Annotated in this window: 56 protein-coding genes, 1 tRNA gene and 2 pseudogenes (1 of these 59 cut by a window edge); 32 read left to right on the top strand and 27 right to left on the bottom strand. The window is 73.6% G+C overall.

Features of this window, described 5'->3' with window-relative positions; translation table 11 throughout:
- Positions 1–390 carry the 5' portion of an alpha-E domain-containing protein gene (locus tag ELR47_RS08440; RefSeq protein WP_130649497.1) on the bottom strand. The gene continues 615 nt to the left of window position 1, outside the view, so only the first 390 of its 1,005 coding nucleotides appear in the window; it begins with the start codon at positions 388–390; the stop codon falls past the left edge of the window.
- Complete coding sequence (locus ELR47_RS08435; protein WP_229730528.1) at positions 390–1,919, bottom strand: circularly permuted type 2 ATP-grasp protein; 1,530 nt, start codon at positions 1,917–1,919, stop codon at positions 390–392. The genes ELR47_RS08440 and ELR47_RS08435 overlap by 1 nt, the downstream gene beginning before the upstream one ends.
- Before the next feature lie 218 nt (positions 1,920–2,137).
- On the opposite strand from ELR47_RS08435, the gene ELR47_RS08430 reads away from it, so the two are divergent.
- Both ELR47_RS08430 and ELR47_RS08425 read left to right on the top strand, forming a co-directional pair.
- Positions 2,138–2,581, top strand: a complete 444-nt coding sequence (locus ELR47_RS08430) for a hypothetical protein (RefSeq protein WP_130649496.1) — start codon at positions 2,138–2,140, stop codon at positions 2,579–2,581.
- A 123-nt stretch (positions 2,582–2,704) separates the two neighbouring features.
- Positions 2,705–2,917: a hypothetical protein gene (locus tag ELR47_RS08425; protein ID WP_130649495.1), complete on the top strand. Its 213-nt coding sequence runs from the start codon at positions 2,705–2,707 to the stop codon at positions 2,915–2,917.
- Here the strand turns inward: ELR47_RS08425 and recD2 are convergent.
- Both recD2 and ELR47_RS08415 read right to left on the bottom strand, forming a co-directional pair.
- The gene (gene recD2, locus ELR47_RS08420; protein WP_130649494.1) at positions 2,894–5,098 is read right to left on the bottom strand and encodes an SF1B family DNA helicase RecD2; all 2,205 of its coding nucleotides are present in this window, start codon (positions 5,096–5,098) and stop codon (positions 2,894–2,896) included. The genes ELR47_RS08425 and recD2 overlap by 24 nt on opposite strands.
- Positions 5,088–6,152 carry a hypothetical protein gene (locus tag ELR47_RS08415; protein WP_130649493.1) on the bottom strand — a complete coding sequence of 355 codons (1,065 nt, stop codon included), beginning with the start codon at positions 6,150–6,152 and terminating at the stop codon, positions 5,088–5,090. Before ELR47_RS08415 ends, recD2 begins: the two co-directional genes overlap by 11 nt.
- A gap of 209 nt (positions 6,153–6,361) precedes the next feature.
- Between ELR47_RS08415 and ELR47_RS08410 the strand changes: the two genes are divergently transcribed.
- From ELR47_RS08410 to ELR47_RS08390, 5 genes are all read left to right on the top strand, one after another.
- Positions 6,362–6,751 (top strand): hypothetical protein, encoded by a 390-nt coding sequence (locus ELR47_RS08410; RefSeq protein WP_130649492.1) that lies wholly within the window; start codon positions 6,362–6,364, stop codon positions 6,749–6,751.
- Between the two features lie 273 nt (positions 6,752–7,024).
- Positions 7,025–7,720, top strand: coding sequence for a hypothetical protein (locus tag ELR47_RS08405; protein WP_130649491.1), 696 nt, complete (start codon positions 7,025–7,027; stop codon positions 7,718–7,720).
- Between the two features lie 199 nt (positions 7,721–7,919).
- Complete coding sequence (locus ELR47_RS08400) at positions 7,920–8,378, top strand: GatB/YqeY domain-containing protein (RefSeq protein WP_205745523.1); 459 nt, start codon at positions 7,920–7,922, stop codon at positions 8,376–8,378.
- Positions 8,379–8,453: 75 nt separating this feature from the next.
- Positions 8,454–10,061, top strand: a complete 1,608-nt coding sequence (locus tag ELR47_RS08395) for a carboxyl transferase domain-containing protein (protein WP_130649490.1) — start codon at positions 8,454–8,456, stop codon at positions 10,059–10,061.
- A gap of 84 nt (positions 10,062–10,145) precedes the next feature.
- Complete coding sequence (locus tag ELR47_RS08390) at positions 10,146–10,940, top strand: enoyl-CoA hydratase-related protein (RefSeq protein ID WP_130649489.1); 795 nt, start codon at positions 10,146–10,148, stop codon at positions 10,938–10,940.
- Positions 10,941–11,291: 351 nt separating this feature from the next.
- Here ELR47_RS08390 and ELR47_RS08385 read toward each other — a convergent pair whose 3' ends face one another.
- Positions 11,292–11,984, bottom strand: a complete 693-nt coding sequence (locus tag ELR47_RS08385) for a Gmad2 immunoglobulin-like domain-containing protein (protein ID WP_130649488.1) — start codon at positions 11,982–11,984, stop codon at positions 11,292–11,294.
- Between the two features lie 197 nt (positions 11,985–12,181).
- Between ELR47_RS08385 and ELR47_RS08380 the strand changes: the two genes are divergently transcribed.
- Complete coding sequence (locus ELR47_RS08380; protein WP_130649487.1) at positions 12,182–14,164, top strand: acetyl/propionyl/methylcrotonyl-CoA carboxylase subunit alpha; 1,983 nt, start codon at positions 12,182–12,184, stop codon at positions 14,162–14,164.
- Between the two features lie 24 nt (positions 14,165–14,188).
- Entirely contained in the window at positions 14,189–15,097 is a 909-nt protein-coding gene (locus ELR47_RS08375) for a hydroxymethylglutaryl-CoA lyase (protein ID WP_130649486.1), read from the top strand.
- A gap of 2 nt (positions 15,098–15,099) precedes the next feature.
- Here ELR47_RS08375 and ELR47_RS08370 read toward each other — a convergent pair whose 3' ends face one another.
- The 5 genes from ELR47_RS08370 to ELR47_RS08350 all read right to left on the bottom strand — a co-directional run bounded on the left by ELR47_RS08370 (position 15,100) and on the right by ELR47_RS08350 (position 18,523).
- Positions 15,100–15,927: an alpha/beta fold hydrolase gene (locus ELR47_RS08370; protein WP_165403951.1), complete on the bottom strand. Its 828-nt coding sequence runs from the start codon at positions 15,925–15,927 to the stop codon at positions 15,100–15,102.
- 8 nt (positions 15,928–15,935) lie between these two features.
- A complete protein-coding gene (locus ELR47_RS08365; protein ID WP_130649484.1) occupies positions 15,936–16,535 on the bottom strand; it encodes a TlpA family protein disulfide reductase in 600 nt (199 codons plus the stop codon).
- A gap of 1 nt (position 16,536) precedes the next feature.
- The gene (locus ELR47_RS08360; protein WP_130649483.1) at positions 16,537–17,634 is read right to left on the bottom strand and encodes a pyridoxal phosphate-dependent aminotransferase; all 1,098 of its coding nucleotides are present in this window, start codon (positions 17,632–17,634) and stop codon (positions 16,537–16,539) included.
- 115 nt (positions 17,635–17,749) lie between these two features.
- Positions 17,750–18,088: a GroES family chaperonin gene (locus ELR47_RS08355; RefSeq protein WP_130649482.1), complete on the bottom strand. Its 339-nt coding sequence runs from the start codon at positions 18,086–18,088 to the stop codon at positions 17,750–17,752.
- A 57-nt stretch (positions 18,089–18,145) separates the two neighbouring features.
- Entirely contained in the window at positions 18,146–18,523 is a 378-nt protein-coding gene (locus ELR47_RS08350) for a hypothetical protein (RefSeq protein WP_130649481.1), read from the bottom strand.
- Positions 18,524–18,700: 177 nt separating this feature from the next.
- Between ELR47_RS08350 and ELR47_RS08345 the strand changes: the two genes are divergently transcribed.
- Positions 18,701–19,798 (top strand): ABC transporter ATP-binding protein, encoded by a 1,098-nt coding sequence (locus ELR47_RS08345; RefSeq protein WP_130649480.1) that lies wholly within the window; start codon positions 18,701–18,703, stop codon positions 19,796–19,798.
- A 48-nt stretch (positions 19,799–19,846) separates the two neighbouring features.
- Here ELR47_RS08345 and ELR47_RS08340 read toward each other — a convergent pair whose 3' ends face one another.
- The 4 genes from ELR47_RS08340 to ELR47_RS08325 form a co-directional block, all read right to left on the bottom strand.
- Positions 19,847–21,508: an ABC transporter permease gene (locus ELR47_RS08340; RefSeq protein WP_130649479.1), complete on the bottom strand. Its 1,662-nt coding sequence runs from the start codon at positions 21,506–21,508 to the stop codon at positions 19,847–19,849.
- Between the two features lie 51 nt (positions 21,509–21,559).
- Positions 21,560–22,702, bottom strand: coding sequence for an iron ABC transporter substrate-binding protein (locus ELR47_RS08335; RefSeq protein ID WP_205745522.1), 1,143 nt, complete (start codon positions 22,700–22,702; stop codon positions 21,560–21,562).
- 116 nt (positions 22,703–22,818) lie between these two features.
- Entirely contained in the window at positions 22,819–23,661 is an 843-nt protein-coding gene (locus ELR47_RS08330) for an ABC transporter permease (protein ID WP_130649478.1), read from the bottom strand.
- A complete protein-coding gene (locus ELR47_RS08325) occupies positions 23,661–24,602 on the bottom strand; it encodes an ABC transporter ATP-binding protein (protein ID WP_130649477.1) in 942 nt (313 codons plus the stop codon). Before ELR47_RS08325 ends, ELR47_RS08330 begins: the two co-directional genes overlap by 1 nt.
- Positions 24,603–24,756: 154 nt before the next feature.
- Between ELR47_RS08325 and ELR47_RS08320 the strand changes: the two genes are divergently transcribed.
- The 3 genes and pseudogenes from ELR47_RS08320 (at position 24,757) to ELR47_RS08310 (ending at position 27,258) form a co-directional block, all read left to right on the top strand.
- Positions 24,757–25,899: a sensor histidine kinase gene (locus tag ELR47_RS08320; protein ID WP_130649476.1), complete on the top strand. Its 1,143-nt coding sequence runs from the start codon at positions 24,757–24,759 to the stop codon at positions 25,897–25,899.
- Positions 25,896–26,581, top strand: a pseudogene (locus tag ELR47_RS08315) (response regulator). The gene ELR47_RS08320 and the pseudogene ELR47_RS08315 overlap by 4 nt, the downstream one beginning before the upstream one ends.
- A 125-nt stretch (positions 26,582–26,706) precedes the next feature.
- Positions 26,707–27,258, top strand: a complete 552-nt coding sequence (locus ELR47_RS08310) for a hemerythrin domain-containing protein (protein WP_130649475.1) — start codon at positions 26,707–26,709, stop codon at positions 27,256–27,258.
- Positions 27,259–27,271: 13 nt separating this feature from the next.
- Here the strand turns inward: ELR47_RS08310 and ELR47_RS08305 are convergent, their stop codons facing one another.
- A complete protein-coding gene (locus ELR47_RS08305) occupies positions 27,272–27,466 on the bottom strand; it encodes a hypothetical protein (protein WP_130649474.1) in 195 nt (64 codons plus the stop codon).
- 37 nt (positions 27,467–27,503) lie between these two features.
- Complete coding sequence (locus tag ELR47_RS08300; RefSeq protein ID WP_205745519.1) at positions 27,504–28,250, bottom strand: response regulator; 747 nt, start codon at positions 28,248–28,250, stop codon at positions 27,504–27,506.
- Here ELR47_RS08300 and ELR47_RS18290 point away from each other — a divergent pair.
- From ELR47_RS18290 to ELR47_RS18285, 12 genes are all read left to right on the top strand, one after another.
- The gene (locus ELR47_RS18290) at positions 28,222–29,277 is read left to right on the top strand and encodes a histidine kinase dimerization/phospho-acceptor domain-containing protein (RefSeq protein ID WP_130649472.1); all 1,056 of its coding nucleotides are present in this window, start codon (positions 28,222–28,224) and stop codon (positions 29,275–29,277) included. The two genes, ELR47_RS08300 and ELR47_RS18290, sit on opposite strands and share 29 nt — an antisense overlap.
- Before the next feature lie 134 nt (positions 29,278–29,411).
- Positions 29,412–30,245: a manganese catalase gene (locus ELR47_RS08290; protein ID WP_130649471.1), complete on the top strand. Its 834-nt coding sequence runs from the start codon at positions 29,412–29,414 to the stop codon at positions 30,243–30,245.
- Positions 30,246–30,367: 122 nt separating this feature from the next.
- Positions 30,368–31,633 (top strand): putative manganese transporter, encoded by a 1,266-nt coding sequence (locus ELR47_RS08285; RefSeq protein WP_165403949.1) that lies wholly within the window; start codon positions 30,368–30,370, stop codon positions 31,631–31,633.
- A 28-nt stretch (positions 31,634–31,661) separates the two neighbouring features.
- Positions 31,662–32,504, top strand: a complete 843-nt coding sequence (locus tag ELR47_RS08280; protein WP_205745518.1) for an MBL fold metallo-hydrolase — start codon at positions 31,662–31,664, stop codon at positions 32,502–32,504.
- Positions 32,501–32,704 carry a hypothetical protein gene (locus ELR47_RS08275; protein WP_130649469.1) on the top strand — a complete coding sequence of 68 codons (204 nt, stop codon included), beginning with the start codon at positions 32,501–32,503 and terminating at the stop codon, positions 32,702–32,704. Before ELR47_RS08280 ends, ELR47_RS08275 begins: the two co-directional genes overlap by 4 nt.
- A 45-nt stretch (positions 32,705–32,749) precedes the next feature.
- Complete coding sequence (locus tag ELR47_RS08270) at positions 32,750–33,169, top strand: hypothetical protein (protein WP_130649468.1); 420 nt, start codon at positions 32,750–32,752, stop codon at positions 33,167–33,169.
- 45 nt (positions 33,170–33,214) lie between these two features.
- Positions 33,215–33,628, top strand: a complete 414-nt coding sequence (locus ELR47_RS08265; RefSeq protein ID WP_130649467.1) for a hypothetical protein — start codon at positions 33,215–33,217, stop codon at positions 33,626–33,628.
- Between the two features lie 162 nt (positions 33,629–33,790).
- Positions 33,791–34,768 carry an oxygenase MpaB family protein gene (locus tag ELR47_RS08260; RefSeq protein ID WP_165403948.1) on the top strand — a complete coding sequence of 326 codons (978 nt, stop codon included), beginning with the start codon at positions 33,791–33,793 and terminating at the stop codon, positions 34,766–34,768.
- 19 nt (positions 34,769–34,787) lie between these two features.
- Positions 34,788–37,073, top strand: a complete 2,286-nt coding sequence (locus tag ELR47_RS08255) for a molybdopterin-dependent oxidoreductase (protein ID WP_130649465.1) — start codon at positions 34,788–34,790, stop codon at positions 37,071–37,073.
- 83 nt (positions 37,074–37,156) lie between these two features.
- Entirely contained in the window at positions 37,157–38,206 is a 1,050-nt protein-coding gene (locus ELR47_RS08250; RefSeq protein WP_130649464.1) for an NAD(P)/FAD-dependent oxidoreductase, read from the top strand.
- Positions 38,207–38,288: 82 nt separating this feature from the next.
- Positions 38,289–40,025, top strand: coding sequence for a glycoside hydrolase family 13 protein (locus tag ELR47_RS08245; RefSeq protein WP_130649463.1), 1,737 nt, complete (start codon positions 38,289–38,291; stop codon positions 40,023–40,025).
- A gap of 121 nt (positions 40,026–40,146) precedes the next feature.
- Positions 40,147–40,323: a hypothetical protein gene (locus ELR47_RS18285; RefSeq protein ID WP_165403947.1), complete on the top strand. Its 177-nt coding sequence runs from the start codon at positions 40,147–40,149 to the stop codon at positions 40,321–40,323.
- 87 nt (positions 40,324–40,410) lie between these two features.
- Here ELR47_RS18285 and ELR47_RS08240 read toward each other — a convergent pair whose 3' ends face one another.
- The 4 genes from ELR47_RS08240 to ELR47_RS08225 form a co-directional block, all read right to left on the bottom strand.
- The gene (locus ELR47_RS08240; protein ID WP_130649462.1) at positions 40,411–42,285 is read right to left on the bottom strand and encodes an LVIVD repeat-containing protein; all 1,875 of its coding nucleotides are present in this window, start codon (positions 42,283–42,285) and stop codon (positions 40,411–40,413) included.
- Positions 42,286–42,496: 211 nt separating this feature from the next.
- Entirely contained in the window at positions 42,497–43,597 is a 1,101-nt protein-coding gene (locus ELR47_RS08235) for an HTTM domain-containing protein (RefSeq protein ID WP_130649461.1), read from the bottom strand.
- Positions 43,594–44,067 carry a hypothetical protein gene (locus tag ELR47_RS08230; RefSeq protein ID WP_130649460.1) on the bottom strand — a complete coding sequence of 158 codons (474 nt, stop codon included), beginning with the start codon at positions 44,065–44,067 and terminating at the stop codon, positions 43,594–43,596. Before ELR47_RS08230 ends, ELR47_RS08235 begins: the two co-directional genes overlap by 4 nt.
- A 218-nt stretch (positions 44,068–44,285) precedes the next feature.
- Positions 44,286–44,359 (bottom strand) — tRNA-Val (locus ELR47_RS08225).
- Positions 44,360–44,525: 166 nt separating this feature from the next.
- On the opposite strand from ELR47_RS08225, the gene ELR47_RS08220 reads away from it, so the two are divergent.
- Positions 44,526–45,317 carry a thioesterase family protein gene (locus ELR47_RS08220; protein WP_165403946.1) on the top strand — a complete coding sequence of 264 codons (792 nt, stop codon included), beginning with the start codon at positions 44,526–44,528 and terminating at the stop codon, positions 45,315–45,317.
- Between the two features lie 61 nt (positions 45,318–45,378).
- On the opposite strand, the gene ELR47_RS08215 is transcribed toward ELR47_RS08220, so the two are convergent.
- The gene (locus ELR47_RS08215; RefSeq protein WP_130649458.1) at positions 45,379–45,633 is read right to left on the bottom strand and encodes a DUF6457 domain-containing protein; all 255 of its coding nucleotides are present in this window, start codon (positions 45,631–45,633) and stop codon (positions 45,379–45,381) included.
- A 184-nt stretch (positions 45,634–45,817) separates the two neighbouring features.
- On the opposite strand from ELR47_RS08215, the gene ELR47_RS08210 reads away from it, so the two are divergent.
- Entirely contained in the window at positions 45,818–46,546 is a 729-nt protein-coding gene (locus ELR47_RS08210) for a GAF and ANTAR domain-containing protein (protein WP_130649457.1), read from the top strand.
- A gap of 98 nt (positions 46,547–46,644) precedes the next feature.
- Here the strand turns inward: ELR47_RS08210 and ELR47_RS08205 are convergent, their stop codons facing one another.
- Entirely contained in the window at positions 46,645–47,352 is a 708-nt protein-coding gene (locus tag ELR47_RS08205; RefSeq protein WP_130649456.1) for a GAF and ANTAR domain-containing protein, read from the bottom strand.
- Between the two features lie 253 nt (positions 47,353–47,605).
- On the opposite strand from ELR47_RS08205, the gene ELR47_RS08200 reads away from it, so the two are divergent.
- From ELR47_RS08200 to ELR47_RS08190, 3 genes are read left to right on the top strand one after another with little or no spacing between them, the layout of a single operon-like run.
- Complete coding sequence (locus tag ELR47_RS08200) at positions 47,606–48,637, top strand: 3-oxoacyl-ACP synthase III (protein WP_130649455.1); 1,032 nt, start codon at positions 47,606–47,608, stop codon at positions 48,635–48,637.
- The gene (locus ELR47_RS08195) at positions 48,634–51,324 is read left to right on the top strand and encodes an alpha/beta fold hydrolase (protein WP_205745517.1); all 2,691 of its coding nucleotides are present in this window, start codon (positions 48,634–48,636) and stop codon (positions 51,322–51,324) included. Before ELR47_RS08200 ends, ELR47_RS08195 begins: the two co-directional genes overlap by 4 nt.
- 19 nt (positions 51,325–51,343) lie before the next feature.
- On the top strand, positions 51,344–52,309 hold the full coding sequence (locus ELR47_RS08190) for an NAD-dependent epimerase/dehydratase family protein (protein ID WP_130649453.1): 966 nt from the start codon (positions 51,344–51,346) through the stop codon (positions 52,307–52,309).
- A 129-nt stretch (positions 52,310–52,438) separates the two neighbouring features.
- On the opposite strand, the gene ELR47_RS08185 is transcribed toward ELR47_RS08190, so the two are convergent.
- Positions 52,439–53,407: an NAD(P)-dependent alcohol dehydrogenase gene (locus ELR47_RS08185; protein ID WP_130649452.1), complete on the bottom strand. Its 969-nt coding sequence runs from the start codon at positions 53,405–53,407 to the stop codon at positions 52,439–52,441.
- 94 nt (positions 53,408–53,501) lie between these two features.
- On the opposite strand from ELR47_RS08185, the gene ELR47_RS08180 reads away from it, so the two are divergent.
- Positions 53,502–54,176, top strand: coding sequence for a TetR/AcrR family transcriptional regulator C-terminal domain-containing protein (locus ELR47_RS08180; protein ID WP_205745516.1), 675 nt, complete (start codon positions 53,502–53,504; stop codon positions 54,174–54,176).
- A 94-nt stretch (positions 54,177–54,270) separates the two neighbouring features.
- Here ELR47_RS08180 and ELR47_RS19335 read toward each other — a convergent pair.
- A pseudogene (locus tag ELR47_RS19335) lies at positions 54,271–54,432 on the bottom strand (ATP-binding protein); the annotation flags it as partial.
- Between the two features lie 107 nt (positions 54,433–54,539).
- Positions 54,540–55,040 (bottom strand): DUF6326 family protein, encoded by a 501-nt coding sequence (locus tag ELR47_RS18865; RefSeq protein ID WP_268234448.1) that lies wholly within the window; start codon positions 55,038–55,040, stop codon positions 54,540–54,542.
- 50 nt (positions 55,041–55,090) lie between these two features.
- Between ELR47_RS18865 and ELR47_RS08170 the strand changes: the two genes are divergently transcribed.
- Positions 55,091–55,492, top strand: a complete 402-nt coding sequence (locus ELR47_RS08170) for a type II toxin-antitoxin system VapC family toxin (RefSeq protein ID WP_205745515.1) — start codon at positions 55,091–55,093, stop codon at positions 55,490–55,492.
- Positions 55,493–55,577: 85 nt separating this feature from the next.
- Here ELR47_RS08170 and ELR47_RS08165 read toward each other — a convergent pair whose 3' ends face one another.
- A complete protein-coding gene (locus ELR47_RS08165) occupies positions 55,578–55,934 on the bottom strand; it encodes a hypothetical protein (RefSeq protein ID WP_130649449.1) in 357 nt (118 codons plus the stop codon).
- Entirely contained in the window at positions 55,931–56,218 is a 288-nt protein-coding gene (locus ELR47_RS08160) for a hypothetical protein (protein WP_130649448.1), read from the bottom strand. The genes ELR47_RS08165 and ELR47_RS08160 overlap by 4 nt, the downstream gene beginning before the upstream one ends.
- Between the last annotated feature and the right edge of the window lie 27 nt (positions 56,219–56,245).

Genomic DNA, 56,245 nt, shown 5'->3' with positions numbered 1-56,245 from the left:
CTCGTAGGGCTGATCGGTGAGCTCCCGGCGCAGGTCCCGCGAGCCGAGGTCGAGGTGCAGGTCGTTGACGGACTCCCACAGCTCCGAGGAGATCAGCTCCCGCACGGAACGGGCGTTCTCGCGCGCCCGCACGATCGAGGAGGTGATCGAGCCGGTGTTGTCGCGGTCGAGGACGAGGAACGCGAGCACCTCGGCCGGCGCGAGTGGACGCTGCCCGTAGGCGGTGCGCAGGTGCAGCACGTCGAGCAGTTGCGCCCAACTGCCGCCGACCTCGCTCGCCGGTGACTCCAGCAGCGTGTGGTAGGTGACGTCCACCATCCTGGCGGTGTCCTCGGCCCGCTCGACGTAGCGGCCGGCCCAGAACAGGTTCTCGGCGAGGCGTGCCAGCATCAGCCGTCTCCGGTCGCGTGTCCGTCGAGCACCCAGGTGTCCTTCGAGCCGCCGCCCTGTGACGAGTTGACCACCAACGACCCGCGGCGCAGGGCCACCCGGGTCAGTCCGCCGGGGATCACCTCGACACTCTCGCCACTGATCGCGAACGGGCGCAGGTCGACGTGACGACCCTCGAAGGAGTGGTCCACCAGCGTGGGGTGACGCGAGAGCGACACCACCTCCTGGGCGATGTAGGCCCGGGGGTCGGCCTCGATCCGGGTGCGGAAGCGGGCCAACTCCTCGTCGTCGGCGTGGGGGCCGATGAGCATCCCGTAGCCACCCGACGCGGCCACGGGCTTGACCACGAGCTCGTCGAGCCGGTCGAGGACGGCGGCGCGCTGGTCGGCCTCCCACAGCAGGTAGGTGTCGACGTTGGGCAGCACCGGATCCTCGCCGAGGTAGTAACGGATCAGATCGGGCACGAAGGCGTACACGGCCTTGTCGTCGGCCACCCCGTTGCCCAGCGCGTTGGCGATGGTGACGTTGCCCGCACGGGCGGCCGAGAGCAGCCCCGGCACGCCCAGCGCGGAGTCGGGTCGGAACACCACCGGGTCCAGGAAGTCGTCGTCGATGCGGCGGTAGATCACGTCGACGCGTTCGAGCCCACGGGTGGTGCGCATGTAGACGACGTGCTCGTCGACGACCAGGTCGCGTCCCTCCACCAGCTCGATGCCCATCTGTCGGGCGAGGAAGGCGTGCTCGAAGTAGGCCGAGTTGTAGATGCCGGGCGTCAGCACCACCGCGGTCGGGTGCTCACCGGCCGCAGGTGGGGCCACTTCCCGTAGCGCCCGCAGCAACATCGGGCCGTAGTGGTCCACCGGCCGGACCCGCTGTCGGGAGAACACCAGCGGCAGCACCCGGGTCATGGCGGCCCGGTTCTCCAACACGTAGGAGATGCCCGACGGGTTGCGCAGGTTGTCCTCCAGCACCCGGTAGACGCCGTCGACGTCACGCACGAGGTCGACGCCCGACACCAGGCACCGGGCGGCGTGGGGCACCGGGATGCCGAACGCCTCGCGTCGGAAGCCGTCGGCGGTGTGGACCAGCCAGCGCGGGACGACGCGGTCGTTGACCGCTGCCTGCTCCCCCATGTAGAGGTCCTCGAGGAAGCGGTTGAGGGCGGTGACGCGCTGCGCCACACCGGCTTCGATGTGCGTCCACTCGTCGGCCGGGATGATCCGCGGCAGCAGGTCCATGGGGAACGTGCGCTCGATCCCCTCGTCGCGCTCGCCCCCGTCGTAGACGGTGAACGTGATGCCCTGCGTCCGGAAGATCCGGTCGCGGATGGCCTGGCGACGGTCGAGGTCCTGCGGCGTCAGGGACCGCAGGCGGTCGACGAGGACGCGATAGTGCTCCCGCGTGCTGCCGTCGGTCCCGAAGACCTCGTCGAAGAAGCGGTCGCCGCCGACGTCGTAGTCGGCGAACAGGCCCATCGGGCGCGGTTGCTGGCTCAGGTGCGGGCTCGCGTGGGATCGGGACTGGGTCATCGGTCGCACCCTAGTCGCCGTCGCGGGCCGCGGCAGGAGGTGCGACCGCCCGCCACCGCGTGTGGCGTTCGGCCCGGCGATCCCGGGCCGCGCCGCGCGTGTGCGCCCACCGGAACCTCTGCGGGCGGCGTCCGCGCGAGGGCACCGGGAGCCCTTCGGTGACCGGGGGACGCGCCGACGGGCGGTCCAGCACGACACGCCGACCAGGAGGCCGAGCCATGGGCGCTGCGCGGCTGAGCACGCGTACCGACGGGTTCACCTCCGACGGTCGGCTGGCGCGCTCCCCCGCGACGGAGCTGACCCTCGCCATGGAGCACCTCGACGCGCTGCTGCGTGCCGCCCACGCGGTCCTCGGGGCCAGCGGTCACGCCCCCCGCACGGACGGGTGCGCCGAGGCGGGGTGCGGGCTCGCCGCCGTCGGGGACGGACCCGACCTGTGTCGACTCGCCCACCAGTTGATCGGGGAACGGCCGGTGCCGGCCACGTCCTCCGCGGTGCTCGGCCTCGCCGTGCGCGAACTGCGCCGCGCCCTGCTCGACGCCATGGACGCCGTCCGCGCCTGTCGGCAGACCGCACATCCCAACGGCGCCTGCTGGTTCGTCCCGCAGACCCGGCGCGACGGCTGCGCGGAGGTGCTGCGCCTCGCCCACGCCGTGGCCTGAGCGAGCAGCCAGCGCCCGGAGCCGGGACCGCGAGGGCGCGGGAGTCAAGCCTGCCGCCTCCACCGCCGATGCCAGGGCCGGTGGCACGCTCCTCCGGGCGGCCGCGGCTCGAGGGGGTCGGCGATGCACGGCGCGATGGGGCAGGGACCGGGGACGGTGGCGATCGCCTGCGACGGCGAGGGCCGACGGGCCGTCGTCGCCCACCGCGAGTCGGTGGTCCGTCGACTGCTCGCCTCCGGTCTCACGCCGCCGACGCTGGCCGTCCTGCTGCCCGAGTGGGGCCCCGTGGTCGAGCGGGTGGCGGCGCACCGCTCACGCGGGGCGGACCGTGCGTGACGGGTGTGTCGCCCGCCGGTCCGCGTCCAGGTCGGCCTGCTCCAGCCGCCAGGCGAGTCCGGTCCGCCGGTCGCTGGGTCGGTCGTGGCGCGCGGCGGCACGCAACGCCTCTGCCTGTCCGACGACGATGAGCGCCCGCTGGGCGCGCGTGACGGCGGTGTAGACCAGGTTGCGCCACAGCATGATGCGGTGCGAGCGATCACAGACGAGCACCACCACCGGCCACTCCCCACCCTGTGACTTGTGCACCGTGACCGCCCAGGCGGCGACCAGGTCACGGGCCTGGTCGGCGTCGTAGGTCACCTCCCCGCGAGGGAAGGCGACGCGGAGCGTCTTGCCGCGACGGCTGAGATCGACGACCCGGCCGACGTCACCGTTGGCGACGTCGAGCTCGGGGTCGTTGCGGGTCTGCATCACCCGGTCACCGACGTGGAACCCCGCCACGCTCGGGCGGCCGTCGGCCGGGTTGAGCCGTTCCTTGAGGGCGGCGTTGAGCGCGTGGACGCCGGCGGGGCCCTTGTACATCGGCGCGAGCACCTGTACGTCGTCGATCTCGACCCCGAAGTAGGCGGGCGCCCGCTCGGCGACGGCCTCGACGACCCGCGGGACGATGGCCGGGCGCCGGGCCTCCTCGGCGAGGAACACGTCCCCGTCGGCGCCCTTCAACACCCCGACCGTGCCGGCCAGCACCTCCCGGGCGAGTCCGACGATGCGGCTGCCGGCGGCCTGCCGGTGGATCTCGGTGAGCACCGTGGAGGGCACCACGCTGCTGCGCAGGACGTCGCGCAACACGTCACCGGGGCCGACCGACGGCAGCTGGTCGGGATCGCCGACCAGCACCAGGTGCGCACCGTCGTCGAGCGCCCGCACGAGACGACCCGCCAGCCAGGTGTCGCACATCGACACCTCGTCGACGACGAGCAGGTCCTGCGGGAGCCGCTCGTGCTCGCCGTAGCGGAACGCGAACCCGCCGCCGGTGACCGGTCTCGCCTCCAGCAGACGGTGCACGGTCGTCGCCGAGCGACCCACGAGTTCCTCGAGCCGTTTGGCTGCGCGACCCGTCGGCGCGCACAGGGCGACCTCCAGGTCGGCCTCCTCCGCGGCCCGGACGATCTCCTGGACGGTGCGCGTCTTGCCGGTTCCCGGGCCACCGGTCAGCACCGACACCGGTGAGGCGAACGCGGCCCGCACCGCGTCGGCCTGACCCGTGGTCAGCTCCGGCGCCGGGTCCACGCCCTCCAGGTGCGCCTGCAGACGCGAGCGGGTCGTGGTCAACAGGCGCGCCAGACCGTCGGCGAGATCGCGTTCGGCCGCGAAGCCGGCCGGGGTGGAGACGACCGCCACCCCGGCGACCTCCTCGACCTCGAGCGCGCCCTCGGCGACGGCGGCGTCCACCCCGGCGGCCGCGAGGATCGCATCGACCCGCAGCAACGGCATCGCCGCACGCACGCACTCCTCCCGCGGCAGGTGCTGGTGGCCCTCGCCACGCCGAGCGGCCGCGACCGCGGCCCGGGCACCGGCCGCCAGGCGGCGCGGGTCGGTCGGTGCGATGCCCAGCGACCGGGCCAGCGCGTCGGCGTGGGCGAAACGGACCCGTTCGGCCTCCAGCAGCCGGTAGGGGTCCTGACGTGCCAACCGCGCCGCGTCGGTACCGAAACGGGCGTGCGCGGCACGGACCGCGTCCATCGGCCAACCCGCCGGCTCGACGAGCCGCACGAGCTCGCCGAGCGCCTGACCGGTCATCCACGCCTCGTGCAGGGCCTCGGCGTCGTCGGGGTCGAGACCGGCCTCGGCGACCAGACGACCCGTCTCGTGCTCGATCACCCGTCCAGCACCGGCCCCGAAGGTCGTCAGCACCCGCAGTCGCGCCCGCTCCGGCACGTGTTCGAAGCGCTCCGAGGCGAGGAAGCTGCGCAGGCCGGCCACCGTGGAAGGCGCCACCTGTTCGTAGTAGACGCTCTCGAACGTCCGCCCGTAGCGTGGGTGGTCGCGCCAGCGCCCGACCAGCGTGAGCGTCTGCCCCTCCACCACGTCGCTGAGCGGCCCGCTGCAGCGGGCCCCGCCGTCCTCCTGCAGCGCCAGCTCGACCACGCCGAACCCGGTGTCGGCATCGGCGTAGACGACACCGAGCACCTCCCCGGTGATCCGCTCGTCGGCGAGCAGGTCGCCGTCAGCCGGCACGGGGACCTCCCTGCCAGCTCGGACCGTCGGCCGGTCGTGGACGGATCAGGGACCACCGCAGGCGGGTGGCTGCCGCGAGTCGGTCCAGCAGCGCCGTTGGCACGTCGACCCGCGCCGGCGGCAGGGCGCCGGCGTCGCAGTGGCCCGCGAGGACCGCGGCGGCCAGGGCGACGACGGTGCCGACCCCGAGCCCGACGGGGTCACGCCCGTTCGCCCATGCGCGTGCCACCCCGTCGCTGCCGGCGGCCTCGGCCACGCAGGCCCAGCGGACGGCGTCCGGACCGACGACCGGGTCGCCACCCGGCGACCACCGGCGGTCGATCAGCCGATGCACCCGGGGATGGCGGGCCAGCGTGGCGGTCGCCTGCAGCAGTTCGGCCCGCCAGGCCGGCATGGCGAGGTAGGTCCTGGCCACGCGCACCGCCGGCGCGTGACGCGGCACGGCCTGTGCCTCGGGCCCGGGGACCACGGCCGCGTGCGCCGGTCCGATGGGCCGGGGGAACCAGGCCAGCCGACGGATCTCGCCCGTCCGCTCCTCCTGCACGCCCCGGCCCTCGACCGGGCCGGACAGCGGACCCGTCACCCGTCCGGCCGCCGTGGCCCGGTACCCGGGAGCCAGTGCCCGCCGCCAGCCACCACGGTCGGGGAAGGCCCAGCACACATGGACCTCGCGCGGCCCTCGGACCGCTTCGGCGGCGGCAGCGGCCAGCAGGTCGCCGAGTCCGGCGCCCGCGGCCGGTACCGCCACCACGCCGCCCGCGCGCGCTGCCGCGTCGAGCCGCTCGTAGGCGTCGTCCGCGGGTCCGCCGGAGGGCAGCGCGTCGGCTCCGGCGTCGAGCACGGACGTGCCCGCGGCGACGAGGCGGTGCATCAGCGCGGCCCGGTCCGCGACGTCGCGGACGGCGAGGACGGCGAGGTCGGCTCCGGCGGCGCGCACGGCGGCGACGTCCGCGTCGGCCGGCACGCGCGTGACCACGTGACCCGCGGCCTGCAGCGACTCGGCGAGCCGACGGCCCGTGACCCCGCCGGCGCCCATCACGACGACGGCGGCCATCGCATGCTCCTCGTCTCGTGGCGTGGGACCGGGCCGGTCCCCACCAAGGGGACGGCGCCGTCCCGTGCCGGGCGGCACGCGGAAGGCTACGCGGCGTCGGCAGCGACGCGGACGGCAGTCGTCGCGGTGTCGTGGATGCGTGACTCGGACGCCGCGGGGTGCGAGGATGCGCGCCCGCTGTTTCGACGACCCGTGCGACGAGGCCGACGGTGCTGCCATCGACCGCTGCTCCCGCCCCCGAAGAGGGGTCGGTGCTGGTGCGCGTGACGGCGCGTGACCGTGGCTGGGCACGGCGACTGCCCACGGTGCCCGAGGCGGCCGAGCTGACCGTCACGGTCGGGCACCCGGAGCTGCTCCCGGTCGACGTCGACGACCTGCTCGCCGGCGGTTACCGGATCGCCGGCGTCGCCGCGGCCCACCGTCCGGTTGGCCGCAACGTCGACGTCCTGGTGCCGCTCGGCCTGCGGGAACGACACGAGGACTGGTTCCGCGACCTCCTCGCCGGCGCCGAGCGGGTCTTCGACCTGCGGCTGGGGCCGGTGCAACGGGTGCTCGCGGCCGAGATCCAACTGCATCTGCGCGCCCTCGCCACCGGCTGACCCACGCCGAGCCGCCTCGACGGAGACCCTCCGTTGCCGGCACGGCGTGCGCCGCGTACGTCGATGGCCGGGGGCCGGGGGGCCGGGGGCCGGGATCGCCGACCGGGGTGTCCGGCAGCGTGCGCCGAACGGACGCCGGGCCACCGAAGGTGCTCGGCAGCTAACGAACGCTTGCAACTGCTTGCAGCCCGGGCGTCGGTCGCGTACGGTTGCAAGCAAGCGCGCAAAACAGGAAGCACACGCCCGTCCGTTCCGTCGCAGAAGGGTCCTCGAATGGCCGCCACGTCCAACACCGCCAAGAAGACGGCGAAGAAGACCGCCCGCAAGAAGACGGCCGCCAAGCGCACCGCCGCAGCACCGGCGGCGACGACGCCGGTCGAGGCGGCCCCGGTCGAGGCGGCCCCGGTCGAGGCGACGACGCCCGCCGACACGCCGACCCCCACCGAAGAGGCGGCCCCCATCGAGGAGTCGACCCCGACCGACGAGCCGACCCTCGACGAGCGCGAGGCGACGTCCGTCCTCGAGGACGCCGGCTACGCCGCCGCGGGCCTCGCCCACGACGTGGTCACGCTGGCCCGTCGCCTGCCGGAGCGCCTCGAGTCCGTCAAGGTCGACGAGTGGCGTGAGCGCGTCGGCAAGGACGTCGAGGGCCTGCTCGGTCAGCTGACCGAGCTCCTGGACAAGAAGGCCACCGAGGGCCGACGGGTCGCCGCCGACGTGCGCAGCGACGCCCGGGTCGCCCGCCTGCTCGAGCAGACCGGTGCCACCCGCTCGCAGGTCAGGGCCGCCGTCAGCTCGGTGCGCAGGACCGCCGACGTGACCGTCGCCGCGGGCCGCTTCGCCGGTCGCCGCCAGGCCGAGGTCGCGACCAACCAGGTCCGGACCGCCGCCACCTCGGTGCGCCGCTCCGGCGCGACCGTGGCCGACACCGCCGCGGACGTCGCCACCGACGAGGTCACGCAGGACTGACGTCTCCCGCCCCGCTGGCACTCCCGCCTCCTCCCACCCAGCGGGCGATCTCCGCTCCGGCCCTCGCGAACTCCCGACGCGCCGCCGGAGCCAACGACACGCCGGCTCTCCCCTGCTCCCGGGGAGGGCCGGCGTCGTCGTGGGGCGCCGGTAGCCTGCGCCTCACGTCCCCCACCGCCGACTGCGCGAAGGCGCCGCCGTGTCCCTGCACGACCAGATCGAGACCGACCTCCGCGAGGCGATGAAGGCGCGCGACAAGGCGCGGACCTCCGCGTTGCGCATGGCCGTGGCAGCGCTCAAGAACCGGGCGGTCGCCGACGGTCACAGCCCGCAGGGACGCTGCGACGACGACACCGTCCAGCAGGTCCTCGGCTCGGAGGTCAAGCGTCGCCGCGAGGCCGCGACGGCCTTCCGCGACGCCGGACGCGAGGAGTCGGCGCAGACCGAGGAGGCCGAGGCGGAGATCTACGCGGCCTACCTGCCGCAGCAGCTCGGGGACGAGGAGCTCGCGGGCATCGTCGACGCCACCGTCGCGGAGCTCGGTGCGACCGGGCCCCAACAGATGGGCCAGGTCATGAAGGCCGTCATGCCCAAGGTCCAGGGCCGCGCCGACGGCACCCGGGTGTCGGCACTGGTCAAGCAGCGCCTGACCGGCTGACCCGGTCCGCCGTCGGCGGCGGTCGGTCCGTGCCGCACCGTGGTCCGCGCGGGCTGCACCGTTAGGCTGCCGCGCATGGACACCCTGCGCAGCACCATCGACCCCTCCTCGGCGCGATTCGCGGCCAACCGGGACCACCATCTCGGTCTGGTCGAGGACCTCCGACAGCGACTCGCGACCACCGCCCGCGGTGGCTCGCAACGGGCGCGCGAGCGCCATCTCGCGCGCGGCAAGCTGCTGCCCCGCGACCGGGTCGAGGCGCTGCTCGACCCCGGCACGCCGTTCCTCGAGCTCTCGCCCCTGGCCGCCACCGGCATGTACGACGACGAAGCACCGGGCGCCGGCATCATCACCGGGATCGGCACCATCGCCGGCACCGAGTGCGTGATCGTCGCCAACGACGCGACCGTCAAGGGCGGCACCTACTACCCGGTGACGGTCAAGAAGCACCTGCGGGCCCAGGAGGTCGCGCACCACAACCACCTGCCGTGCGTCTACCTCGTCGACTCCGGCGGTGCCTTCCTGCCCCGTCAGGACGAGGTCTTCCCCGACCGTGAGCACTTCGGCCGGATCTTCTACAACCAGGCCACGCTCTCGGGGGCCGGGCTACCGCAGATCGCCGTGGTGATGGGCTCGTGCACCGCGGGCGGGGCCTACGTGCCGGCGATGAGCGACGAGACCATCATCGTCAAGGACCAGGGCACGATCTTCCTCGGCGGCCCACCGCTGGTGAAGGCGGCCACCGGCGAGGTCGTCTCCGCCGAGGACCTCGGCGGTGGCGACCTGCACGCCCGGACCTCCGGGGTGGTCGACCATCTCGCCGTCGACGACCGGCACGCGCTGCAGCTCGCCCGCGACGCGGTCGCCAACCTCAACCGGGTCAAGCAGGTGCCGGTGTCGGTCGAGCCGCCCGAGCCGCCCAAGTACGACCCCACCGAGCTCTACGGCGTGCTGCCCGCCGACCTGCGCCAGCCCTACGACGTGCGTGAGGTGATCGCGCGCGTGGTCGACGGTTCACGCTTCCACGAGTTCAAGCCGCTGTACGGCGAGACGCTGGTCACCGGCTTCGCACGCATCCACGGCTACCCCGTCGGCATCGTGGCCAACAACGGCATCCTGTTCCGCGAGTCGGCGCTCAAGGGCGCCCACTTCATCGAGCTGTGCAACCAGCGCGGCGTCCCGCTGGTGTTCCTGCAGAACATCACCGGCTTCATGGTGGGCCGGGAGTACGAGGCCGGCGGCATCGCCAAGGACGGCGCGAAGATGGTCACCGCCGTGGCGTGTTCCACCGTTCCCAAGCTCACCGTCGTGCTCGGCGGATCGTTCGGTGCCGGCAACTACGCCATGTGCGGTCGCGCCTACTCGCCGCGGTTCCTGTGGATGTGGCCCAACGCCCGCATCTCGGTCATGGGCGGCGAGCAGGCCGCCAACGTGCTCGCCACCGTCCGTCGCGACGGACTCGAGGCCCGCGGCGAGGACTGGCCGACGGAGGACGAGGAGGCGTTCAAGGCGCCGATCCGCGACCAGTACGAGCACCAGGGGCATCCCTACTACGCGACCGCGCGGCTGTGGGACGACGGCGTCATCGACCCGGCACAGACCCGCGACGTCCTCGGCCTCGGGTTGTCCGCGGCGCTCAACGCCCCGATCGAGCGCCCCAGCTACGGCGTGTTCCGCATGTGAGCCGGCGGATGCGCCGCGCCGGTGTGGGCCGGGTCCGGCCGCTCCGCTAGCGTCCGCCGCCAACCGTGGAGGAGAGCGCTGGCCATGAGCGACGCCCTGCTGATCGACCGCGACGAGCGTGGGGTGGTGACCCTGACGCTGAACCGTCCCGAGGTCCGCAACGCGTTCGACCCCACCCTGATGGGCGCGATCACGGACGCCGCGACCCGCCTGGCCGACGACCCCGACGTGCGGGTGCTGGTGCTCACCGGCGCCGGCACGGTCTTCTCCGGGGGCGCGGACCTGAGCTGGATGTCGTCGGTGATGGACTACTCGTTCGAGGAGTCGGTCGCGGACTCCCGCAACTTCGAGGCCATGCTGCGGGCGGTGGACGAGTTCCCGGCCCCGACCGTCGCGCGGGTCAACGGTCATGCCATGGGCGGTGCGGCCGGCCTGCTCGGCTGCGTCGACGTGGCGGTGGCGGTACGAGGCGCCAAGCTCGCGTTCACCGAGGTCCGGGTCGGCATCGCGCCGTCGATGATCTCGGCCTACGTGCAGCCGCGCATCGGCGCCCGGCACGCCCGGCGCTACTTCCTGTCGGGCGAGCCGTTCGACGCCGACCGGGCCCTGCACCTCGGTCTCGTCAGCGAGGTCTGTGAACCCGACGACCTCGACGCGACCGTCGAGACGGTGGTCACCAACCTGCTCGCCGGCGCTCCCGAGGCGCAGCGGGCGACCAAGCAGCTCATCCGGGACATCGACCGGCTCGACCGGAACGGCTCCCAGCAGCTGCGGCTGGAGTTGATCGCGCGCCTGCGCGCGGCCGAGGAGGGCCAGGAGGGCATGCAGGCCTTCTTCGACAAGCGCAAGGCCAGCTGGATCCCGTCCGCCGACGCCTGATCCCACGCGTCGGCGTCGAGGGGCGACCACGCCGATCACCTCGGCACCGGTTCGGCAGCGGTGTGGCAGGGCCCGCACCTGCCGCGGTTGTCGCCCGGGTGCCGCGGCAGGGCCTCGCCGGAGCCATCCGTGCGCCCTGATCCGCACCGCCCGACGTCCGAACGCACGGATCGCGCTCAGTGCCACCGCGACCGTCGATCCGTGCGTGCTCATCTGCACAGGCCGGCGTCCGACGCACGTGCGTCGCACCGAACGTGCCGGCGGGGTCGCGTGTCGCCGGGTCGGGGTCCACCGCCTCGTCGACGAGCTCCGGAACGACCGCACGGTGTGAGTGCCGCTGTCCGGCGCCGATCAGGTCAGGACGAGCGGGATCGCCACGAGGTGGTCGCGCGACCCGTCCTGCGGGCTCTCGGAGAACACGTGCAGCTCGGCGAAGGGCTCGCCCTGCGCCGCGCTCAGGTCGAGCTCCTCGCGGAACTCGCCGACGCAGCCGCTCCCGCACTCGGCGGTCGTGAAGCCGTCGGTCAACAGCTCACCGTCGCCGGTGTAGAGCTCCCACTGCACGTTGGCCTCGTAGACGTTCGAGCAGCCGACGAGTTCGACGCCGTCGAGCTGGCCGAGCTGCTGTTCGTCGGCGGGTGCCACGACCTCGAGGAAGGCCTCGCCCTCCCGGCCCTGGTGCCCCGCGCACGGGTCGGCCAGCGCCGCCTCGTCCGGCGCGGCCGCGCCGTCCACAGCCGCCGCCGACCCGTCCGTCGCGTCGTCCCCGGCCCCGTCGGTGTCGGCGCCGGGGGCGGCGTCGGTGTCGCCGATCTGGCCCTCGTCGGCGTCCTCGGCCGTGTCCCCCTCGGTGAGCGGCTCCGGCTGCTCCTCCTCGTCCGGGGCCTCGTCGGTCTCCGGGGCGTCCTCGGGCAGCTCGACGGTCTCGTCGGCCGGGCCGGTGGGGTCCACCAGGCTGGGCTCGGAGCCACCCCCACCACCGCAGGCGGTGACGAGCACCACCACGGTGGTGAGCAGGAGGGATCGCAGGACCGGACGACGCACGGAGCACTCCTCGGGGAAGGCGAAGGGCAGTGGGACGGGCGGGACCGTCCGCGGGCATCCTGCCACGTCGAGGGAGGCGACCCCACCGACTGCCCGCCCGCGCGCGTGCAGCACCGCACCCGCGCGCGAGGGGAACTCGGGCGTGCGCTGCTAGCGTCCGCGCCGGACGTGCGGGCTCGTCGACACGGGAGAACTGGATGCTGCGCCGGGTCCTGGTGGCCAACCGCGGGGAGATCGCCCGTCGGGTGATCCGCACCTGCCACGCCATGGGCATCGAGACCGTGGCCGTGTACAGCGACGCCGACGTCGACGAACCGCACGTGCGCGAGGCCACCACCGCGGTCCGACTCGGTCCGGCTCCGGCCGTGTCGTCCTACCTCGACGTCGACCGGCTGCTCGCCGCGGCCCGTGACACGGGTGCGGACGCCGTGCATCCCGGCTACGGCTTCCTGTCGGAGAACGCCGCCTTCGCCCGGGCGGTGACCGACGCCGGCCTGACCTTCGTCGGCCCGGCCCCGGACGTGTTGCGGCTGATGGGCGACAAGGCCGCCGCCAAGCAGCACCTCGAGGCGGCCGGGGTCCCCGTCGTCCCCGGCATCCACGACGCCTCCCTCGACGACGAGGCGTTGCTCGCCGCGGCCGACGAGGTCGGGTTCCCGCTGCTGGTGAAGGCGGTCGCCGGCGGTGGCGGCAAGGGCATGCGGGCCGTGACCGACCCGTCCGCACTGCCTGACGCGCTCGGGGCCGCCCGCCGCGAGGCGAAGGCCGGGTTCGGCGACGACCGGGTCATCCTCGAGCGCCTCGTGTCGCGGCCCCGCCACGTCGAGGTGCAGGTGTTCGGCGACCGGCACGGCAACGTCGTGCACCTGCTCGAGCGCGAGTGCTCGGTCCAGCGCCGCCACCAGAAGGTCGTCGAGGAGGCCCCCTCCCCCGCGCTCGACGCGGCCCTGCGCGAGCGGATGGGCTCGGCCGCCGTGGCCGCCGCCCGCTCGGTGTCCTACGAGGGGGCGGGCACCATCGAGTTCCTGGTCGCCGGCGACACGCTCGACCGTGACGAGCCGGAGTTCTTCTTCCTGGAGATGAACACCCGCCTGCAGGTCGAGCACCCGGTCACCGAGCTGGTCACCGGGCTCGACCTGGTGGAGCTGCAGTTGCGCGTCGCCGCGGGCGAACCGCTCGGCTTCATGCAGGAGCAGGTCCGCGCCGAGGGCCACGCCGTCGAGGTGCGTCTCTACGCCGAGGACCCCGTGCGGCAGCTGCCCCAGACCGGTCCGGTGCTGCACCTCTCGGTCCCCGACGGGGAGGGGGTGCGCGCCGACCTCGGCATCGCCTCCGGCAGCACCGTCAGCCGCCACTACGACCCGATGCTCGGCAAGCTGATCGTGCACGCCGCCGACCGCACGACCGCCTGTGCGCGGCTGGCCGAGGTGCTGGGTGACACCGAGGTCCACGGCGTGACCACGAATCTCGACCTGCTGCGGGCGATCGTGACGTCCGACGCCTTCGTCGCCGGGGACCTGACCACCGCCTTCCTCGACGAGCACCTGGGCGACTGGACGCCGTCACCGACACCCACCGCGGCACTGGTGGCCGCCGCCGACGCGCTGGCCGACGCACCGCGCCCCAGCCCGGCGGGCGACCCGCATCGTCCCTGGGACCGGCTGGGACCGCTGCGGCTGGGCGGCGCCGGCGGCTGGCTCGTCACGCTGCACGACGACCTCGCCGACGCCTCGTCGTCGCTGCGGATCACCGGCGGTCCGGACGGCCGCCGGATCACCGACGCCGACGGGAAGCCGGTGCCTGCCCCCGCGGACGGCGAGGTGGGCGGCGTGACCCGGCACGTGGTCGACGACCGCACCGAGGTGTGGGTGAGCGGGCAGGGGACGACTCGGCGCTTGACGCTGGTGCCCGCCACCCGATCCGCCGATCCGGCCGAGCTCGCCGGCGGCGCGGCGTTCGCCTCCCCGATGCCGGGTTCGGTGATCGCGCTGCCCGTCGCCGCCGGGGACGAGGTGGCGGCGGGTGCCACCCTGGTCGTGGTCGAGGCCATGAAGATGGAGCACCCGGTCGTCGCGCCGGCCGACGGCACCGTCGTCGCCGTCCACGTGGGCGTCGGTGACGCCGTGGAAGCGGGGGCTCCGCTGCTGGCGTTCGAACCGACCGTCGGCGACGGCGACTGACCGCCACCGCACGAGGAGGACGTCATGGACCTGCCCGAGCACGTGACGATCGTCGAGGTCGGCCCTCGCGACGGGCTGCAGAACGAGCCCGGGGTGGTACCGACCGACGTGAAGGTCGCGTTCGTGGACCGACTGGCACGTACGGGCCTGTCGGTGGTGGAGGCGACCTCCTTCGTCTCGCCGCGCTGGGTACCGCAGCTGGCCGATGCCGCCGAGGTCCTCGCCGACATCGAGCGGGTCGAGCACGTGCGCTACCCGGTCCTGGTCCCCAACGAACGAGGGCTGGAGCGGGCACTGGAGGCCGACGTCGCCGAGGTCGCCGTGTTCGGCGCCGCCTCGGAGGCCTTCAGCGCGAAGAACCTCAACCGCACCATCGACGAGTCGCTGGAGATGTTCCGGCCCGTCGTCGCGCGGGCGCGGGACGCGGGTCTGCGGGTGCGCGGTTACGTCTCGACCGTGTGCGGGTGCCCGTACCAGGGTGAGGTGCCGGTCGCGGACGTCGTGCGCATGACGGTGGCGATGCTCGAACTGGGCTGCGACGAGATCTCGCTCGGTGACACCATCGGCGTCGGGGCACCCGGTCAGGTCCAGGACCTGCTGGCGGCCGTCACCGCCGAGGCACCGGTGCAACGGCTCGCGGTCCACATGCACGACACCTACGGGCAGGGGCTGGCCAACACGCTGGCCGCGTTCGAGGCCGGCGTGACGATCGCCGACAGCGCCGCCGGCGGCCTCGGTGGCTGCCCCTACGCACCGGGAGCGAAAGGCAACCTCGCCACCGAGGACCTGGTGTACGCGCTGCACGGTTCGGGCGTCACGACCGGGGTCGATCTCGACGCGCTGGTCGACGCGACGGCATGGATGGCGCAGCAGCTGGGCCGCCCGCCGGTGTCGCGGGTGGCCGAGGCGATGCTGGCCAAGCGGGAGCGCTGAGCTCAGCCGCGCGGCCCCGCATCGCGGCCCGCCGCCGCCAGGGCGACCCGTCCGAGCCGTTCGAGGTCGTCCTCGAGGTCGGTCAGCCGCAGGGTCCGCAGCCGGCCACCGGACACCGCCGCCCAGCGCCGTGCCTGGTCGAGCGGGTGGCCCGGGTCGTGCGGCCAGCCGACGACACCGAGGCGGTCCCCGACCGCGGCCACCTCGTCGAGCCCCGGCGCCTCCCCGCCGTCGAGCGCGACCAGCGCCGCCGCGAGGCTGTCGGGGTCGTGGCGCCGGTAGTCGGTGAGCAGCGTCGAGCGCAGCCAGCTCGGCATGGTGGTGTCGGCGGCGAGCCGGGCGATCAGTGCCTGGACGGAGGTGGACCGGACCTCGGTCGCGATCGCGGCGTGTGGCCCCTCCCCCGCCACGGCGTCACCGGTCCAGGCCGGCAGGCACGCGACGACGGTCGTGCCCTCGAGGTGACCACGTGCAGCGGCCCGCACGGCGGCGTGACCACCCAGCGAGACCCCGATCACCACCGCCGGCGGGGACGCGAGACCGGCGACGACCGCCGTCAGGTCCTCGACGTGGCGGTCCAGGACGTGCCCACCGGGCACGCGTACCGGGCTGCTGTCACCGTGCCCGCGCTGGTCGAAGGTGACGAGCCGACCGCCGGCGTCCAGGACCGGCCCGGCGAAGGCCGCTCCGACGAACCGCGCCGAGGACCCCACCCCGTGGGCGACCACGAACGGTCGCGCCCCGACCGGTCCGCGCTCGACCACGGCGAGCCGGGTGCCGTCGGCCGAGACCGCGACCCGCCGCACGTCCGCCGTGGCCGGACCGGTCACCGGCCCGATCACCGCACGGTGTCGAGCAGGTCACCGAGATTGCGCTCGTTGAGCTCCGAGAGCACCCGACCCACCATGCGACCCTCCGTGTCGAAGGTCACGGTGGTCGGCAGCCCGCGGGCACCGAGCTGGTAGGCGACCCGGTCGAAGTCCGCGTCGTGGAGCGACGGGAAGGCGATCCCGAAGTCCTCCGCCGCCTGACGGGCGTCCTCGAGGGCGTCCTGCGCCGCCACCCCGAGGAAGGCGATGTCCGGGTTGGCGGCGGCCGTCTCGTTGAGCAGCGGGATCTCGCGCTCGCAGGGCCCACACCAACTGGCCCACAGGTTGACCACCACCGGGCGCCCGTCGTCGTTCTCCCGCGCGATCCAACCGGCGACCTCCTCCCAGGTCACCGACACGACCGTGGCGTCGCGGGGCGGCAGCTGCGCCGGCGCCTCGACCTCCCCGACGTCGAGCCCCTGGTCGCCCGGCAGCGCGATGCCACCCTGCGGCGGGGGCACCCCGAAGTCGGCCACCTCACCGCCGTCGTCGAAGGTGACGATCGCGAACACCGCGACGGCGACCGCCACGAGGACGGCCGCGAGCGGCAGCGCGACGCGCGCCCGCACCTCAGCCTCGGGACGGCACGTCCGCGAGCACCTCGCGGGACGCGGCGAGGAAGGCCTCCACCTCGTCGGGCGTGCCGACGCTGACGCGGATCTGCTCGGTCATGCCGTAGGGCTCGAGCGGTCGCACGCCCACGCCGTGGCCCGCGTAGGCCGCCACGACGGGTCCGGACGCGGTCCCCAGCTCGATGGTCAGGAAGTTGCCGAGGCCGTCGGTGAACGGCACGCCCAGTTCGCGCAGGGCGGTCGCCATCCGGGTGCGTCCGGCCAGGGTCCCCTCGACGCACCGGCGCAGGTGCTCGCGGTCACCGAGGCTCGAGATCGCGGCCGCCTGCGACGCGGCGGTCACGTTGAAGCGGGGCCGCCAGGCGTCGATCGCGCCGACGAGCTCGGCGGGTCCGGTCAGCTGCCCGATTCGCAGCCCGGCCAACGCGTGCGCCTTGGAGAACGTGCGCAGCACCAGCAGCCGTGGATGCTCCAGTCCGAGCTCGTCCGCGGTGGCGTAGCCCTGCTGACCCCGGGCGAAGTGGTGGTAGGCCTCGTCGAGCAGGATCGTCACGTGCTCGGGGATCCCGGCCACCAGGGCCTGCACCTGCTCGCCGGTGAGGTGCGCGCCGGTCGGGTTGCCCGGGTTGTCGATCGCGACCACGCGGGTGTCGTCGCCGACGGCCGCCAGCAGTCGCTCGACGCCGCGGCCGTAGCCGTCGCGCTCGCCGGTCGCCGGGCCGTCGGTCCCGACCTCGACGTAGCGTGCTCCGGCGTTGCGGGCACCGAGGCGGTAGACGACGAAGCTGCGCGCGAACGCGACCACGTCGCCGCCCGCACGGGCCTCGTGCGCGATCGCGTCCATCAGCAGCGCGGCCGAACCGGTGCCCACGGCGACCTGCTCGAGCGCGAGGCCGTCGTGCTCCGCGATCGCCCGGCGCAGGGCGAGCGACTGGTCGTCGGGGTACAGGTGGGCCTCGGCGACCGCGGTGCCGGCGGCCGCGACCGCGGCCGGCGACGGACCGAACGGGGACTCGTTGGAGGACAGGCGCACCTGCATGCCGGGCGGAGGCCCGACCGCCGCTGCCGAGGCCACGGCATCCGTCTGCGCGCTCATGCGGGTCCCTCCCTCGACGATGGTGCTGGCGGTGGTGCCTGACGATGATGTCGCCGGCGGCAACGCTAGGCGGCGAGGCACCCGACGCGGTAGTCGAGCGACGTGCCGGTGCGCACTACAGGTACAGACCGGTGGCGCCGTCACGGCGGGTCGTCCCGACGGCGTGGACGTCGCGCTCGCGGACGATGAGATAGGCCTCGCCCTGCACGTCCACCTCAATGGCGTCCTCGGGGAGGTAGAGCACCTCGTCACCCGTCGAGACCGAACGGACGTGGGGTCCGACGCCGATCGCCTCGCCCCAGGTGCCCTTGCGGTCGACCGACGTGGCGGTCGCCGGGATCAGGATGCCGCCCTTCGAACGGCGTTCGCTGTCCTCCGGCGGCTGGACGAGCACGCGGTCACCGAGCACGGCGACGCTGCGTCGGATCTCGGTCACGGGTTCGGATGCGCTCATGCCCGCAGCCTACCCCGGCGCGCGGGCGGGCCCGCTCCGCGCGCCGTGCGGCGCCGGTCAGCCGAGGTCGTCGGCCGGCTCGGCGCTGGTGCCCCACTCGACGTCCCCGCCGGGGACCGCGCTCGTGCCGTCGAGCCAGACGTCGTCGGTGTCGACCGCACTGGTCCCCTCGAGCGGGACGTCGTCGGCCGGCGCACCGGTGGTGCCGGTGTCGGCCGGCTCGGGCTCCGCCTCGTCGTCGGCGCCGTCGGGCTCCTCGACGTCCTCGACCTCGTCGACCTCGTCGAGCGCCTCGTCCTCGTCGGGTTCTTCGGTCTGGACGTCCTCGGTCGGGTCGGCCGAGGTCGCCTCGTCGACGGCGTCCCCGCCACCGCAGGCGGCGGCGAGCACGACGAGCGGGACGAGCAGCCCGGCAGCACGGCGGGTGGGGCGCACGATTCCTCCAGCGGGCGTAGAGACGACGTCGGAGCCGCGTGGAACGGTCCGACGACCCCGGACCATAACGAGCGCGGACCGGAGACGAAAGCCGGTGTCGACGACGGACCACCGTTCGACGCCGACCCGAGCCGAAGGGTAGCCTCACCTCCTGTTCGCCGATCCGCCCGAGGTCCCGTGACCGCGCCGCACGCCACCCGGACCGACGCCGATGCCGCGCTGGTCGTCGCCGGACTGCACAAGCGGTTCGGCGGCACCGTGGCCGTCGACCACCTCGACCTCGTCGTCCCCCGTGGCAGCCTCACGGCCATGCTCGGTCCGTCGGGGTGCGGCAAGACGACCGCGCTGCGGACCATCGCCGGACTGCTCGCCCCCGACGCCGGCTCGATCGCCATCGACGGCCGGCTGGTGGCCGGCCCGGGCACGTTCCTGCCGCCCGAACGGCGCCGGATCGGGATGGTGTTCCAGGACTACGCGTTGTTCCCCCACCTCAGCGTCGCCCGCAACGTCGCCTACGGGTTGACCGGGTGCTCGCGCAGCGCGCGGCGGCGGCGCGTGGCCGAGGTGCTGGACCTGGTCGACCTCGGTGGCTACGGCGACCGGCTGCCGGTTGCGCTCTCGGGTGGACAGCAGCAGCGGGTCGCGCTGGCCCGTGCGTTGGCTCCCGAGCCTGGCCTGGTGCTGCTCGACGAGCCGTTCTCGAACCTCGACGCAGCCCTGCGTGCGACCGTCCGCGAGGACGTCCGCGCGATCCTGCGTGCGGCCGAGGCCACCGCCGTGTTCGTCACCCACGACCAGGAGGAGGCCCTGTCGCTGGCCGACCGGGTCGCGGTCGTGCACCGGGGCCGCATCCACCAGGTCGCCGACCCGCAGACGCTCTACACCCGCCCGGCGAGCCGCTTCGTGGCGGAGTTCGTCGGCGAGGCGGACGTACTGCCGGGCACCCGCGCCGACCGGTTCTCGGTGGACACCCCGCTGGGGCGGTTGGGAACGACCCGGGCGCTCGGGTCCGCCAGCGGAGCGGTCGTCGTGCGCCCGGAGTCGCTCCGCCTGGCCCGTGACGACGCGGGCAGTGCCGTGGTGACCGCGATCGCCTACTTCGGGCACGACCAGCTGGTGCAGGTTCGCCTGGCCGACGGGCGCCTGCTGCGCGCGCGTCGTGGACCGGCGATGGACCTGCGGCGCGGCGACCGGGTCGAGGTCAGCGTCGAGGGTCCGGTGGTCGTGTTCGACGACGAGCCGGCACCGGCTCCCGCGGTGCTCGCCCCGGCCTGAGTGGGCCCAGCGACGTGACGAGCGGGGCACGCCCACCTCGCGACGCCGTCAGATCCGCTCGCGGCGCTCCCGGATCATCGACACCGCCAGCGGGACCGAGCCCAGCAGGATCAGCGCCAGCGCCGGCAGCGACGCCCGGGCGAAGAACGCCTCCGTGGTCGCCGACCACACCCGGGTCGCCAACGTGTCGTAGCCGGTCGGCGCCAGCAGCAGCGTGGCCGGCAGTTCCTTGAGGGCGGTGAGGAACACCAGCGCGCCACCGGCGAGGGCGCCGCGCCGCGCGAGCGGCAACGTCACCCGCCGCAGTGTCGTCAGGCGCGACGACCCGAGCATGCGGGCCGCGTCCTCGACGTTGGCGTTGACCTGCAGCAGCGAGGTCCGCACGGCACCGACCGCCTGCGGCAGGAACAGCACCACGTAGGCGAACACCAGCATCGCCAGGGTCTGGTAGAGCGCCGGCACGGTGCGGATCCCGACGTACACCAGCGCGAGCGCGACCACGATGCCGGGCAGGGCGTAGCCGGTGAACGACGCGCGTTCGACCAGGCGCGCCAGGCGGGACCGGCTGCGGGCCGCCCACACGGCGATCGGCACGGCACACGCCACGGCCGCCAGCGCACCGAGTGCGGCGACGAGCAGGCTCCGCCCGGCCGGTCCGGCGACCGCGGTGAACGCCTCACCGCCCCGCAGCCCCCGGACCAGCCAGGAGACGAGCACGCTGACGGGCAGGACCAGTCCGGCGATCACGACGCTCGAGCAGAACGCCACGGCCGGCCATCGCCACCGCCCGAGCGGGACCCGGCTCGCCGCCCGGCCGCTGCCACGGATCCCGAACTGTCCACCGCGGTCGCGCGCGACGCGCGCCTCGAGGACCAGGAAGACCACCGTCATGGCGACCAGCAACACCCCGAGCAGCGCCGCGGGTGCCCGGTCGAACGCGGCCCGGTACTGCAGGTAGACCGCCCGCGTGAAGGTCGAGTAGCGCAGCATGGACACCGCGCCGAAGTCGCTGAGGACGTAGAGGGTCACCAGCAACCCGCCGGCCGCCGCCGACGGACGCAGTTGCGGCAGCGTGACGCGCAGGAAGGTCACCAGCGGCCCGCGCCCCAACGAGCGGCTCGCCTCCTCCAGCGACGGGTCCAGGCCGCGCAGCGCCGCCTGCACGGTCAGCAGCACGTACGGGAAGGTGAACAGCGTCAGGGCGGTGAACGCCGCCCAGAACCCGTAGGGCGAGGGAGGCCGGAACCCGAACCAGTCCTGCACCAGCCCGCCCGGCGCGAGTGCCGCGACCAGGGCGTAGGCCCCCACGTAGGTCGGGATGACCAGCGGCAGGGCGGTCGCGACGGCGAAGAATCGCCGACCGGGTAGGTCGGAGCGGACCGTCAGCCAGGCGATCGGTACGCCCAGGAGCAGGCTGGCGCCCGTGACGCTGCCGGCGAGCAACAGCGTGCGACCGGTGAGCCGCAGCGTCTCGGGCGCCGTGACGAGCTGCTGGATGCGCTCCCCGGAGAGCTCGCTCGCCTGCACGACGAGGAAGGCCGCCGGGACGAGCATGGCGAGCGCGACCAGCAGCGCGGGCACCCACACCACCGGGTGGGTCCGCGAGGCGCGGACCGACCCCCACCGACGCCGTGCGGGCGTGGTGGGAGCCGGCGGCTCGGACGGCTCACCGAGGGGGTCGGCCAGCACGCCGGACAGGTCGCGATCCATGACGACGACGGTAGCGGTGCGCACCGATTCCCGGCCGGCGTGACGCGGTGGCTACTCGAGGGCACCGGTCTCCTGCAGCAGGGCGAGCGTGCCCTGCAGGTCCTCGAGGTCGGACAGGTCGATCGCCGGCGGGTCGAGTTCCTCGACCGTCGGCAGGTCGGTGGCCTCAACGCCCTCGACCGCCGGGAACTCGCGCTCGTTGGTCTCGGTGCCGAAGTAGTGCTGCACGTCGTCGCTGAGCAGGTAGGCGACGAACTGCTCGGCCTCGACGGGCTGGTCGCTGGAGTCGAGGACGCCGACGCCGGCGACGTTGACGAGCCCGCCGATGTCCCCGGGCAGGTACTTGTTCGCGACCGGGAAGTCGGGGTCCTCGGCGGTGAAGCGCAGCAGGTAGTAGTGGTTGACCAGGGCGACGTCGACCTCCCCGCGTCCGACGGCCTCGACCTGTGAGGCGTTGTTCTCGAACACCTGCACGTCGTTGGCGAGCATGCCCTCGAGCCACTCGCGGGTGACGTCCTCCCCCTCGGTGACCCGCATGGCGGTCACGAAGGCCTGGAACGAGCCGTTCGTCGGTGCCCAGCTGACCCGGCCGGACCAGGCGGGGTCGGTGAGCTCGAGCACCGAGTCCGGCACCTCGTCCTCGGTGAGCGTCTCGGTGTTGTACGCCAGCACGCGGACCCGGCCGGTCACGCCGACCCACTCGCCCGTGGTCGAGGAGAACGCCGGTTCGACCAGTTCGACGAGGTCGTCGGGCAGGGCGGCGAAGCGACCCTCGGCCTGCAGCGCGCCCAGCGCGCCGGCGTCCTGTCCGAAGTAGACGTCGGCCGGCGACGCCTCGCCCTCGTTGAGGATGGTGGCGGCCAGTTCCGCGGTGTCGCCGTAGCGCACGTCGAGCGGGATGCCCGTCTGCTCCTCGAAGCCCGCGAGCACCTCCCCGACCAGCTCCTCGCTGCGACCCGAGTAGACCGTCAGCGGCTCCGCGTCGCCCGCGGCCGCGTGGTCCTCGGTCGCCTCGTCGCCGGCCGCGTCCGTGTCGGTCGCATCCGCGTCATCGGTGGCCGGGTCGTCGGTCGCCGTGCCGTCGGTGGTGGCGTCGTCGGTCGCGGTGTCGTCGGCGGTGTCACCGCCACCGCAGGCGGCGGCGAGCAGGGCGACCGCCGCCAGCACGGCGGCGGCACGTCGAGGGGTACGCACGGGTGGTGCTCCAGGTCGCGTCGGGGGACCGCCGACAACGGCGGGCGAAGTGAGGGCAGCCTAACCTCGTTCGATGGCGTTGCCCAAACCGGCCGGCCGGTCCCCCGGGCCGCGGGTCACGACCGTCGGGCGACCGCTTCCCGCCGGGCGGCGAGGACGGCCAGCGCCCCGAACACGACGAAGCACCCGAGCACCCACGTCAGGTGCACCGACGCCGGTCGCGGGGCCACGCCGACGAACGCCTCGACGTCCCGTGCGCTGCCGACCTGTCGCCACGCGAGCTGCCCGAAGTGGTAGGTCGGCAGCCATGGGGCGAGCCGCTGCAGGAACTCGGGGAGATCGGCGATCGGGAAGAAGAAGCCGGAGCAGAACGACAGCGGCAGGAACACCAGGTTGGCGACGATCGAGGCCGCCCGCGGCCGCACCAGGTAGGCGAGCGCGAAACCGATCGTGCTGAAGGCGAGGACCCCGGTCGAGAGCACGGCGGCGACCCGCACCCACTCGAGCGCGGTCCAGCGCACCCCGCCGACGAGCGTGGCGACCAGCCCGATGGCGACGACCACGAGCAGACCGTGGCCGAGTGCCATGACCGTCTTGCCGGCCAGGTGCACGCCCTCGGGCAGCGGCGTGGCCCGAAGCGTCCGGGTCCAGCCGCGGCCGCGTTCCTTGGCGAGCTCGTCACCGAACGTGAAGATCGCGAGCGACACGACCCCGTAGGCACTGAACGAGACCGCCATCATGGCACCGACGCTGGCGCCGCCGGGCAGCACCCGCGATGCGACCGGCAACCCGAACATGGCGTAGAGGATGACCGGGATCGCCAGCGCCCCACCGACGAACTCCGCGGCGCGCAGCGTGGCGGAGAACTCGACGCGGACCTGTTGGCGCAGCGTGCGCAGCAGCAACCGCAGCGGCGCGGACGCGGGCAGACGGGCGGGGGTGGGGACGGTCGTGCTCATCAGGTGACCTCGAGGAGGTGGGGCGGCTGCGCGTCGAGCGCGCCGGGAGCCGTCAGGCGCAGGAAGGCCTGCTCGAGCTGGGCGTCGGCGACGGTCAGGTCGACCAGGCGCCACCCGTCGCGCAGCAGTCCGTGCACGACCTGCTCGGGCTGCTCGCCACGGACGACGACCCGCGCGAGGCCGTCGGCTCCGGCGGGCACGACGACGTCGACGCGGTCGACGCCCGGCAGGTCGGCGACCACGGCGAGCGGGGCGTCGGTCGTCGCGGTCAGGACCTTGCCGGAGACGAGCGACTTGAGCTCCCGCGGCGTGGCGTCGGCGAGCAACCGTCCACCGCCGAGCACCAGCACGCGCTCCGCGACCTGGTCGGCCTCGACGAGGTCGTGGGTGGCGAACAGCACCGTCGTGCCCGACGCGACGGCCACGTCGGCCTGCTCCCAGAAGGCGCGCTTGGAGGCCGCGTCCATCGCGGCGGTCGGCTCGTCGAGCACGAGCAGCTCGGGGCGTCCGACGATGGCCATCGCGAGCAGCAGCCGTTGACGCTCGCCGCCCGACAGCGACGTGACCGTGCGCCGGGCCTGGTCGGCCAGTGCCGTGCGGGCGAGCACGTCGTCGACCGGGTCGGCGACCGGGTAGGCGGCCGCCAGCAGGGTGACCAGTTCGCGCACGGTGACCTGCTCGGGCAGCCCGGCCCCCTGCAGCATCGCCCCGGTGCGCAACCGGTTCGCCCGGCACCCCGGCGTGCGGCCCAGCACCGACACCGTCCCGGCGCTCGGCCGGGCGAGGCCGAGCAGCAGTTCGAAGGTGGTGGTCTTGCCGGCGCCGTTGGGCCCGAGGACCGCCACGAGCTCACCGGGCTCGATCGCGAGCTCGAGCCCGGCGAGCGCATCGACGGTGCCGTAGCGCTTGGTCACCGCGTGCAGCTCGACGACCGCGGACATGGGCGACTCCTGCGAGGACGAGGGCACCCGGGGCGGGCGCCGCTTCGACCGACGCTACGGACGGGCCTGCCGACGGTCGTGTGCCACCGGTCACGAGGCGGGCCATGACCTCTGGCACTCCCCCACGGCGGTCGGCGGACGTAGGCTCGCCCGCGTGGACGACACGGCGCTCGAACGGGTCTCGATCGCGACCGGGCTGGTCGCGAGCCTCGCCGTGGGCGTCCCCGTCGCGCTCGAGTCGTCGTTCGGCGCCGGCACGCTGGCGGGGACGGCACCGGGCTGGTGGTGGGCGGCCTACCTGGTCCACCTCGCCACCCTGCTGGGCTTCGACGTGCTGCCCGCGCGCCTGGTCCCGCTCGACGCCCGGGTGCTGCTGGCGGTGCAGGTCCTGGCCGGCCTGGTGGTCTTCGGCCTGTCGATGTCGTTCGGGTTCTCGGCCGTGCTGTTGGTCGTGTCCGCGGCCAGCGCCGCCTACGTGCTCGGCACCCGGGGCGCCGCGTGGGTGGTCGCCCTCCAGACGGGCGTCGTGGCCGTCCTGCTGGTGGCCGGCGACGTCGGCTGGACCGAAATGTTGCTGATGACCATGGTCTACGGCAGCTTCCAGGCGTTCGCGATGCTCGTGGTCACCGGGCAGGTGCGCGAGGCCGCCGCCCGCGAGCGACTGGCGGAGGTCAACACCCAGCTCGAGGCCGCCCAGGCCATGCTCGCCGCCGACAGCCGCAACGAGGAACGGCTGCGCATCGCCCGGGAACTGCACGACCTCGTCGGCCACCAGCTCACCGCGCTCACCCTCAACCTCGAGGTCGCCACCCACCAGCACGGGCCGGCCCAGCAGGCAGCCGTGGACCGGGCGCGCGGGCTCGCGAAGGAACTGCTCGGCGACGTGCGCGCTGCCGTCGGCGAACTGCGGCATCCCGCCCCGAGCGTGCGCGCGGCCGTGGAGGCGATCGCGCTGCAGGTCCCACGACCCCACGTCCACGTCGAGGTGGACGACGACGTCGCCGTCGATCCGGAACGTGCCGCGGCGCTCGTGCGCTGCCTGCAGGAGATGGTCACCAACGCGGTCCGCCACAGCGACGCGGACAACCTGTGGCTGCGGATCGAGCAGGACCCGACGGGCACCCTGACGGTCTCTGCCCGCGACGACGGTCGCGGCGCGGACCGGGTGGTGGCCGGCAACGGGTTGACCGGCATGGGCGAGCGCCTCGGCGCGCTGGGTGGCGAGCTGCAGTGGACGACCGGTCCGCAGCAGGGGTTCGCGCTCGCGGCGCGACTGCCCGCGACGGCCGCACCGTGATCCGCGTGTGCGTGGTCGACGACCAGACGTTGGTGCGCCAAGGGCTCGAGCAGCTGCTGGCGCTCGCCGAGGACGTCGAGGTCGTGGCCGAGGCGGCCGACGGGGACGCCGCGCTCGCCGCCATCGCCGAACACGCCCCCGACGTCGTGCTGCTCGACCTGCAGATGCCCGGCCGCGACGGCATCGCCACGCTGCGGGAGCTGGCCACCTGGGAGCAGTCGCCGCCGGTGCTGGTGCTCACCACGTTCGACGACGACGAGCTGGTGCTGCAGGCCCTACGTGCCGGCGCGCGGGGATACCTGCTCAAGGACGTGACGCTCGAGCAGCTGGTCGCCGCGGTGCGCGCCCTGGCCACCGGCGGCCGCCTGGTCCAGCCCGCCGTCACCGAACGGCTGCTGCACGCGCTCACCCGCGACACCCCCGCGGGCGGCGACGCGCCGCTCGTGCGCACGAACCGCTGACCGGCCGGGAGCTCGAGGTGCTGCGCCTGCTCGCGGGCGGGTTCGCCAACCGCGAGATCGCCGAGGCCCTGCACCTGGCGCCGGGCACGGTGAAGAACCACGTCAGCAGCATCCTGCTCAAGCTCGGTGTCCGCGACCGGACCCGCGCGGTGCTGCGCGCCCTCGACCTCGGGCTGCTGAGCTCGGCCCGGCCCACCGGCGGTCGGCCCACCGCCGGCTAGTCGAACTGGCAGGGACGGTCGCCCGTCGACACGGACCGCGACGGTGCACCGAGGTCGGCCCGGCGCACGCTCCGTCGAGGTGCCCGACCGGGACACCAGGACCCCACGTGAAGGACGGACGCCCCATGGCCGACGACCGCGACATCATCGACGTCCTGCAGGCCGATCACGACCAGTTCCGCCGCATGTTCGACGAGCTCGAGAACGCCGCCGGGGAACGCCGCGTCGAGCTGTTCCACGACCTCGTCGCGGCCCTCGCCAGCCACGAGGCCGCCGAGGAGGCGCTGGTGCACAAGGCCCTGCGCGACGAGGTCCCCGGCGGCGAGGAGCTCGCCGAGCAGGTGCTCGCGGAGGAGTCCCGCGGCGAGGAGCTGCTGGCCGAGGTGCAGGACGTCGAGGTCGACTCGACGGAGTTCAGCACGGCCGTCGCCCGGCTGCGCAAGGAGATCGTCGGCCACGCCGAACACGAGGAGCGCGACGAGTTCCCGCGCCTGCGCGAGCACCTCTCCGACGAGCGTCGACGCGAGCTCGGAGGACGGTTCGAGAAGCTGCGCGCGGCGGGCCCGACCCGTCCGCACCCCAACACCCCTCAGCATCCTGGCGTCCGGGCGGCCGTCGGGCCGATCGTCGGGGTGTTCGACCGTGCCCGTGACGCCGTCCGCGACGCCGGTCGCTGACCGTCCCCGGCGGCTATCCGCGACGCTGCTGCACGTGGAGCGCCTGGCGGCGCAGCGCGTGCAGCAGCTGGTCGCCGGCCAGTTGCAGGCGCTCGAGGTCCCGCAGCTCGTCCTCGAACGCGCCGTGCCCACCCGGGCGACGGGCCGCCAACGCCGCACGCAGGTCCGCGACCGTACGTTCGACCAGTTCGGCGGCCCGTTCGTCCACGCGCCCGCTCCTCGTCGTCGTCGCCGGCCCGGCGACGCTACGCGCCGACGGGTGTCCGACCGTGCCAACGACTGGCCTCACCGGGCCGCGTTGCGGGCGGCCCTCGGCGGTCACCGACCGCCACGGACTCGTCCGTGGCGTCGTCGAGCAGCCCGCAGCGGCCCGCGAGCGCGGCCGCCTCGATGCGGCTGCCGACCCCGAGCTTGCGCAGCAGGCCGGCCACCTGCCGTTTGGCGCTGCGCTCGGAGACGTGACGTTCCCGGGCCAGCTCGTCGCTGCTCGCGCCGGCCGCCACACGCCGCCACAACTGCTGCTCGTCGGCGGTCAACGCCGGGATGCCCGTCGTCGCCGGGCGGCGCGCACGCGAGACGAGCTCGCGCAACAGCTCGGCGGACATCACCTGCCAGCCCTCGGCCACGCTCAGCAGGGGTTGCACCAACGCCTCGGGGTCGCTCGACTTGGGCAGGAACCCGTCGGCGCCGGCTGCCAGGGCGGTCAGCGGTGCCTCCAGTCCCTCCACCCCGGACAGCACGAGGATGCGCAGATGCGGAAAGCGTCGTCGCAGGTCAGCGACCACGGCCAGCCCTCCCGGGTCCGGCATGGCCAGGTCGACGAGAGCGACGGTCGCGGCGTACCCGCGCACCAGTTCCGCCGCCCGGTGTGGCGCGTCCGTGGTCGCGACGACGCGCACGCGCGGGTCACCCGCCGCGTTGAGCAAGAGTTGCACGCCCCGCGCGAACAGGGCGTGGTCGTCGATGACGACGATGTCGATGGTCGGTCCCACCCGAGTCCCTTCTGCGACGACCACCGCGTGTGCCCGTCGCGTCGTGAGTCGACGTCGCCGCCGACGAGGTCGGGATGGCCGACCGCGGCCCCGCGGTCGGGTACCTGGTGGTACCCACATGGGTGAGCCGGGGGCCGATCGCCCACCGTGGCCGGCGGGACGGGCGCTGGCCGGCGCGTCCCTGGCGCTCGGCGCACTCGTCCTCGGTGGCGGCAGGTTCGCGACGCGGTTGGCACGTGCCGAACGCCACCGGCGATCGCCTGGCGCCGGTAAGACGTCGGAACCGACGGACGGGTCGGCGAGCGGGACGTCCGCGTCGAACGTCGACGATCGCGATGTCCTCGACGTGCTGGTGCACGAGTTGCGCACACCGATCTCCTCGATCGGGTCGCTGACCCGCGCGTTGGGTGACGGCGACCGGCTCGGGCCCGAGGAGCGCCGGCAGGCGCTGGAACTGGTCGCGCTGCACACCGAGCACCTGGCGGCGATGCTCGACGACGTGCGCGACTTCAGCGCCGGGCTGCGCGACCGCAGCGTCGGTCCGGGCGCCGAGCCGACCCGCCGCGCGCCGACGGCGCCGCCGCACGTGCTCGGCCCGCCGGTCGCCCGCGCCGGGCCCGTCGCGCTGCCCGAACTCGTCCTCGGAGCGGCTTCGGCCTGCGGCATCCCCGCGGCACGACTCGACGTCGTCGGAGCCGACACCACGGTGCACAGCGACGCGGTGCGGCTGCGACGGATCGTCACCAACCTGCTGGAGAACGCCGCCCGCCACGGCGCGTCCGACGCGCCCGTCGCCGTGTCGTGGGCCCTCGTCGGTGGGGAACTGCGACTGCGGGTACGCAGCCGTGTCCGCTCCGCGACCGGGACCACCACCGCCGGCGCCGGCCTGGGCATCCCCATCGTCGACGCGTTGGCGCACTCGCTCGGTGGGCGGGTCGAGCATCGCCGCAGCGCAGGGCACCACGACGCCGTGCTCTGCCTGCCGTCGGGCGAGCCGACCCCGCCGCCTCCGGTCGGCTCGCCCTGACCGGACGACCACCGGCTGACCCCGGCGGGCCACGGGTTGGCCCGCGGGCGTCTCGCGGGCGCTCCGGCGGCGCGCTTCGGTCGGTGTCCGGCGCGTCACCGCGGCGCGACCCTGGCGAGACAAGGACACGAAGCATGTTCTTCCACAAGCAGGCGTTGCAGTTCCAGGCGCAGCCCGATCGGCCCGACCCGCTGCTGGCGAAGAAGGTGCAGGAGCTGCTCGGCGGCCAGTGGGGCGAGATCTCGGTGTCCATGAGCTACCTGCTCCAGGGCTGGAGCTGCCGCATGCCCGGCAAGTACAAGGACCTGCTGCTCGACATCGGCACCGAGGAGCTCGCGCACATCGAGATCCTCTCCACGCTGATCGCGAAGCTGCTCGAGGACGCGCCGGCCGGTGAGCAGGAGCACGCGATGGCCGACGACCCGTCGCTGGCCGCCGTGATCGGCGGCATGAACCCGCAGCACGCGATCGTCGCCGGCCTCGGCCCACGGGCGGCCGACAGTGCCGGAAACCCCTGGAGCGGGGCGTTCGCCCAGGCGAGCGGCAACCTGCTGGCCGACTTCCGCTTCAACGTGACCGCCGAGTCGCAGGGCCGTCTGCAGGCCTCGCGCATCTACAAGATGACCGACGACGCCGGGGTCAAGGAGACACTGAGCTTCCTGATCGCCCGCGACACCATGCACCAGAACATGTGGCTGGCGGCCATCCAGGAGCTCGAGGCGGACATGGTCGACGGCACGCCGGTGCCGATGGACTTCCCGCAGGAGCAGGAGCACAGCCCGCACGCCTACACCTACTGGCCGCTGTCGGACGGCGGCCAGGGGGTGGAGGGTCCCTGGGCCAACGGCCCCGCTCCCGACGGCAAGGGGGAGTTCTCGGTCACCGAGCCCACGCCGGAGGGACCGGTCCCGATGCCGCCGAAGCCGGCGCCGCACCTGTTCGCCAAGGGCACCCCGGGCCCCAGCTGAGGTCCGCGCCCGGGGGGCGCGGGGGCCGACTCCCACCCGGCCCCCGGGCACCTGCCACGGTCGTCCTTCGGCGGCGCCGCCCGGCGCTGCCGCTATCGTCCTGAGCGACGGGAGCAGTGCCCGTGCTGTTCGAGTTGGTGGTCGTGCCGGCGGCCGAAGCGTTCCTCGACGTCACCGTGTTCGTGGCCTCGATGATCGGGTTGTTCGGTCTGCTGCAGTGGCGCTACGGCGACCGTCTGGCGCGCTTCCTCGCCGCCCGGTGGCGGGCCGGTCCGCTGCTGGGGGCGGTCGCGGGCGTGTTCCCCGGCTGCGGGGGCGCCGTACTGGTCATGCCGCTCTACGTCCGCGGGCAGGTCTCCTTCGGCACGGTGGTGGCGGCCCTGGTGGCGACGATGGGTGACTCGTCGTTCGTCATCCTCGCCGCCGATCCCGGCCTGGCCGTGGTGCTCCACGCCGTGCTGTTCGTCACGGGCCTCGTCTGCGGCTATGCGGTGGACGCCGTGGGCTGGTCCCCCCGCACGAGGCAGGACGCCGCCGCTCGCCTGTCGGCGCGTGCCACGACGTCGGTGTCGTCGGCGCCGCCGGTCGCGTCGGTCCCACCGGGCGCGGCGTGCTGCCGCACTCCCCTGCCCGCCCCCGACCTGCCCGCCCCCGACCTGCCCGGCCACGGCCACCACGATCGGTCCGCGACCGGTGGTGACGGGCCGGGGTCACCGCCCCCCGGCGGACCGCACGGCCTGCGACTCGGTCACCGGCTCGGCGCGCGGGCCTCCGACACGCTCGGCCCCGTGATCTACTGGCTGCTCGTCACGCTCGGCGCCCTGCTCGTCGTCCCGGTGCTGCTGCAACCCGAGGTCGACACCATCGCCGACCGGTTCGCGACCGGCCCGGCCGATCTCGGCCTGCTGGTCGGACTCGCCGGCACCGTCACGGCCGGGGTCCTGGCGTGGCGCGAGCGACGGGCCCGCCGTGACGGGCGGCCCCGCCGGGAGACCTCCGAGGTCGTCGAGGTGCTGCACGCGACCGCGTTCGAGTCGGCACGCATCGCCGTGTGGGTCACCGTGGCGTTCGTCGGCATGGCGGTGGTCGCCGAACTCGGCCTGTCGATGGTCGCGCTGGCCTCGCTGGCGGGTCTCGGCGGCGTCCTCGCCGGTGCCGCGCTCGGTCTGGTCCCCGGTTGTGCCCCGCAGATCGTGCTGACCGGCCTGTACGCCAGCGGCGGCCTGCCGCTGCCGACGCTGCTCGCCAACGCCCTGAGCCAGGACGGCGACGCGCTGCTGCCGCTGCTGCTGATGGACCGACGTTCGGCCGTCGCGGCCAGTGTCCTGACCACGGTTCCCGGCCTCCTGGTCGGTGCGCTCGCCCTGGCCGTCGGGCTCGGTGCCTGATGCTGTGCGCCTGACGAGGAGACGTACCGTGTCCGGATCCGAGGGCCGCCCGTCCGCGGGTCACGTGCCCACCGAGGGACTGACGTTCATCGGCAACGCCACGGTGCTGCTCCGGCTCGGCGGGTTCACGTTGCTGACCGACCCCAACTTCCTGCACCAGGGCGAGCACGCCAAGCTCGGCGGTGGGCTGCGCTCGCGTCGGCTGCTCGACCCCGCCATGGACATCGACGAACTGCCAGCCCTGGATCTCGTGCTGCTCTCGCACCATCACGGTGACCACTTCGACGAGGTCGCCATCGAACGGCTGGACAAGTCCCTGCCGATCGTCACCACGCCGCACGCGGCACGCAAGCTGCGCCGTCAGGGCTTTCGTCGCCCCGTCGCCCTGCGGACCTGGCAGATCCACCGGCTGACCCGCGACGACACCACCCTGACCATCACCTCGCTGCCGGGCAAGCACGCCCCCGACCCGCTGGCCAAGGTGCTCCCGCCGGTGATGGGGAGCCTGCTCGAGTACACCTCGCCGGGTCGACGGCCGCTCCGTTGCTACGTCACCGGCGACACCTTGCTGCACGAGCGCCTGCACGAGATCCCGCGCCGGTTCCCGGACGTCGACCTGGCGATCGTCCACCTCGGAGGGACGCGCATCGCCGGCATCCTGCTCACGATGGACGCGACCCAGGGACGGCAACTGCTGCAACTGGTCCGTCCGCGGACGGCCGTCCCGGTCCACTACGACGACTACACGGTCTTCCGCTCGCCCCTGTCGGACTTTCGCACCGCCGTCGACGACGCGTCGCTCGACACCGAGGTGGTCTACCTGGGGCGGGGGAACACGTTGCCGCTCTCGCTGCTCGAGGAGGAACTGTGATACGACGACGCCCGACCACCACCCTGGCCGCCCTGGCTCTCGCTGCCGGCGCGACCCTGACCGGCTGCGGCGACGCCGACCTCGACGCGGACACCGACGCGCCGGTCGAGACCGACGACCCGGCCGACATGGTCGACCCGCCAGGCGAGGACGACGACACCGAATCCACCTGGCAGGAGGATCCCGGCACGGAGCGCTGAGCCGCTCGCGCCCTCCCCGCACCTTCCGTAGCGACCTGGAGCACCATGGACACCGGCCTCAACCTCGACGTCATCGCCACCGCACACCAGTTCCTGGGGTACCTCGTGGCTCTGGTCGTGCTGACCGCGGCGATCGCGGGATTCGTCGTCGACCGCGACCGCCCCTTCGCCGCCCGCAACTTCGTGCTGCCGGCGGTGCTGATCGACATCCAGATCCTCGGCGGCCTCGCCATCTTCGTGCTCGGTCGGTACTGGGAGCACCCGTCGTTTTTGGTGTCGATGCTGCATCCGTTGCTGGCGCTGGCGGCGCTCGTGGTCGCCCACGTCGCGATCGGGCGCGCACGCAAGGCCGACGTGGCCGTGCAGGCCAGACGCACCGCGGCCGGCGGGCTGGTCGTCGCCCTGGTGCTCGTGTTCGGTGCCATCGGTGTCGTCAGTGCGGGGATCCGCGGCGTCGGGGCCTGAGGGCCGCTCCGGGTCTACGCTCGCGTGGTCGCGGAGGAGGTCGACGTGGCATGGTCGGGGCCGCCGGCGTACGCGTGGGACTGGTTCGCACGCCAGCGGCTGTTGTGGCGCGAGACCCGCAGCCGACTCGCGGTGGCCGGTGAGCCGGCGACCGCGCGCCGCTACGCGTCGGTCGAGACCCGCACCGACGTCGTCCCCATGCTGCGCGCCGACTATCCCCGCGACCCGCTCGTGCGCGACGTCGTGAACATCGTCGTCGCCGAGCTGGCGTTCCTCGACCGGATCGACGGTCGGTTCGAGGACCTCGGGCTGCGCAATCCGCCCCGAGGACTGCGGTGGTGGTGGTCAGCGCTCACCGGTGAGGAACCGCAGGCGCCCGCCGCCGCGCCGCCCGACCCGCCGGTGCAGCTCGCGCTCGACGAGGTCCTGCGCGGCTACGGCGACCCACCGTCGCCCTGAGCCGTCCCGTCAGCGTGGCCTCGCAGTCGGTGACGGCACGAACGTCGACGGTGCCGGGACGGATGGGCCGGGTCGACGCCGTCACGGACACGCGGGCGCTGGCACGCTGGGGACATGACTCGACGCCAACGTTCCCTCGGGCCCTCCCTCGGACTCCCGGGCGTGCGCGCGCTGGTGCGCTGGCAGCTCGGGCGACTGTTCGGCCCGCCGCCGTTCGATCCGGCCACCGGCGCGGGCGACCCGGGGCTGTGCGGCCCCGGTTCGGCGTCGTGGCAGGTGATCGGGGAACCGGCCGCGATCGCCGGCGGCCTCCGGGCCCTGCTGCTGCAGGTGGCGCACCCGCTGGCCATGGCCGGCGTCGCCGACCACTCCGCCTTCCGGACCGACCCGCTCGGCCGGTTGCACCGCACCTCGGCGTACGTCACCGCCTCGACGTTCGGCTCGACGCCGGAGGCGTTGCGGGTCGCCCGACAGGTCCGTCGGGTCCATCCGCACGTGCACGGCACCGCGCCCGACGGCCGCCGTTACCGGGCGGACGACCCGCGACTGCTCACCTGGGTGGGCATCGCCCTCACCTCCTCGTTCCTGGTCGCCGACCGGGCGTGGTCGCCGCGCCCGCTCGGACCGGAGCGGCGCGACGCGTTCGTTCTCCAACAGTCGCGCATCGCTGCCCTGCTCGACCCCGCCGTCGACGTCGACGGGCTGCTCGCCGACGAACGAGCGCAGGCCGAGCTGCGGGCGGGCCGGGTGGCACTGCCGCTGCTCGACGACGGTGTCCTGCCCCGCACGGAGGACGAACTCGACGCTGCGCTCGCCGACTTCGCCCCGGAGCTCGGTGTCAACGAGCAGGGGCGCTCGGCACTGCGGTTCCTGCGCTGGCCACCGCTGCCCGCCTCGGTCCGCGGGGCCTACCTCGTGCTGTACGCCGGTGCGATCGGCTCGCTCGAGCCGCACGAACGCCGCGCCCTGGAACTGGACCTTCCGCGCACCGCCGCCCGGGCCGCGGTGCTGCAGGCCCGCGTCGCACTGACCGCGTTGCGGGCGGCCACCGGCCCCTCGCCCAGCGTCGAGGCCGCCACCCGACGTGCCGACGGCGCGAGGGGCACCGGTGCCCCCGAGAGCGATAGCGTGGCCTCCTGACGCTCGGGAGGACGTCGCCTTGGCCACCGCCATCCGGACCTGCGCGCTGTGCGAGGCGACCTGCGGCCTGCGACTGACGCTCGACGGGAACACGGTCGTCCGGGTCGTCGGCGACGAACACGACGTGTTCAGCGCCGGCTACCTGTGCCCCAAGGGGGCCCTGATCGGCGAGGTCCACGCCGACCCCGACCGGCTCACCCGTCCCCGGGTGCGGCGCGACGGCGGCTGGGTCGAGGTCGACTGGGAGGAGGCCTTCGACGAGATCGGCCGACGGTTGGCGCCGATCCTCACCGAGCACGGTCGCGACGCCGTCGGTGTCTACCTCGGCAACCCCAACGTGCACAATCTCGCCGGTCAGCTCTACGTGCGACCGCTGCTCAAGGCGCTGGGCACGCGGCAGGTGTTCTCGGCCTCGAGCGTCGACCAGCTGCCCAAACACCTGTCCTGCGGCGCGATGTTCGGCGACCCGCTGGCCGTGCCGGTCCCCGACATCGACCGCACCGACCTGCTGGTCGTCCTCGGCGGCAACCCCCGGGTCAGCAACGGCTCGCTGTGGACCGCCCCGAACCTGCCTGGCCGGCTCGATGCGCTACGGCGGCGCGGGGGCAGGCTCGTGGTCGTCGATCCCCGCCGCACCCGCACGGCGGCGCGCGCCGATCGGCACCTGGCCGTCCGCCCCGGCACCGATGCGCTGCTGCTCGCCGCCGTCGCGAACGTGCTGCTGGCCGAGGGACTGGTCGACGGCGAGGTCCTGAACTCCCCGCGTGTGACCGGACTGGATGCCCTGCGCGGACGACTGTCGCCGTTCACCCCGCAGGTGGTGTCACCACGCGTCGGCATCCCGGCGGAGGCCGTCCGCGAGCTGGCGAGGGAGCTGGCCGCCGCGGGGCGGGCCTGCGTGTACGGGCGGTTGGGCACCACCACGGTCCGTCACGGCACCGTGACCAGCTGGCTGGTCGACGTCGTGAACCTGCTCACCGGCAACCTCGACCGCCCGGGCGGCGCGATGTTCGCCGCCCCCGCACACCACCGGCCGACGCGGCGGCCGTTCACCGCCGGCCGTTGGCGCAGCCGCGTCCGCGGCCTGCCCGAGGTGATCGGCGAGCTGCCCGTCGCCACGCTCGCCGACGAGATCGAGACCCCCGGCGACGGGCAACTGCGGGCCCTGTTCGTGCTCGCCGGCAACCCGGTGATCTCCTCGCCCGACGCGGGCCGGCTCGACGCCGCCATCGCCGGCCTCGATCTGGTCGTGGCCGTCGACACCCACGTCACCGCGACCGCCCGGCACGCCACGGTGCTCCTGCCGCCGCCGTCGGTGCTCGAACGCTCCCACTACGACCTCACCTTCACCGGTTTCGCCGTGCGCAACGTCGCCAACTACTCCCCCGCCACCTTCGCGCCACCGGCGGGCCAGCTCGACGAGTGGCAGATCCTGCTCGGCCTCGCCGCCGTGGTCCTGGGCCAGCGGCCACCGCTCGACCTCGCGGCCGCCGACGCCTTCGTGGCCCACCAGCTCGCCGAGCAGCTGGTGACCGATCCGTCGGCGCGCGTCGCGCAGCGCGACCCGCAGGCGCTGCTCGCCGCGGTCGGTGACCGCGTCGGTCCCGAGCGGCTGCTCGACCTGCTCCTGCGAGCCGGCCGTTCCGGTGACGGCTTCGGACAGGATCCGGACGGCCTGACCCTGGCGGATCTCGAGGCCGCCCCGCACGGCGTCGACCTCGGGCCGCTCCAGCCGCGACTCGACGAGGTCGTCAACACCGCGTCCGGACGCGTCGAGGTGCTGCCCGACCTCCTCGTGCCCGGGATCGAAGCCCTGGCCGACGAACTCGCGGCACCGTCGACCGACGGTCTGGTCCTGATCGGGCGACGGCACCTGCGCACCAACAACTCCTGGTCCCACAACGTCGCCGGGCTCCGCGGCGGGTCGCTGTGCACCCTGCAGGTGTCGCCGGCCGACGCCGCCCGCGAGGGACTGGTCGACGGCGGCCGGGCGACGGTGCGTTCGCGGGTCGGCGAGCTCGTGGCGCGCGTCGAGGTCACCGACGACCTGCGCGAGGGGGTCGTGAGCCTGCCGCACGGCTTCGGCTCCGACCTCGACGGCGTGGAGCTGACCGAGGCCCGCCGTGGCAACGGCGTCAACAGCAACCTGCTGACCGACGCCGCCGAGCTCGACGTGCTGTCGGGCACCGCCGTGCTCAACGGCATCCCCGTCGACGTCACGCCCGCGACGGACGACACCCCGAGCGCGGGCGCCACACCGGCGACGGGACGGGGCCACGAGCGTCGGGCGCCCGTGCGCAGCTGACCGCCGGCCGGACGGCGCCATCGGCCACCGCCGTTCCCGGCCGTCGGGGGGCAGGCTCGCGGCCCGACGACCAGAGGCTGCCCATGTCCGCCCCACCGACGGGGACGCCGGTCCCCGCTCTGCCCGACCAGGTCGACGTCGTCGTGGTCGGCGGCGGTCCCGCCGGCGCGTCCGCCGCGACGTGGCTCGGTCGCTACCGGCGGCGGACCCTGCTCGTGGACGCCGGTGAGCCGCGCAACCGGTGGGTGGACCAGGTCAACGGGATCCCGGGGCTCGACCCGATCCCCCCCGACGACCTGCAGCAGCGCCTGCGACAGGGACTCACCCGCTACCCGCACGTGACCCGCCTCGAGGGCCGGGTCGTCGAACTCGTCGGCGACCCCGACGCGAAGGACGACTGTCGGTTCGTCGCGACGCTCGACGACGGTCGGCAGGTGGCGACCCGCCGGGTGGTGCTGGCCACCGGTGTCCGTGACGCGTTCCCCGCACTGGAACGCTTCGAGGAGCACTACGGCGCCGACGTCTTCCACTGCCCGAGCTGCGAGGGGTTCGACGCGCGGGACAAGCCCGTCGTCGTGCTCGGCTGGGGGCCGCACGTGCCGGCGTTCGCCTCCGAGCTGCTCGACTGGGCCAGCTCGGTCACCATCGTCACCGACGGGCCCTCGCCGCAGGTCTCGGCCGAGCAGCTCGACGCCTGCACCCGGCTGGGCATGGACTTCGTGACCGACGACCCCGCCGAGGAACTGCTCGGCACCCGCGGGTCCCTGCAGGGCGTCCGCCTCGCCAGCGGCCGCGTGGTGGCCGCCGGCATGGTGTTCTTCTCGATCGCCCACGACGCCGACCTGTCGCTGGCGAGCTCACTCGGCTGCGAGGTCGATGCCGAGGGGGTGCTGGTCGCCGACGCCGAGGGACAGACCACCGTTCCGGGCGTCTACGCCGCCGGGGACGTCACGCACGGCATGCAGTTGGTCGCGGTCGCGATCGGCAAGGGCACCACCGCCGGGGTCGCGTGTGCGAAGTCGCTCCACGGTGACACGACCTCGCCCGAGTCGCCGAGCTCGGCACCCGACGCCTCCCCGTTGGTGCCCGCCGATCAGGACGACGAGGAGCCCGACGTCACCCCACGCGCCTGACACCGGCGGCCGTGAGCTGGACAGCCGGGTCGTGAACGGCTGCACTGCCACCACCCTCCACCGAGCCCGAGGACGTCCCGCCGTGAACGATGCCGCACCAGCTCCGAGCTCCGTCGACGTCGACCGGTCCGGTGAGCAGTGGTGGAAGACGGCGGTCGTCTACCAGGTCTACCCACGCAGCTTCGCCGACAGCGACGGCGACGGCGTCGGTGACCTGGCCGGGATCACCTCGCGCCTGGACTACCTCGCGCAGCTCGGTGTCGACGTGCTGTGGCTCTCGCCGGTCTATCCCTCCCCGCAGGACGACAACGGCTACGACGTCGCCGACTACACCGACATCGATCCGACCTTCGGGACCCTCGCCGACCTCGACGACCTCGTCGAGGGGTTGCACGCGCGGGGGATGAAGCTCGTGATGGACCTGGTGTTCAACCACAGCTCCGACGAGCACCCCTGGTTCGTGGCCTCGCGATCGAGCGTCGAGGACCCCAAGCGGGACTGGTACTGGTGGCGGCCCGGCCGTGACGGGATGGCGCCGGGGACGCCGGGCGCCGAGCCCAACAACTGGGGCAGCTTCTTCTCCGGTCCGGCGTGGGCGTTCGACGAAGCCACCGGCGAGTACTACCTGCACCTGTTCTCCCGCAAGCAGCCCGACCTCAACTGGGAGAACCCGGCGGTCCGCGCCGCCCTGTACGACGTGATGCGCTTCTGGCTCGACCGCGGCGTGGACGGCTTCCGCATGGACGTCGTGAACTTCGTCTCCAAGGACACCGCGCTGCCCGACGGCATCGTGCATCCGGGTGGTCGGTACGGCGACGGCTCGCCGTACTTCTTCTCCGGTCCGCGCATCCACGAGTTCCTGCACGAGCTGCACCGCGAGGTCATCGCCCCGCACGACCGGCCGACGATGGTGGTGGGCGAGATGCCCGGCGTCACGCTCGAAGAGGCCCGGCGCTTCACCGATCCGGCCCGGCGCGAGATCGACATGGTGTTCCAGTTCGAGCACGTGCAGCTCGACCACGAGGCGTCGAAGTGGGACGCGATCCCACTGGACCTGCGCGAGCTGAAGGCCTCGCTGGCACGCTGGCAGGTCGGGCTCGCCGACCGCGGCTGGAACAGCCTCTACTGGAACAACCACGACCAGCCACGGGCGGTGTCGCGATTCGCCGACGACGGCGACCACCGCGTCCCGGCCGCCAAGATGCTGGGCACGGTCCTGCACCTGCACCGGGGGACGCCCTACGTCTACCAGGGAGAGGAACTGGGGCTGACCAACACCTCGTTCGACCGCATCGAGGACTTCCGTGACATCGAGTCGGTCAACCACTACGCCGAGGCCGTCGCCGACGGCGCCGACCCCGAGCGGATCCTGGCGCAGCTGCGGGAACGCAGCCGGGACAACGCGCGCACACCGATGCCGTGGGACGACGGGCCACAGGCCGGGTTCACGACCGGTGAGCCGTGGATCGCACCCAACCCCACCTTCGCGACCATCAACGCGCGCGCGGCGGTCGACGATCCCGACTCGGTCTTCCACCACTACCGGCGGCTGATCGAACTGCGCCACACCGAACCGGTGGTGGTGCACGGCGACTTCACGCTGCTGCTGCCCGACGACGCGCACCTGTACGTCTTCACCCGACGCCTCGACGACGTCGAACTGCTCGTCCTGGGCAATTTCTCCGGCCAACCACGCGACGTGCCGCTGGAGGACGCCCGGCGGTGGCGCGACGCCGAGGTGCTGGTGGGCGAGCCGGGCACGCCCGACCAGCTGCATCTCGGACCGTGGGAAGGTCGCGTCCTGCGTCGCGCCGGCTGAGCACCGCCGCTCCCCACCCGTGGACCACCGTCGACGGCGTGCCCGACCGGCCACCGTGGCCAGCGGTGCCGACGGACCCGCGGGTTACGGTCGACACGACGACGAGCGCGAAAGGCGACGCGTGCGCACACGTCCCTGGATCGCAGCCGCAGCAACCCTCGGGCTGCTGTTGACCGGCTGCGACGAGCCCGGATCACCGCCCGCCGACGAAGTCCACGACGATCAGCAGATGCCACCCGACGAGGCCGGCGACGAGGTCACCGACCGCCCGGCCGAAGCGGACGACCCCGCCGGCTGACCGGTCGTAGCGGCCGTCGCAACGCCTCGGGCGGCCCGACCGAGCCGGAGATCCGGTCGGTCGGGCGCCCGTCGGTGTGGCGGTGTCCTACAGCGTCGCTGCCAGGTCGTTCAGGGCATCCGCCAGCCGCTGCTGGTCAGCCCCCTTGAGCTGCTTCGCCGCGTTCTGCAGCTGCGAGACGGCCGCACGACGCTGCGGGCCGGTCGAGAACGACTCCGCCCGGTCGATGAAGCCCTGGACCTGCTTGAGCGTGTTCGGGGCGATGCCCTCGGCACGCACCAGCTGGTCCAGCGTCGCCCGCACCACCGGGAAGCTCGGCTCCCACGTGATCTGGCGCATCGACATCGCGTTGTGCTCGTCGAGGCGCACGGTGTCGGCGGCCGCGATCTCGTTGGCCGTCAGGTCCTCGGTCGGCACCAGGTCGAGCAGGTCGAGGCCGCGGGCGATCTCCCCACCGACGATCGATCCGTTGTACCAGTAGCCGCTCCAGAACCCACCGAGCACGGTGCTGGTCGTGCTGATCGGACCGCGGTCGAAGTAGCCGATCTCGACCGGGTTGTGCGGGTCGGTCCAGTCGAACATCGAGATGCCACCCTGGTACCAGGCCTGCACGATGATGTCGCGGCCGGGGACCGGGACGATGTTGGCCTGGTGGGCGACGCAGTTCTCGGTGTTGGTCTGCGCCACCGGCAGCTTGTAGTAGCTCGCGAACTCGAGCTTCTTGCCGTCGGCGGTGTCGACGATCTCGAACAGGGCGTTGGCGCCCCACTCGAGGCGGTGCTGGGCGACGCAGCGGGCGCCGGTGCCGCCGCCCCACTCGTCGGTGAACATCACCTTGCTGCCGTCGTTGCTGAAGTTCGCCGAGTGCCAGTAGGCGAAGTTCTCGTCGGCGACCGCGTCGATGCGGGTCGGGTTGGCCGGGTCGGAGATGTCGAACAGGGTGCCGTTGCCCTGGCAGGCGCCGGCGGCCAGGCCGATCTCCGGGTAGGCCGTGATGTCGTGGCAGGTGGTGCTGTTGGGGCTCGGCGAGTAGCCGTTGCCGGCCGGGAAGCAGCTGTTGGTGTCCGAGCACGGGTGGCCGGACCGGGTCGGGCCGTTCTGCAGGCCGTTCACGGCGCCGGTCTCGTAGTCCTGGAACAGCCGGGCCTCGTTGACGACCTCGGCGGCGGCCGGGTTGTCCACGGGGACCTTGATGACCTCGATCATCCACTGCGACGGGTTGTCGGCGTTGACCGAGGTCTGACCGCAACGACCGTCACGGAAGCCCTCGGGCGTGTGGACCGCCTCGCCCGCGTGACGCTGACCCGAGGTGCCGTTGTTGTAGATGTAGACGTGGTCGGGGTCGTTGGGGTCCTCGACCAACCGGTTGGTGTGCGAACCGCGACAGGTTTGCACGACCGCGACCTGCTTCGGGTCGTCGATGTTCGAGATGTCCCAGATCCGCACGCCACGGGCACGGTCCGGGTTCGGGGTGAACGACGAGCCGGCACCCTGGGTGCCACAGTCGACGCGCCCGGACGCCTCCTCGACGGAGGTGAACAGCAGGTTGCCGTGCACGTTGGCGTCACCCTGGCCACCGGGGCAGAGCACCTCGGTGCGCAGCGTCGGGTTCGACGGGTCCGAGATGTCGAAGATCTGGAAGCCCTGCCAGTTGCCGTGGATCGCGTAGTCGCCCGTGAAGGCGAGGTCCGAGTTCGCGAACGCGAACTGCCCGATGTTGTTCGGGTTGAAGAAGTTGCTGTCGCGCTTGTCGAACCGTCCTCGGTGCTCGAGACCGAGGCTGGCCTCTTCGGCGTCGTCGAAGCCGGGCGCCAACCCGGCACGCGGGTCGTCGGTCGACGGCAACTGGGCGAACGCCGCAGTCGGCATCGCGGCGGCGAGCATCGCCACGGACGCCAGGACGGCGAACGATCGGCGACCGGTACGTGAACTCCGCCGCGCGCGGCGGATCGGTGACTTCATGGTGGTTCCACCCTCTCGTCGTCCTCCCCCGCGGGCCGCTCCCATACGGCCGCTGGCGACGCCTGCTGCTCTCGTCACCGGAGGGAGAGGTCGCTGACGCTAGTGCCGCGGTTCCGCGCCGGAACCGCTGTCTCCGCCAACGCGCGCATCCCGGCCGTTCGGCCACCGATCGCGTGCGTGATGACGCCGGCTCGGCGTCCGAGCCCACGGATCAGGCGTCCGACGCCGCCGGGCGGGTGGAACGGCCGACGGCGCGCACCGCCCGGTGTGCCTGTCGGGCGAGATACCAGGCGCCGACGCCGGCTCCCGTCCAGGTCACGCCGTACCGGAGCACCCCGCCGACGTGGGGGACGTCGGGCAGCAGGTACCAGCCGATGCCCGACACCGTCACCGCCAGGGCCATCGCCACCTCGGGGACCCGGCGCAGGCGCGGGCGCACCCGGGCCCGCACCCCGGCTGCGGGGAGGGACACCCGATCCCAACGGACGAACGCGCCGTAGGCGAGCAGGTTGCCGACGAAGGCGATGTCGAGGGTGAGCAACACGCCGAGATGGAACAGGGCGAGTCCGGCGAGCACGAGTCGGAACAGCGGCCACCACAGCACGCTGACGATCAGGACGCCCTCGAGGCCGACGGTGAGCCAGTCGACCACCTCCCACAGCACCGGCACGTCGAGTTGGACCAACCGCGCCCCCAGGACGGTGTCGACCTGGCGGACCTGCTGGTCGATGAGCAGCTGCGACCAGACCGCGTGGCTGTCGGGCGAGAGCCAACCGCCCCTGGCCTTGGGCAGGGCGGCCGTCGCCATCGCGATGCCGACGGTGAGGGCGTACGCACGCAGCACCCAGTGGCGGACCGTCCGGCTGGCGCGCTCGCGCGCAGCGTCGACCGACCAGGCACCGTCCCAGCCCGCGAAGGCCAGGAATGCCGGTAGCAGGAAGAACAGGATCGCGTGATCGATCTTGCCCAGCGAGTAGGTGAAGCCGTGCCCGAGAACCAGTACGGCCGTGACGACCAGACTCGCCGGACGGGTACGCCACCCCACCAGCACGGCCATCAGCGCGACCGCGAGCAGCAGCTCCAGGCCGGTCAGGACCGCCGACGGTGGGAAGCCGTCGAACAGCGTCATCAGGCCCGGCGGCGGGGCGTACAGAGCGTCGGGGAAGGACGACGCCCACGCGAAGTTCGGCAGTCGCAACAGCGCGTACGTGGCGAACAGCACCCGGAACCGGCCGAGGCCCTCGAGCGTGAAGTCGCCGCGGGCGACCCAGCGATCGAACGTCTCCAGCGCCGTCCCCAGCCCTCCCGTCATGACGGGAAGTCGTAGGTGCGCCGGGCATCGATGGCGACGGGTCTGGGTTCCGGGTCGCCGAACCCCTGCTCGGAACGCACCCAGGCGATCTCGGCGTGCGTCGGTGTCCGTCCCCCGCCGAGCTCGGCCAGTCGGTCGCGCAGCCAGGCCCGCGTCTGGGCGGCCTCGGCGCGTTCGTCGTCACGGAAGGCGTGGTCGAACACCGCGATCCGGGCCACCCCGGCCGCCGCCATGACCTCCACGTGGTCGTAGTGGCCGACGCTGCCGTCGGCGTAGTCGACGGTCACCCTCGGCGTGGTGGTGACGACGACGTCGCCGTCGGCCGGCGCCGAGGCGAACGAGGGCTGGTACAGCGCCGGGTACGGCTCGGCGAGCACCCGGGTGATCAGCATCTGCGTCGGTGCGGCGATCAGCAGGACCGCGAACAGCAGCCGAGGGGTGCCGACACGGGCGGGTCCCGTTGCGCGCATTCGCTCACACCTTCGGTCGCGGCGAGGACGCGTTGCGTGAAGCCGCCGCCTCGCACGCCGCCCCTCGCACGGCGCGTCCGCCCACGAAGGTGCGCGAACGTCGCCGGTCCCGCCCGGCCCCGACGGGAGGTGCTCACCTTCCTGCGTGGTCCCGACGCACCGGCGACACCGCACGGAAACGACAGAGGGACCGGTCGTGGCGACCGGTCCCTCCAGGGTGGGGCGTGCAGGAATCGAACCTGCGACCTCTTGCGTGTCGAGCAAGCGCTCTAGCCGACTGAGCTAACGCCCCGCATGGGACGCGAGCGGACCAGCCGCTCGCGCGGCGCGAACGGTACCCACGGCCGCCGTCGAGGGCAAACCTGGCGGTGCCGACGGACTCCACGCCGCGCGGGGTGGGCCCTCCTAGGCTGCCGCGTCGGCACGAGCGACCGGCACGCGACGGGAGGAACCGGATCTTGGACACGCCGATCTTCGAACGCGACGGCCGGCACGTCGTCCCGACCCCGTTGGCGCGCGGCCCCTGGGACCGCGACTCCTGCCACGGAGGCGCCCCGGCGGCGCTGCTCGCCGCCACGGTCGACGCGCTGCCCTCGCCGGTACCGATGCAGGGCGTGCGGCTCACCTACGATCTGCTGCGCCCGGTACCGCTGGCGCCGTTGACGCTGTCCAGCGAGGTGCTGCGCGACGGCAAGCGCGTGCAACTCGCCACCGCCTGGCTGTGCGCGGCCGACGGCACGGAGCTGATGCGTTGCCGGGCCCTGCGGCTGCGCGTCGGGAAGGTGGACCTGCCCGCCGCGACCGTGGTCGACGACGAACCGCCGCTGGTCGGCCCCGAGGAGCTGCCGCGGCTCGAGGGTCGCGACGGCTGGGCGGACGACGGGTTCTGGCGGGCGGTCGACGTGCGCATGGTGTCGGGCGCGCTCGGTGACCCCGGCCCGGGCACCGCCTGGTTCCGGGTCGAGGCGCCGCTGCTCGACGACGTGACCCTCACTCCCCTGGCACGCGCGGCCGCGGCGGCCGACTTCGGCAACGGCATCGGCTCGCCGTTGCCGATGGGGCCCTACCTGTTCGTCAACCCCGACCTCACCGTCCACCTCGACCGCCTTCCCGAGGGCGACTGGGTCGCCCTCGCGGCCCGATCGGTGGTGCAGGCGACCGGCAACGGTCTGACGTCCTCGACGTTGTCCGACCGTGGTGGCCGTATCGGCATCGCGGCGCAGAGTCTGTTCGTCGCCGACCAGCGCTGACGTCGCGCGACCTGCTGTCGGCCGCAGCCGCGGCCGACGGCGGACCCGCCGGGCGACGGCGTCAGCCGGCGGCCGAGTCGTCGGGGTCGTCGAGGTCGTCGACCAGCGCGCGCAGCCGGCGGGCACGCTCGTCGGCGGGCAGATCGGCCAGCGCCACCCCCGCCACGAACGTCGACAGCGGCGCCGTCCACCGTTCGCTGGTGTGGGCGGCGATCCGGGCGAGGTCGAGCAGCGCCGCCCGTTCGTCGGCCGTCACCACCGGCGCCTCCCCCGACAGGGCAGCAGTGAGTTGCACGAACCACGATTCCGGCTGCACGGGGGCTTCCTCCGGGCGTCGGCATGGCCGCACCACGCGTGTGCGCGGCGGCCGGGCCCACGTTACCCCTGCGGCGAACGGCACCGCGGGTGCCACGGGACGGCCGCTGATACGCCATACTCCTGAAGTCGGAGTGTGACGTTGACGACCCAGCGGCTGCCCTCGACTCCCCGGTGAGCCCTCGTTGTCCATCTCCTCGGTCTCTTCGTCGTCCCTGCCCGAAGGTCTGCTGTCCGCGCTCCGCGAGTTCAGCGCCACGATCCTCAATCCGTACGACCTGCAGGAGTTCCTCGACCGTCTGCTGCGCAGCGTGCTCGCGATCACGAAGGCCGACGGTGCCGGCGTGATGCTGTCGGGCCGCAACGGCCTCGGATTCGCCTCCGCCACCGATCAGGACGTCGTGGACGCCGAGGTGACCCAGGACCGCGTCCGCGAGGGCGCCTGCCACGAGGCGTACCAGATCAATCAGCCGATCGTCGTCGACGACCTGCGGGACACCGGACGCTGGCAGGAGTACCGCGAACGCACGCTCCGCCTGGGGTTCCTGGCCGTGCTGGGCATGCCCCTCAACGCCGCCGGCCAGACCATCGGGGTCCTGGACGTCTACCGCCGCAGCGCCGGCCCCTGGACCGCAGCCGACCGGGAAGCCGCCGAGGTCCTCGCCACCATCGCCGCCGGCTACATCCTGCACGCCAACCAACTGCGGGCGCAGCACGAGCTGGCCGAGCAGTTGCAGCAGGCGCTCGAGAGCCGCGACCTGATCGGTCAGGCGAAGGGGCTGCTGATGGCACGTCACCGCATCGACGCGGAAGAGGCCTTCCAACTGCTCCGCAAGACCTCGCAGGACACGAACCTCAAGCTCCGGGACGTCGCCGCCAAGTTGGTCGTGTCGGAGGCCGACTCGACCGGCTGACCGCCTCGACGCGGGCGACCGGGCACCGGGGTGCTCCGACCACCTCGCGTCGCACCCGGAGGTCGCCGCACGGCTCGGGCGTCGCGGAGAGGCACGTGTCAGGGCAACTGGCCGGTCTCGACGACCTCGTGGGCGAGTTCGACCAGCTTGCGGTTGCGGTCCTGCGAGACCCGGCGCAGCAGGTCGAACGCCATGTCGGCGGTCATGTGGTGACGGGCCATGATGATGCCCTTGGCCTGGCCGATGACGTCCCGCGAACGGATGGTGGTGTGCAGGCCGGCTTCGGTCATCGCGGCGCGCATGGCGATCGACGCGTGGGTGGCGAAGACCTGGCCGACGAGTTGCGACCGCTCGTCGAAGGCGTGCGGCGTGCGGCTGTAGAGGTTGAGCGCGCCCAGCGTGACCTCGCTGGCGAACAGCCGGAAGCTGATCGTCGAGCGCACCCCGAGGGCGAGCGCCCGCTCGCGGTACGCGGGCCAGCGGTCGTCCGACTCGAGGTCGTCGATCACGACGGTGCGTTCGTCCGCGATCGCGTCGAGGCACGGCCCCTCGTCGGCCTCGTACTGCGCGTGGTCGCTGTCGATTGCCACGGGTGACGAGGACGCGGGCGAATCCACACGACGGCCCTTGCTGACCAACATCAGGCTGGCGCCGTCGCAGTGCGCGAGCAGATCCTCGGCCGCCGCCACGATCTCCTGCAGCGTGTCCTGCAGGTTGTCGAGGTCGGCGATACGCCGGGCCGTCGCGCTGATCGACTCGAGCAGGTCCCGGTCCGTCCCGTACTCGTCGACGACTACCTCGCCCACAACGATCTCCCCTCGTCACCAGGACCATAGGAGCGCCGACCGGGATGTGCCGACCCACCGAGGCACGAACGGGTCGCGTCGGTCCGCCGACCTCGGCTTTTCGTCGGCAGTGCGCCTCCCGCCGGCTCGCGTACCGTCCGTAGCTCCCATCGCTCGGGCCGACGGGTCCGAACAGTGGCGGCACACGACCACCACCCCGAGCGGACACGGCACCTGAGGTCGCCACCGTCCACGAGCGCCACGAGGCACGCGCATGAACCCACACGGCAACGCGACCCTGCGTCACGAGCGCACCTCGGTGCTGTCGGTCGAGGTGGCCGACGCGCCGGAGGTCGCGACCTCGGCGATGTTCGACGAACGTCTCGCCGACACCTACGAGCGGCTCGGCGTGCGGCCCGGCCTGCTCGAGGACCTCGCTGGCATCGTCGAACGCCGCTGGTGGCCCGAGGGGACGTTGTTCTCGTCCGTCGCCGCGACGGCCGGCGAGGCCGCCATCGAGGCCGCCGGCATCGACCGGGACCGCATCGGGCTGCTGATCGACACCTCGGTGTCGCGCGACCACCTCGAGCCGTCGGCCGCCGTCGCCGTGCACCACGACCTCGGGCTCGCACCGCACTGCCTCAACTTCGACCTCGCCAACGCCTGCCTCGGCTTCATCAACGGCATGAACCTCGCGGCCACGATGATCGACGCGGGACAGATCGAGTACGCGCTCCTCGTCGACGGCGAGGGCAGCCGGTACACCCAGGAGCGCACGCTCGAGCGGCTCGCCGGCCCCGGCGTCACGGTCGAGCAGATGTTCGCCGAGTTCGCGTCCCTGACGCTCGGGTCGGGTGGTGCCGCGATGGTGCTCGGCCGCAGCGACGCCCACCCCGAGGGGCACCGGCTGCTCGGCGGCGAGGCGCGCGCCGGAAGCGAGCACCGACTGCTGTGCGTCGGCGACCTCGACGGGATGACGACCGACACGGCCGCGCTGCTCGAGGCGGGCCTGGACGTCGCCGAGCTGACCTGGACGACCGCCGAACGCAACGGCTGGGACTGGGGCGCACTCGACCACTACATCATGCACCAGGTCTCGGCGGTCCACACGACGGCCATGCAGAAGCGGCTCGGCATCGACCCGGACAAGGCACCGCTGAGCTTCCCGACGCGCGGCAACATCGGCCCGGCCTCAATCCCGACCACGCTCGCGCTGCACCAGGACCAGATCCGTCCCGGTGACCGCGTGCTGCTCACCGGCATCGGTTCGGGCATCAACACGACCGCGCTCGAGCTGCTGTGGTGAGCGCAGGGACGCCCATCCCCGCCAGCCTGCCCCCGACCGACCTGCCCGGCCTCGACCCGGCCTGGTCGCATCTGGTCGAGGCCGTCGACGCGCACGGGGTCCTCCGGACCTGGCACGTCCTGTACACGCAGGCACCCGGTGACCCCGAGCCGGTGGGCACGCTGCTGTGTGTCCACGGCAACCCGACGTGGTCGTACCTGTGGCGTCACGTCCTGGCCGCACCGCCCCCGGGCTGGCGCGTCCTCGCCGTCGACCAGCTCGAGATGGGCTACTCCGAGCGCACCGGCGTCGATCGCCGCCTCGGCGACCGGGTCGCGGACCTCGGCAAGCTGACCGACGCGCTCGAGCTGACCGGTCCCGTCGTGACCGTCGCCCACGACTGGGGCGGGCCGGTCGCGCTGGGATGGGCGCTCGCCCACCGCGAGCAGCTCGCCGGGGTCGTCCTCACCAACACCGCCGTCCACCAGCCCGATGGTGCTGCCGCCCCGCGTCTGATCGAGCTCGCGCGGACCCCGGCGTTGCTGACCACCGTCTGCGAGCGGACGCCCACGTTCGTCCGCGGCGCCACCGTGCTCTCCCGCGTCCGCGGCGACCGTGCCGTGCGGGACGCCTACGCCGCGCCGTACCCGAGCGCCGCGCACCGCCGTGGTGTCGCGGCCTTCGTGCGCGACATCCCGCTCGAGGCCGACCACCCGACCGCGCCCGTGCTCGACGGCATCGCCGACGGGCTCGACGCGCTCGCCGACGTCCCGGCGTTGCTGCTGTGGGGTGGCGCCGACCCCGTCTTCGGTGACCGCTACCTCCACGACCTCGAGGCCCGACTCCCGCACGCGCAGGTCCACCGTGACGGCCGCGCGAACCACCTCACCCCCGAGGACCTCGAGGTGGCCGCCCACGTGCGGACCTTCGTCGCGACGACCCGCCGCAGCGCAGACGCGTCGTCCGACGACGGGCGGTCGGGCGATGCCGGTGACGCGGACGACGCTGCTCGGTCGGCCCGTGTCCCGGTGTGGGCGCGGCTGGACGACCCGACGATCGCCGAGCGCCCGGCGATCGTCGAGCTGCCCTCCCGCGCGGACGCGTCGGGTCCGGGTGCCGAGGCGACCGGCGCGCCGCGCGTACTCACGTTCGGCGCGCTCGCCCGACGGGTACGCGCCGTGGCGGCGGGCCTCGCCGACCTCGGCGTCGCCCCGGGTGACCGGGTCGCCCTCGTCGTGCCGCCCGGACGGGACCTCGCGACGGCGCTGTACGCCTGCTGGCGCATCGGCGCGGTCGTGGTGCTCGTCGACGCGGGTCTCGGCCCGCGCGGGATGACCAGCGCGTTGCGCAGCGCCGCTCCGGATCACCTGATCGGGATCCGACGCGCACTCGCGGGAGCGCTGGCCCTGCGCTGGCCGGGGCGACGCATCGCCGCCGGGCCGGTCCCCCGGGCCCTCGCCACCGCCGCGCAGGTCGCCGCGGACCTCGACGGGCTGGCCGAGCGGGGCGAGGCCCTGCTGGCGAGCGCCGGGGACGCCGCGCTCCCGCCCGCGCCGCAGGCCGACGACGACGCGGCCGTCGCCTTCACCTCCGGCTCCACCGGCCCTGCCAAGGGTGTCGCCTACCGGCACCGGCAGCTCGAGGCGCAGCGCGACGCGTTGGTCGCCACCTACGACGTCGGCGAGGACGACCGGCTCGTCGCGGCCTTCGCGCCCTTCGCGCTGTACGGCCCGGCGATGGGGGTCACCTCGGCCGTCCCGGACATGGACGTCACCGCGCCGTCGACGCTCACGGCCGCCGCGCTGGCCGACGCGGTCGCCGCCGTCGACGCCACGCTGGTCTTCGCCTCGCCGGCCGCGCTGGTCAACGTGCGCGCCACCGCCCAGGACGTCCCGCCGCGCCACCGGACCGCGCTCGCGGGGGTACGCCTGCTGCTGAGCGCCGGCGCGCCGGTGCCTTCCGAGCTGCTGCGGGAACTCACGGAGCTGATGCCCGTCGCCGAGCCGCACACCCCCTACGGCATGACCGAGGCCCTACCGGTCGCGGACATCTCGCTGGCCGGGATCGAGGCCGCCGGCGAGGGCGACGGCGTGTGTGTCGGGGCGCCGCTCACGGGCGTCGAGGTGGCGGTCGCGCCGCTCGACGCCTCCGGCGTCGCGGCGGCGGTCCCGACCGACGAGCTGGACGTCGTCGGCGAGCTCTGCGTCCGGGCCGCCCACGTCAAGGACCGCTACGACCGGCTGTGGGCCACCGAGGTCGCGTCCGCCACTCCCGCGGGCTGGCACCGCACCGGCGACGTCGGCCATCTCGACGCGCAGGGGCGCGTGTGGGTCGAGGGTCGCCTCGTGCACGTGATCGTGACCGCCGACGGGGTCGTCACCCCGGTCGGGATCGAGCGGCGGGTCGAGCGGTTGAGCGATGCGAGCACCGGCACCCGGGTCCGGCTCGCGGCCGCGGTCGGCGTCGGGCCGACGGGGACTCAGCACGTGGTGGTCGTCGTGCAGAGCGACCCGCCGGCCCGGCGCGCGGGCCTGGCGCCACGGGCGTTGACCGACGCGGTGCGCTCGGCGGTCGACGTGCCCGTCGCCGCGGTGCTGACCGTGCCGCGCATCCCGGTGGACATCCGCCACAACTCGAAGATCGACCGCACCGCGGTCGCGGCCTGGGCCTCCGCGGTGCTGGCCGGCGAACGCGCGGCCGCGCCGTGAGGACCCGGAGGACGACGTCGTGAAGGTGTTGGTGACCGGGGCGAGCGGCTTCTACGGCGGTGCGGTCGCGGCCGCGTTGGCGGCGCGGGGCGACGAGGTGACCACCCTGCAGCGTCGTGCCGTCACCGGCCCGTTCCGCAGTGTGCGTGGCGACGTCACCGACCCGGCCGTGGCCGCCGGGGCGGTCGCCGGGCAGGACGCGGTCGTCCACCTCGCCGCCCGGGTCGGGGTCGTCGGCAGCGCGGCGGCGTTCGCCGAGGTCAACGTCGGCGGCACGTCGGTGGTGCTGGACGTGGCCCGCGAGGCCGGGGTCGGGCGTTTCGTGTACGTCTCCTCCCCCTCGGTCGCGCACGTCGGGCGCTCGCTCGTCGGCGCGCCGGCGGCACCCGCCGACCCCGAACACGCCCGCGGTCCCTACGCGCGGACCAAGGCCGAGGGCGAGCGGCTCGCCCTGGCCGCCGACGCCGACGGGTTCGCGGTCGTCGCGATCCGCCCGCACCTGGTGTGGGGTCCGGGTGACGAACAACTCGTCGGCCGCATCGTCGCCCGCGCCCGCGCCGGACGTCTCGCGCTGATCGAGGACGGCGCCGCGCTCATCGACACCACCTACGTCGACAACGCGGTGGAGGCCACCCTCGCCGCGCTCGACCGCGCCGAGCACGTCCACGGCCGCGCCTTCGTGGTCACCAACGGCGAACCGCGCCCCGTCCGCGACGTGCTGGGGGCGATCTGCGAGGCCGCCGGGGTGCCCGTGCCGACGTCACGGGTGCCGTTCCGCGTCGCCTGGGGCGGCGGTCGGCTCGTCGAGCTGGTGTGGGAGCTTCTCGGCCGCGAGGACGATCCGCCGATGACGGCGTTCCTCGCCGAACAGCTCGCCACCGCGCACTGGTTCGACCAGCGCGAGACCCGCGAGGCACTCGGCTGGCAGCCGCGGGTGTCGTTCGACGAGGGGATGGCGCGGCTCGCCGCGAGCCTGCGGCGCTGAGGGCGCCCCCGCACGTTGCGGCCGCAGACGCCAGAGGCGGGGACGGGAACGAACCCGTGAGAAGGGATCTGCAGGCCGGATTTCGCCGTTTCGCGCGTCTCCCGTCGTGCGGGTCCGCGCCGGCGTCCGTCACGTGACCACCACGACCTTGCCGCGAGCGTGCCCCTCCTCCACGTACCGGACCGCCTTCGCCGCGTCGGCCAGCGGGAACGTCCGATCCACCGCTGGCGTCACCGCGCCGGCGTCGATGAGTTCGGCCAGCGCCATCATGTCCTCGTGCCGCTCGGCGCTCACGAACCCGCGCAGCCGCTGGCGCAGGAACGGGGACCACACCAAGGCGCGGAGCAGCCGGTCGGTGCCGCCCAGCACACGACCGCCACCCTCGCCACCGACGAGCACCACCGTGCCCCGCGGCGTCAGCGCCCGGCGCAGCCGGCGGAGGGACGCGCTGCCTGCGATGTCGAGGATCACGTCGTAGGGCCGGTCCACCGCCAGGGGGTCGTCGCGGGTGTAGTCGACGACGTGGGCGGCCCCAAGGTCACGGATCAGGTCCAGCTTGGTGGTGCTGGCGACCCCAGTGACCTCCGCGCCCATGTGGACGGCGATCTGCAGCGCGTAGGACCCGACCCCGCCCGATGCGCCGGTCACAAGGACGCGCTGGCCGAGCTGCACCTCCGCGTGATCGCGCAGCGCCTGCAGCGCCGTCATGCCCGAGATCGCCAGGGCCGCCGCCTGCTCCGGCGACGCGGACGCCGGCAGGTGCGCGAGCTTGCGCTCCCGCGCGACCGCCAACTCCGCCCACGTGCCGCGCCCGACACCGAAGACCCGGTCACCGGCACGGAACCGCGTCACGCCCGGGCCGATCGCCTGGACGACCCCTGCCAGATCCAGTCCGGGTACGGGGTTCCGCGGGCCGCGCAGGCCAAAGACCGGCCGAACCAGCAACGGCAGCCCGTGGAGCAGGTGGAGGGTGCCGCGGTCCAGGCCGGCGGCCTGCACGCGGACGAGCACCTCCCCCTCCCCTGCCGTCGGCGGCTCACGGTCAGCCAGCCGGAGGACGTCCGGGCCGCCGTAGGTGTCGTGCACGATCGCCCTCATGTCCGCCGCCCTCTCTCAGCCTTATGCCATAAGCCTTGGCCGGACGTTAGCCTTATGCCATAAGAACGTCAACGGTTCGAGGATCGGAGGAGACGTGCCCCGCGACCCGCTGTCCCGGGACCGGGTGATCGCCGCGGCCGTCGAGCTGGCGGACGCCGAGGGACTCGGCGCCGTCACCATGAACGCCGTCGGCGCCCGGCTGGGCGTCCGCGGCATGTCGCTGTACCACCACGTGGCCGGGAAGGAGGCGATCCTGGACGGCATGGTGGACGCCGTGTTCGCCGAGGTGCACCTGCCCGCAGTCGAGGAGGGCTGGCGGAAGGGAATGCGCCGACGGGCGGTCTCAGCCAGAGCGGCGCTCTCACGGCATCCGTGGGCCGTCGGGCTCCTCGACTCCCGCACCACCCCGGGACCGGCAACCCTTGCCCACCACGACGCGGTCCTCGGCTGCCTGCGCGGCAACGGCTTCAGCGTCGCCACGGCCGGGCTGGCCTTCGCCGTCCTGGACAGCTACGTCTTCGGCTTCGCCCTCCAGGAAGTCAGCCTGCCCTTCGACAGCGACGCCGACCTCGCGGAGACGCCGTTGGCCCACGACCTCCTGGCAGCCATGCCCGAGGGCGCCTACCCCCACCTCGTTGAGGCCGCGGGCCGGGCGATGACCCCCGGGTACGCCTTCGCCGACGAGTTCGAGCCCGGCCTGAACCTGGTGATCGACGGGCTGTCCCACCTGATCCCCGACGACGTGGCAGGACCGCCCGCACCGACGTGATCCGGCGCCGACCAGCAGACCTTCCCAGCTTCACCTCGCGCCCTACAGCCACATGTCGGCGTGCGCTCGGTGACGGCGGATCCGCAGCCGCTCAGTCTGACGGCTCCGCGGGCAGGCGCACGGTGAACGCAGTGCCTTCGCCGAGGCAGCTGGCGACCTCGATCGAGCCGCCGAGGTTCTCGACCGCGTGCCGCACGATGGACAGGTCCAGGCCGGTACCGCCGGTGAGGCGGGACCGGGCCGGGTCGATGCGCCAGCCTTCCGCGACGATGGCCGCCGCGGAGGCCCAGCTCCGCGGCGTTCCGACCTCTGATCGACGGCTCTGTGAGGTGTCGGCGGGCCCGCCGTGAGTCGCGGCCTTCGTCAGACGCTGTGCGGGCCTCCAGGGTCTGCCCAGACTTCCGTTGAGGTCGGCTCGGGTTCTGGGGCCGCCCACCGCCAGGCAAGCACCGCGATGGCAGCGAGGCCCAACAGTTCGAAGGCCCAGAACATCACGTCGTCGGCGTCCTTGGGCCACACCGACGTCAGAAGGATGGCGGTGATCGCAGCGCCGGTGATGTTGGCCAGTCGTGCCGGGCGATGGTTGAGCAGCCTGGAGAGGACGACCACAGCGAGCGGCAGCTGCAGGGCGAGTCCGCCCACAAGCACCGCAGCGGTGTCGACGGTCGTTCCGCGCACCGAGTTGTCGACGAGTTCCGCGACGAACCCGGGACGGAAGAGCTCGTGGATGTCTCGGAACAAGACGTTCAGGAGCACGTAGACCCACAGCGATGACAGGGTCGCACGGGTATCGCGCTCGAGCGCTCGACCGCCGTCCCTCCGCTCCCCGACTGGCTCAGCCGGCTCGAAGAGCTGCCACGGCACCGCGGCGTGTCAGGGGCAGCGGCGGTTCACGAGGCCCGCGAACAGCTCCCGTGATCTACGTCGTCGACGCGTCAGCGGTCATCGACCTGCTCGTTCGCAGTGACCCCGGGGAGCGCGTCCGTCGATGGCTGGCCGAGGACACCGAGGCGACGCTCATCACCGTCGCGCATCTGGATGCCGAGGTCTTCTCGGGACTGGCGCGACTCCACCGTGCCGGGGAGCTCGCAGCGGAGGAGGTCGACGAACGGTTGCGACGGCTCGCTCGCCTGGACGTCCGTCGCGTCCCGATCGCTGGTGCGCTCTTGGACGCCGCCTGGCGCATGCGAGACAACATCGCCGCGTGCGACGCGCTGTACGTCGCCGCCGCGCGCGATCTGGATTGCGCGCTGCTCACGACGGATCAGCGCCTCGCCAGAGCCGTGCCGGACCTGGCGATCGAGCTCAACTGGTGAGTCGCGGCACCACCCGACGCCGGTGGCGCGGCCCTCACGGAGGAGCAACTTCCTACGGGCGTTGGATCTACTCGCCCCGGCGGTCCTACTGCAGGCGTGCCGCGGCGACGGCGTAGGCGATGAGATCGCGACGAGGGGCGATGCAGAGCACCTCGACCTGCTGGACATCGGTGTTGGATGGCAGCAGTCGGTACACGAGTCGGAGCGCGGGACCGAGGTTGGTGCCGTCGGGGGCGATCTCGTCGGGACCGGACTTCACCTTCCTGCAGGTGGAGAGGTCGCCTGTGCCAGGATGGTCGGTGAGCCAGTCGCCGAGGAGCGGATCGCCTGGCAGCGACGTGATCACCTGACGTGCTTGCTCGAAGGCTTCCGCCCCGAACCGCTCACGGACACGCCGGAGGTCGGCGGGCACATCGTCATGCCACCGCAGCGGCAGGCTCACGCCGGCTCGTCCACCGCCGCGAACAGGTCATCGACGGTGCCCTCGGTGAACCGGTCATCTGCGAGCCGGTCGCGGACCATCGCGAGCGCTCCGAGCCGTTCGAGTTCCTCGAGTTCGCGCACGGCAGCCTCCTGCTGCTCGTAGCGCTCCCGCGACAACAGCACCGCCTCGTCGCGGCGGTGGGAGCCGAAGTGAACCGGCTCACTGTGCGGCGCGCTCCGCAGGGCCGCCAGGATCGACGGCAGCGAGGAACGGACCTCTTCCATGCCCTTGACGTCGGCCATAAGCGCTCCTCCCAGGACATCCCGTAC

The sequence above is a fragment of the Egicoccus halophilus genome (assembly GCF_004300825.1).
Lineage (GTDB): Bacteria > Actinomycetota > Nitriliruptoria > Nitriliruptorales > Nitriliruptoraceae > Egicoccus > Egicoccus halophilus.
The sequence above is the reverse complement of the archived record's forward strand: the minus strand, read 5'-3'. Positions and strand labels throughout refer to the sequence as shown.

Coding starts and splice junctions, on each gene's coding strand:
- ELR47_RS08270 (WP_130649468.1), top strand. CDS start 32,750: ATGGACACCGGCCTCAACCTCGACGTCATCGCCACCGCACACCAGTTC.
- ELR47_RS08430 (WP_130649496.1), top strand. CDS start 2,138: ATGGGCGCTGCGCGGCTGAGCACGCGTACCGACGGGTTCACCTCCGAC.
- ELR47_RS08310 (WP_130649475.1), top strand. CDS start 26,707: ATGGCCGACGACCGCGACATCATCGACGTCCTGCAGGCCGATCACGAC.
- ELR47_RS08250 (WP_130649464.1), top strand. CDS start 37,157: ATGTCCGCCCCACCGACGGGGACGCCGGTCCCCGCTCTGCCCGACCAG.
- ELR47_RS08355 (WP_130649482.1), bottom strand. CDS start 18,088: ATGAGCGCATCCGAACCCGTGACCGAGATCCGACGCAGCGTCGCCGTG.
- ELR47_RS08330 (WP_130649478.1), bottom strand. CDS start 23,661: ATGAGCACGACCGTCCCCACCCCCGCCCGTCTGCCCGCGTCCGCGCCG.
- ELR47_RS08235 (WP_130649461.1), bottom strand. CDS start 43,597: ATGACGGGAGGGCTGGGGACGGCGCTGGAGACGTTCGATCGCTGGGTC.
- ELR47_RS08425 (WP_130649495.1), top strand. CDS start 2,705: ATGCACGGCGCGATGGGGCAGGGACCGGGGACGGTGGCGATCGCCTGC.
- ELR47_RS08325 (WP_130649477.1), bottom strand. CDS start 24,602: ATGTCCGCGGTCGTCGAGCTGCACGCGGTGACCAAGCGCTACGGCACC.
- ELR47_RS08185 (WP_130649452.1), bottom strand. CDS start 53,407: ATGAGGGCGATCGTGCACGACACCTACGGCGGCCCGGACGTCCTCCGG.
- ELR47_RS08405 (WP_130649491.1), top strand. CDS start 7,025: ATGGCCGCCACGTCCAACACCGCCAAGAAGACGGCGAAGAAGACCGCC.
- ELR47_RS08380 (WP_130649487.1), top strand. CDS start 12,182: ATGCTGCGCCGGGTCCTGGTGGCCAACCGCGGGGAGATCGCCCGTCGG.
- ELR47_RS08415 (WP_130649493.1), bottom strand. CDS start 6,152: ATGGCCGCCGTCGTCGTGATGGGCGCCGGCGGGGTCACGGGCCGTCGG.
- ELR47_RS18290 (WP_130649472.1), top strand. CDS start 28,222: ATGACGACGATGTCGATGGTCGGTCCCACCCGAGTCCCTTCTGCGACG.
- ELR47_RS08290 (WP_130649471.1), top strand. CDS start 29,412: ATGTTCTTCCACAAGCAGGCGTTGCAGTTCCAGGCGCAGCCCGATCGG.
- ELR47_RS08390 (WP_130649489.1), top strand. CDS start 10,146: ATGAGCGACGCCCTGCTGATCGACCGCGACGAGCGTGGGGTGGTGACC.
- ELR47_RS08395 (WP_130649490.1), top strand. CDS start 8,454: ATGGACACCCTGCGCAGCACCATCGACCCCTCCTCGGCGCGATTCGCG.
- ELR47_RS08230 (WP_130649460.1), bottom strand. CDS start 44,067: ATGCGCGCAACGGGACCCGCCCGTGTCGGCACCCCTCGGCTGCTGTTC.
- ELR47_RS08340 (WP_130649479.1), bottom strand. CDS start 21,508: ATGGATCGCGACCTGTCCGGCGTGCTGGCCGACCCCCTCGGTGAGCCG.
- ELR47_RS08200 (WP_130649455.1), top strand. CDS start 47,606: ATGAACCCACACGGCAACGCGACCCTGCGTCACGAGCGCACCTCGGTG.
- ELR47_RS08240 (WP_130649462.1), bottom strand. CDS start 42,285: ATGAAGTCACCGATCCGCCGCGCGCGGCGGAGTTCACGTACCGGTCGC.
- ELR47_RS08360 (WP_130649483.1), bottom strand. CDS start 17,634: ATGAGCGCGCAGACGGATGCCGTGGCCTCGGCAGCGGCGGTCGGGCCT.
- ELR47_RS08160 (WP_130649448.1), bottom strand. CDS start 56,218: ATGGCCGACGTCAAGGGCATGGAAGAGGTCCGTTCCTCGCTGCCGTCG.
- ELR47_RS08435 (WP_229730528.1), bottom strand. CDS start 1,919: ATGACCCAGTCCCGATCCCACGCGAGCCCGCACCTGAGCCAGCAACCG.
- ELR47_RS08375 (WP_130649486.1), top strand. CDS start 14,189: ATGGACCTGCCCGAGCACGTGACGATCGTCGAGGTCGGCCCTCGCGAC.